The following is a 57,671-nucleotide window of genomic DNA, read 5'->3' on the forward strand; positions in this document are numbered from 1 at the left end:
GCGCCACGCTCCGGCGAAAGGCCGATCAGTTCCAACAGCGAGACAACGCCCGGCTCTGCAGCGTACATCTCCAGCGAATAAGGAACCGTCGTGATCTCTCCCAGGGCGGCGATCCCCTGCTCTTGCGACTCGCGAATTCCGGTCGAGATCGCCGCCACTTTTTGCGATTCCAGCAATTCGCCCGCCACGCGTCGCCGACCAACCACCTGCTGAATCCAGAGTGGAAACGCCATCCCCGCTTCCCCCAGCGGCTGCTCGACGTCGCTGAACTCCAAGTGCGTATGCGCATTGACCAGCCCTGGCGCAAGTGCGACTTCTCCAAGATCAATTGGCGCCACGCCTGCCAAGTTCTCCCCGACCGCAACGATCCGCCCGTCGGCGACCGTCAACAGGCCATTCTCGATCGGCGGTTGATCGACCGGGATCAGCCACTTCGCCTGGTAGCAAACTGCCGGCTGGCTCATGACGTCTGATCCTCCACGACGTGCTGCGTTTCCCATTCGGCTTGCCAGCCGGCGATTTCGCTCCAGGTCTCCGGCAGCGGCGCGGTGACCGCGACGATCTCATCGACCATCGGATGTTTCAGTCGCAGGTACCGGGCATGCAGCGCGATGTGGCGATCCCGATCGTCGACGCCTTGCGGGCCAAACGGGATCTCGCCGCCGTACAGCTCGTCTCCCAAAATCGGAAAGCCGTGGGCCGCACACTGCACGCGGATTTGGTGGTAGCGGCCGGTATCAAGCTCAATCTGTAGCCAGGCGCCCTGCTCGGTTCGCTGCAGCACATCGTAGGTAAGGCGAGCCCAACGTGCGTCGGGGTCGGATGCCGCCACGATCTCTCCCTGGGCGACGTCCGGCACCTTGCGGATTGGGTCTTCCCAGACGCCGTGGTCCGCGTCCGGCTGACCAGCCACGAAGGCCCAATAAACCTTCCGCACCAAGCGAGTCTCAAACTGCTGCGAAATCCGCCGAGCCGCTCGTACGTGTCGCGCGAAGGCCAGCACGCCGGAGACGGGCCGATCCAACCGATGAGGCACCCCCAGATAGACGTTGCCCGTCTTCTCTTCCTGGCGTTTGATAAACGCCTTGATCCGCGACTCGAGACTGTCGATATGCGGCGGCGCTTGCGTCAGCAGGCCAGCCGGTTTGAAGACGCAGAAGCAGGGCCCCTGCCGGTACAGGATGTCGATCGCAGGCGAGACAGATTCATTCATCCGGCCATTATAGCGAACCGGAATCAGAACGCGTCAGACGTCCGCCCTAGCACGAATGAGCGACTTCAATGTAATCCGACACCGAGCGAACCGACGACAGGCGCGAGACCATCCGCACCGCCGACAATTTCAGCGAGTCGTTGGGGACCGTGCCGCAGAGCATTACTTCGCCATCACAGGCGGCGCAGTAGAGACGCGATAGCTCGGTCCGGCCGCTGGCGTCCAGCATCTGGCGGACCGCCTTGGTCAGAATGGCGTCAAGAGAAGCGCGGCGATTTTCGCCGGCGGTGATTTCTATTTCCGTCAAAACAGCGTTCATTGGAAGACTTCCTGATCCAATTTGCATGAAGGGCTTTTCCCTTTCTCTTCAAAAGTACTTCCCGAATTGGAAACCGAGATGAATCGTGTGCGAACTTTTCGGGTATAGTCGCGCCAATCAGGGGAAAAAACAAAAACGCCGGCAAGCGAGTGCCGGCGTTTTCGGTTGTAGCGAATCTAAGCGATTTCGGTCTTAGACTTTGCCTTCGGCCGGAACTTCGTACGGCTTCCGATATTCGCGGGTCAACATCGCGTTGGCCGCGTCGTTGCCGATAAAAGTCTCGGCCTTGCCGTCCATCTTCAGGTTCGGACCGATCTGGATCTTGTCCTTCGCCAAGTCGACCTTGTTATCTTTCAGGTGCTCGGTGAAGCGGTCAAGCGTCGCTTTGACGTTTTCGGTCGTTTCGATCGCTTCCAGACGTTCCAGGCATTCGCCGGTCGAGACCGTTTCGCCCAGCTGGTACGAAATGTTGCCGGTGTGGCACAGGGCGCTCGACAGGTGGCCTTCTTCGATGTGGCCATTCAGGCTGTCTGCGTTACGCGAACGAACGGCGCTGATGAAGTTGTTGTAGTGGTTCTGATCGCCGCCACCCTTGAACTCCTTGATCTTCTTGCCATCTTTGTCGAAGGCGGTACCGCCGTTGTACGACGGAATGACGACGTAGCCGTCGGTTCCTTCAAAGATGACGCCGATCCGCGAGCCTTTGTAGTTCTTGCTGCTTTCCGGCAACGACTTGTCGTAGACCAGACCGCGAACTTCAAACACCAGCGAAGCGTCGCCGTAGTTGTGAATGATCACTTGAGTGTTCGGCGTCGTACCGGCGTCTTCGTAGTCGAATCGACCGCCGTAGCTGATCACTTGCGAGCTTAGTTCGTCCGCGCCCAGACCCCAGCGGGCCATGTCCATCTGGTGGATACCTTGGTTGCCCAAGTCGCCGTTACCGTACGGCCATTGCCAGTGCCAATCGTAATGGAAACGCTTCCGCGTCGGCGGGTCGAGCGACGCGGGGCCGGCCCACAGATCGTAGTCGACCGATTTCGGCACGTCGTAGGTACCGACCGGTCCGATCGAGGCCCGCGGCTTGTAGCACAAACCACGCGCGACTTTGACCTTGCCGATGCCGCCGCTCTTCACAAAATTGATCGTGTCGATCATGCCCGGGTTCGAGCGGCTTTGCGTACCAGCCTGACAGATCTTGTTGTACTTGGCGGCCGCTTCGACGATGCGGCGACCTTCGCTCACATTATGGCTGACCGGTTTCTCAACATAAACGTCTTTGCCCGCTTGCAGCGCCCAGATGGCGGCCAGAGCGTGCCAGTGATTCGGCGTGGCGATGGTGATGATGTCGACGCTGTCGTCTTCCAGCACCTTACGAATGTCGGTGACGACCTGCGGCTTTTTGCCTTGCTTGTCGGCGACCTGTTGAGCGCGGCGACCAGCGACGTCGGAGTCGCAATCGCAGATGTACGTGTATTCAATATCTTTGCGATTCAGCAAACCGCCGACGTGCGACATACCGCGCCCGTTGACGCCAACCGTGCAGACGCGCAGTTTCTCGTTCGGGCTGCTGCTTTGCTTTTCTTCTTCCGCCATCAGCGGAACGGCCGAGCTAGCGGCGACAGCCGCAGCCGATGCGAACATCGATTGTTCAAGGAACTGACGACGAGACTTCAAAGTCATGAGGCGCTCCATTCAGGCGGGTAAAAAGATTGCGCTTAAGGTAGGGAGTAAGTGCCAAAGCACCTCCCTAATCATAAACAATCTCGGCTCGATTGGAAATCATTACGCCGAGACTTTTTTTGCTGTTCGGCTCGCTAACGATCGAAACCAAACCGGGCGACTAGCCAGTCCGAAAGCGTCGGCGCCAAACGATCCAGCCACACCAAGCCCTTACCGCCCAGGCTGAGGATTACTTCGTGCTTGCCGGTTTGAACCGCCTTAATCGCAGCTCTGGCGACCGCAGCAGAGGTCATCGCCCCCTTCCCTTTCGCCGGCTGACGTCCTGACTTTTCGATCACCGCCGACGAGAACTCACTTTCGGTCGTGCTGGGGCTGACCAAAATGACGTCGATCCCGTCGCTGGTCAGCTCGGCCCGCAGCGCATCGCTAAAACCGTGAATGGCGAATTTGCTGGCACAATATTCACTTTTCGCCGGGACAGCTCGGTGCGCCAGAATCGAACTGACGTTGCAAATCGCCGGCTGATTCCCTTGCCGCAGCAGCGGCAGCGCCTCGCGCGTCAGCTCGACCGGGGCAAAGAAGTTGACCTCCATCACCTTCCGCAGCCGCTCGGGCGAACCATCCGCAAACGGGCCGAGCGCCCCAATGCCGGCGTTGTTGATCAATAGATCGAGCCCGCCAAACTTCTCGGCGGCCGTCTGCACCAGTTGGGTTCGCAGCTCGGCGTCACAGACATCGCCGGCGATCACGATCAAACGCTCGGGCGCCGCGGCCGCGCTGGCCAAATCTTGCAGTCGGTCTTCCCGTCGTGCGGTGGCGATTACCTTGGCGCCGGCGGCGATCAATTGCAGCGTCAACTCGCGGCCGATGCCGCTCGATGCGCCGGTGACGATCGCCCGCAAGTCGCGCAGTTGCCGACGCGCCATCGTCAGGCGACTTCTTCGATCGAGTCTTCATCGACCGACGTCTCGGTTGAGACGTAATCGCGAATCACCGTATTTGGGTCATCGATCCGGCCCAGGAAGTGCGCCGGCAGCCGGCAATGAATTCGTACCCGCGTTTCGCTGTACGTCTTCGAGATCACTTCGCCATGCGCCGCCAAGTAGGCCATCAACTTGCCGTTGTCGATGCCAGTCTCGACCTCGACATCGCGAAAGCTGCAGCTCAGCGCGTCGCTGACCGCCAAGGCGAACTTCTCGCGTCCTTCGCCCGTCTTCGCACTGATCAGCAGCGCGTCGGGATAACGCTCGACCAACCTTTCTAGCTGGTGCGGATCTTCGATCGCGTCGATCTTGTTCAGCACCAGTAGCATGTCCTTCTCTTCGATGCCGATTTCGGCCAGCACGTCATAGACGGCGCGAATCTGGTTATCGACGTCCGAACTGCTGGCGTCGGCGACATGCAACAGCGAGTCGGCCTGGCGAGCTTCTTCCAGCGTCGCCTTAAAACTGGCGATCAACCGGTGAGGCAAGTCGCGAATGAAGCCGACCGTGTCGCTCAGCAGCACCGGTCCCCAGTGCGGCAGATACCAGCGCCGCGTCCGCGTATCGAGCGTGGCGAACAGTTTGTCTTCGGCCAAGACTTGCGCCTCGGTCAAAAAATTCATCAGCGTGCTCTTGCCGGCGTTGGTGTAACCGACGATCGAAATCGTGATCACGTCGCGCCGCGAGGCGACTTCCCGTTCGCGGCGACTTTGGACTTTCGCCAGGTCGTCTTTCAGGTCGCGAATTCGCTTCTCGACCAGCCGGCGGTCGACTTCCAATTGCTTTTCGCCCGGACCACGCATACCGACGCCCATCTTGATGCGGTCCAAGTGGCTCCACATTCGTTTCAGGCGAGGGAGCGAATACTCGAGCTGCGCCAGTTCGACAGCCAGCCGCGATTCGTACGTCCGGGCATGCGTCGCAAAGATGTCGAGGATCAACTCGGTGCGGTCGATCACCTTCAGTCCGGTTCCCTGCTCTAGGTTACGAGTCTGAGCAGGCGACAGCTCGTTGTCGAAGATGATCACGTCGGCGCCCGAAGCTTCGGCGCACAACTTCAACTCTTCGACTTTGCCCGAGCCAAGATAGCTGGCCGTTTCCGGCTTGTCGCGACGTTGCGTCATTCGTCCGACCACTTCCGTGCCGGCGGTCGTCGCCAGCCCTTCCAGTTCGTCCAAAGGATCGTCACAGGCGATCGTCTCTGGCAGAATGACTTTGACCAGTACCGATTTTTCCTCGGCGACGCTTTGTTTCCGTTCTCGTTGAGTCACGCGGCCTCGTTATCTACCTAGTGATGAGTGAAAGAGTTACGCTCGGAGCTTGGCGAGGTTGAAAAATGCCAAAAGGGCATTCGCAACCCGCTAACACTTATTTTATCTTGACGCCGGAAACGTCCAAGAGTCATGCGTCAAGGAAGTGGATAGACGCGTGCCCCCCAGATTAGGTTCACCCCGAAGTTCACACTGCCGCCGGAAAGCGATATTCCCGCGTCACATCCTTAAATCGTTCTACGAGACGACTTTGGAAGCGATAGGGATTCCAGGCCATCGCGATCGTCCTAACCGGTTTCGGAGCGCTGAGCGAACTATAAGTTCTCCGCGGATCATGATCCAGACGGCGGGCCATCTCCGGCACCATCGAAACCCCATGCCCCAGCGCTACCAACTCTTGAACCGTCGCCAATTGGCTTGTTTTCTCGATCGAAACGGGGTGAAACGACTTCTGACGGCAGAACGAGACAATATTATCCGACAAGCAGTGCGCTTCGTCTAATAAGATGAATGGATAGGGCCGCACGTCGGCGACCGCGATTCGCTTCTTGCTCGTCAGCGGATGCCCGGCCGGCATCGCCAGCAGCAGTTCTTCGTCAAACAGGCTCTCGACCTCAATATGTTGCATCGAGACCGGCAGCGCCAGCAGCGCGACGTCGACCTCTCCCTGAGCCAATCTTTGCAATAATTTTTCGGTCACTTCTTCCTGGACGGTTAGGGTCGCCTCGGGCGACGACTCGGCGAACGCCTGCAATAGCCCCGGCAGAAAGTAAGGAGCAATCGTCGGAATCGCCCCAATCCGGATCCGCCCGGTCCGGCCGTCGTCGGTGATCTCCGACTTCGTATCTTCGATCAGCGATAAGATCTGCTCGGCCCGCGACTGCAACAGCCGCCCCGCTTCGGTCAGCACGACCGAACGCGTCTGCCGCTCAAACACCGGCTGGCCCAGCTCATCCTCCAGCTTCCCAATCGAGCGGCTCAGCGCCGGCTGCGAAACCAACAGATCCTCGGCCGCCCGAGTGAAGTTCTTCCACTCGGCCACCTTCAGAAAGTACCGCAACTGACTAATTTCCATCGCCGCCGCTCCCAGACCGTCAATTACCAAGAAGCATTGTACCCGGCTTGTTGATGCACTGGAAGCATCACGCCGAGTGGGGAGAATGACGAATGTCGAAGGAGCGAATGACGAATCAGAGCGGAAAGCGCAAGCCGTGGCCATGACGCTGGGCAACACCGCTGGCTTGTCTCTTGATGCAGAAAACACTGTCGCAGACGACAGTGCCACGCAAGATTAAGAACGTCAATCAGTGCCACCCGGCTGCCCAATCGGCGATCGCGACAAAATCATCCGCCCCGCCGAGCACCGCGCAGAGCGACATCGTGACGATGTTGACCAGCGGATAAGTCACCTTCCGCGTGCGCGGATCGGTCAGGTCGGCAAAGTGCTGTTGAATCGAAGCGGCCGAAGAAGAAGACATGCGGAAGACCTCCCTGCAAAGCGAACGCCTGGCGGCGAAACGGACGTCGCGAAAACGCCAAGACGTACTTGCCGGATTGTCGCAGATTGCCCATCATGGCGCAATCGCCATGCGTAATACAAGAATTGCACACTAGTTTTGAGAATGTAGATGCATCCAGTTGACTTTGTGACAGGCATGATAAAATGCGGTCGTACAGATGATGTCGTAGACATGCTGTCTCGATTTAGCGAGAAATTGCAGTGCCAGAGAACCCCTGAGCACCGGGAGTCCTATAAGTTTTGCTTTCTATTCTTGGTCGCTGTTCGAGCCCAATTGCAAAAATTAAAGCCTGGGCAGTCCTTAGACAGTGACCCAGTTCTTCGCGTCTGGAGCGAACTTGCGTACTTCGGGATTGATCGAATTGAGATAGACGATTACTTAAGGAGCAACCCGCTGTAAGCTCGCCTGGGTGCCATTGCCACGGCGCCCACCTTCCACTCTGATTCGTCGTTCGCTCCTTCGACATTCGCCATTGCCACCCCCCCTCTTTTTGCTTGCCTAATTGACTCGACTTTTGGTATAAACATGTCCAGGCATGTCGTAGGCTGACCCCTGCGCGTGAATTGCATGATTTTGCCTTTAACCGACCCCGTGGAGACGGGGAGTGATCGTGCCGCCGGGTGACTTTGCTTCTTGGGCTTTTCGGCCTGAGACCGGGAGAGGAGCAAACGTGAGCCCAGCAGCGGAACCAGTCACCCGCGATTTTGTCGGGCGTTACCTGACTGGGTCTTCGTTGCCTATCCGCTTGCGCGTCGTTTTTAGGGACGTTATTTGTTTAGGCGATGAAGAAAAGGTGTCAGGACTCTTTTTTCCTCCGCCAGCACATGATACCCTGCTGCCATGGGTAGACCAAAGCGAGCAGACGAAGCCGGCGGCATTTATCATGCCTTGAATCGAGGCAACTCTCGGGCGGCGATCTTCGATAAGCCGGACGATTTCGATGCGTTCGAGCGTATTTTGGCCGAGGGGCTGTCGCGGTACCCGTGTCAAATTTTAGCCTACCAACTGATGCCCAACCATTGGCATTTGGTTGTCCGCCCCACCGCTGACGGCGGCATGAGCGACTTGCTGCGGTGGGTCACCCTGACGCACACGATGCGCCGACACGCGCACCGCCACACTTCCGGCAAAGGGCACATCTATCAAGGGCGGTTCAAGAGTTTTCCGGTGCAAGACGACGAGCACTTTCTGGTCGTATGTCGTTATGTCGAACGCAATGCCCGGCAGGCTGGCCTGGTAACTTTGGCCGAAGACTGGAAATGGGGATCGCTCGCCCGTTGGTTGGCCAAGCCGCGGCGAAAGCCAGATCTCCTGACGCCGTGGCCGATCGCCCGACCTAGTCATTGGAAAGACCGAGTCAATCAGGCGATGTCCAAGAAAGAAGTCGACGCCGTCCGCCACGCGATCCGCCGAGGCTCCCCCTTCGGCGACCCCGATTGGACCCAGTCCATTGCCCGCCGCCTGAACCTAGATTCCACCCTCCGCCCCCGCGGCAGGCCGAAGAAGGTAGCGCCTGGTCGAAAAAAAGAGTCCTGACACCTTTTCTGTTCCCTGTTCACCAATTCCTTCAGGATGCTGGTAAACTACCGACTGTGGATCCGATCCCCTCCCGCTGGATTCTTGACGTCGAGGCCCCATGGTTAAATCGATAGTAACGCGGAGAATAAGTCGAATGGCTAAAGCCACACCAGAAGCCTATATCAATGCGGTTCGCCACCTGGGACAGGAGAAGCGAATTGAGCAGACCATGCTTGGGAAGATCCAAGTTCCAGATGGAGAAAGGTTGCTTCGATCCCCATTTCCTCCGGTGCTACTTCCGATGTGGGTTACGGGTGCCGGAACTATACAGGGCTTGTGGAGTCACTGGTTTTCCGAGCGTAGTCCGACGTTTGTCGAGTTTTACGGCATAACGACATACGGAAAGCGAAACATGGCTTTCGAGCGTGGACGCACATTCAAACAAGCAATCTACGAGCACCTGTTCAATAGCATCACGAACAGGGATGGTATTGATGACGAAATTCGGACATTCGCAGCTGCTTGCGGTATCGACGACTTAGATGAAGTTGATCAGATGTCACTCGATGGGGGCGATGTCACGATGCTTAAATCGCATCCAGAGTTTCTCGGCAAGGTCCCACTCTCCTTCTTTGATTACGACAATCAAGCTGGGTACACGGGGGATTTTCCCTCCATCGAAATTGTGAAGAGTAAAGGTGCATTAAAGCACTACTGCGTGCATGAAATCCACTCCGGCTTCAAGAGTTTGCAGCCGGACTTCACGTTGCGAGACGCAGTCGCACAGGACGCGCAGTCGCCGGAATGGTTCCGGACACCGTCGCAAAAAAAACTTTTCGGGAAATTGCTCGACGCCAACGACCTTGAGGGAGCGTGGATGTGCTTGAACTCGCCTCGATGGGCCCTGGGCGACGCTCGCCAAGCCATTACTGACTTGGCTGATAGAGCCAACGATATTGCATTTTCGGCTCTGGCAACTACTTGGGTGAATTTGCCCTTTTCTGATGACGAAGTGATTTGAACTTTTTCTGTACAGATTTGCTATCACAACCCTTGAATGGAGGAGCTCGCGTGAGAAATGGGAGAAGTGCGGCATCCATGAGGAGGCCGCCACCAAGTCGATAGCGGGATGTAAATTTCGCGATCTTCCAAGCATCCATTTGGCGAAATCCGCAGTCGGACCCCCATGCGATAGATTCGGCTGTTCCTAAACACGGAAGCGAACGTGGTTCGCCATGCCACCACGTTGGGATGCCGGGGGATTCCGCTACGTCTTGATTTTAATCCGCGACCGACTCTTGCCTCGGTCCACGTGTTTTCGATCTTGCATGATCACATGCTCCCCGTCGTGCATTGTCGCAGCAAACGCAACCTTCCCAAGCCTCTTAGAGCCTATCCGGAAACGCATCTACGCCGCAACTCGATATTTGAACGGGACTTGGCCAGGCGGAGGGGCGAGGCGACGGAGCATTCTGCCGATCGACGCAACCTGGACCATTGCTTCGCTTGAATCGGTTCGATGTTCGTAATCTCGACTCAGCCGACGCCAGCGGCCGAGCCAGCTTAGAGTGCGCTCGGCGACCCAGCGTTTCGGCAACAATACGAAGCCTTTGACGCCGACCGGACGGCGAACGATTTCCAGCTTCCAAGGAATGTTCTTTTGCTCGGCCAGCCACGCGTTTAGATCATGGTTATGATACTTCGAATCGGCCCATACCACTTCTAGCCGAGGCTGCTTCGCCTGCGTCAGTTGTTTCATTACCGGTCGAGCGGCGACCGCATCATCGACCGAGGCGATCGTGACGACCACCGCCAGCAGCAGGCCGAGCGCATCGACGGCGATGTTCCGCTTTCGCCCGGTGATTTTCTTGCCGCCGTCATAGCCGCGACTGGAAGAGCGTTCGCTGGTCTTCACGCTTTGACTGTCAATGCTGGCGGCGCTGGGATCGATCTGTTCGCTTGACGCTTCCAACTGGCGAATCGCTCCAACCAGCGTTTCGTTGATCCGCCGCAGCGTCCCGTCGTCTCGCCAACGAGCGAAGTAATCGTAGACGGTGCTCTTCGGCAGCAGGTCATGCGGAAGCATGTCCCACTGGCAACCGGAGCGGCATTGATAGAAAATCGTATTCACCACCTCCCGCATGTCGACCGAACGAGGCCGGCCTCCTTTTTTGCTTTGCCGATAACGGGGAATCAAGCCTTCAATCAGTTCCCACTGCTGGTCGGTCAAATCGCTCGGGTATCGTTTTCGGACTTCGTCGGACATCGCAGGCTCCAAGAGTTTGGGGAGCCGCAAAGTGTGACGAAAATCGGAGCTTCAAGAAATAGCAGTTTCCGGATAGGCTCTTAGAGAAAGGTCGCTCAATCAAGTACGCATTAATATATAAGCGGGACGGGTTTCAGGGGACAGTATATTATGTGCTTGACACATACACACATGGCAAGGATTTTAGCTCATGATCCATCGCGGTTGCTGTAAGTTCTTCAATGAGATGATTGGCGTTCCACTGGTGGCGTTTTGTTATTGCTATCTTGAGGACAATCGGGGCGGCAGGTTAGCCTTGGACTCGCTATTCCTTGATTCAGAGAAGCTTGAAGGCTCTTTGACGCTCAAAGAGAATGGGCGATTATTCTGCAGGCTGGAAGGAGTGGGTTGTGATGGCAGAGACGTGGCAAGTTGCTTGGGCGAGGAATTTCGGCTGGTGCTGGTAGTCTTTGATGACTTTGTGCATGTCAAAATTCCATTATTCAATGGGAGCATATGTGAGGACGTGAACAAGTGGGAGTATTCTGACGGAGCGTTAGTGGCACAAGTGTTACGGCAGTCTAGGCAAGGCTATGTGGTTCGCGTCGGCAATACAAAGGCAATCTTGCCTGGTCAATACTTGACCAAGGAGTTGCGCCAAGATCTAGGTGGGTTGATTCACAAAGTATTTGAATTTGAGCTGGTTGCCACTCACGAAAATGGGGATATCATCGTGAAGCCTATCGGTCCATTTTTAAGCTTTCAGGATTGGTGGGATCTTCCAGATAGCGCACGTCGGCGTGGCGTCCAGTAGAGTCAAAAAGACGGTGTCGGGGCACTTTGCTGTTGCATTTCCATATCATTCGGTGGGTGGCATCCATGAGGAAGCCACCGTCGAGTCGATAGCGGACTCTCGCGACAAGCTCGAAATTGCGTCGCGCCCGAAGTCATCCGTAGAATTCGGTGGCCGTCATTTCTGGATAGGGGACCAAACGTGTCCACCCCCTCTTCCATATCCCCAAAGTCACCCGCCCAAACCGGCCGCTCAAATGGCTGTTCGGCGTCCCCGCGATGGGATAAAATCGCGGCGTTTTCCCTTTTCTCCCATTGCATGACGCACCGGGCGCCTCCGACAAGAACGTCACCGGACCATGGCCAAAAAGAAAGCCGCGGCGAAGAAAGACTCTTCGGCCGCCAATATCGGGTTTGAAGCCAAGCTCTGGCTCGCCGCCGATAAGCTCCGCAACAACATGGACGCCGCAGAGTACAAGCATGTCGTGCTCGGGCTCATCTTTCTCAAATACATCTCCGACGCCTTCGCCGAGCTGCACGGCAAGCTGATCGCCGGCGATCCGGCCGAGAGCATCGCCTGGGCGCCGTCGCCACTTGTTCGTGGCAACGGTACCCGTAACCCTATCAAAACGCCAAATTGGCGTGGCGTGAATTTCGTGCCGAACATCCTTGGGCCGAGACTTGACCTACGGAGCAGCACCCTCCAACACCGTAACGATCGCGGCAATATCTCCAATTCTCTTAACCGTCCCATCTTCGCCAACGAAGCCATACTGATCGGCCTGAGGATCAAACGCGATTGGGGGAGTGACGTTGTAGACCAGCCACCAGCGGTCGTCGTGTTGCTTGGGTAACTCGAGCGCCGCCCCTCGCAGCGATCGTTTCGTTGCCGATTCGGGCAGCCTCCGCCGCTGCTTGTCAATCGTCGCCCGGACGTCCGGCGGCCAGACGTACGCTTCGTACGACTCTCGCGAGATCCCCAGGAAGTCAGCGATCGACTGCGACTCCGACCGATCCGCCAGCAGCGGCACGATCGTCTCGAGCGGAGCGTTTTCAAACTGTTTCGAGAATCCGCAGTCGCAGGAAAACGCGAACGTGACGCCGTCGGCCGACCGATACGTGGCGACATCTTTCAGCTCTACTTCTTGAATCGCCGAACAATTTGGACAACGAATGGGTGCGGTGTGCCCCATGGATGATGCTCTGACAGTATTGTGAGGAGACGTGGGCCTGGCGTCGGCCTGACGCGAAGCCCACCAATAACCCCCAAGCATTCTACCTATCGCAAAAACGCATTGGGAGCAGCAACAACACAGGCCATAATTAACGCAGAGGAGAACACCGCCCCGTTCGCCCCTCCACTCACATTCCCCGTTCCGCCGGAGCCACCCCGCATGGTCACCTTCGTTCGCTTCGCCGCCAAGTTTGCCGCTTCCGCTGCACTGCTGGCGCTCGTTGGTATGCTTGGCTTGTGGGCTATGACGCCGCCGGTGGAGTCTCCGCCGCTGATTGGCGCCGATGGCGTCGTGGTTAGTAAGGAAGCTTCGGCCGAATTGATTGACGAAGCCTTTGCGGCGGTACGGGCAGATGACGTGTCGCGGGTTCGGCAGTTTTTGGACAATGGCTATTCGGCCAATGTTCGTAGCCCGCGGGGTGATACGTTGTTGATCGTCGCCGCTTATCGCGGTAGTGACGCCGTGGTGGAGTTGCTGTTGGCTGCGGAAGGAACGGCACTCGATGCGCAGAATAGTGCGGGGCTGACGGCGGTTTCGGCGGCGGCGTTTAAGGGGCATGACGATTCGCTGCGGCAATTGATCGCCGCAGGGGCAAGCGTCAACTCGAACAGCCCGGCACAGCAATCGGCGATCATGTTCGCCAAGATGGCCGGTAAGGCGAGCACCGTCGAGATCTTGAAAGAGGCTGGCGCCAAGTAAGCGGCCGGGCTACTTCCTCGCTACAGGCAGTCCGATTGGAGGCGAAGGCGATTCTGGCCCCCCCTTCCAGACCGATCCGCCGCGGGTCGTGTCGATTATGTGGCTAAGAAATGCCCTGCCCTGGGGATGCGTTCGTTGTATGCCTTATTTCGGCGGTATATATTTGAGTTACGTCACGAAACGCGTGCAAACCCCCGTAAGTCACCCACTCCATCCGAGGACTCCTCAGGTATGACCCATTTTGATCGCCGCTCTTTCCTGAGTCTGTCGGCCGCCGCTGCCGGCGCTTTCGCTCTGCCGACCTCGTCGCTGCTGGCCGCTGACGCCAAGGCGCCCTTCAAGATCTCGCTCGCCCAATGGTCGCTGCACAAGGCGCTCAAAGGTGGCAAGCTCGACAATCTCGACTTCGCCAAGACCGCCAAAGAAGAATGCGGTATCGAAGCGATCGAATACGTCAACCAGTTCTTCAAAGACAAGGCCAAGGACGAGAAGTACCTGGCCGAAATGAACGCCCGCTGTGCCGATCTCGGCGTTTCGCAGCAGCTGATCATGATCGACGGCGAAGGGGACCTGGGCGCCAGCGACGACGCCAAGCGAACCGCGGCGATCGAAAAACACTACAAGTGGGTCGAAGCGGCCAAGACGCTCGGCTGCCACTCGATCCGGGTCAACGCCCGCACCGACGCCAAGTACGACGAAGGAATGAAGCTGGCCGCCGACGGTCTTCGCCGCCTGAGTGAGTTCGCCAAGCCGTACGAAATCAACGTCATCGTCGAAAACCATGGCGGCCTGTCGTCGAACGGCGAGTGGCTGGCCGGCGTGATGAAGACGGTCGACCTGCCGAACTGCGGCACCCTGCCCGACTTCGGCAACTTCCACAGCTACGACCGCTACAAAGGGGTCGACGAAACGATGCCGTTCGCCAAGGCGGTCAGCGCCAAGAGCCACGACTTTGACGCCGATGGCAACGAAACCCACACCGACTACTTCAAGATGATGGATATCGTCGTCAAGAAGCATGGCTATCACGGCTATGTCGGGGTCGAATACGAAGGTAGCAAGCTGCCCGAGATCGAAGGGATCGTCGCCACCCGCAAGTTGCTGGAACGTTGCGCCGAGAAGCTGAGCTAGGAACTGCTAGCACTCCAGCTGGATGAACACAGGCTCCTCTCGCGACTTCGCGAGAGGAGCTTTTTTTGTGCGCTACTGCTTGGTGGCATGCTCTTACGGCGTCTTCGACGGAAGAGCATGTCTTGGTCCCGCGAGAACGCATCAAAGACATGCTCATCCCGCAAAGACGCGGGAAGAGCATACCACCAAGTGCCTGGAACCTGGCCGATTACCATTACCCAAACGCATGACGCTGGCGACGGCGAAAATCGACCATGCTTCGAAAGCATGACAGCGGCCCGGCTGGGTTTGGACCTGACCAGGCTGATTGATGCGCGAAACCGGCATCCGGGAATCTTTTGGGACTATTTTCAACAAAATTGGCCGCTGAAACGGGGACACACCCCGCGATGAGAAAACTGGGCGTGCTTAAAAGTTGTGCAACTCGACCACTGCCCAAAAAAGTGGCGCGACTGCCGCCAAACTGTGCATGCATTGCCAGTAGCTGTAAGTGCTTGCAGTGCAATCATTTCGATGCTGCTCTTGACTCGATGGCAAGGATTCTGGGATACCCTTTACCGTCGCGTTCACGGTGAAGGACTGAACGCCAATTTCCAATCGAAAGGAAGGAGCCCGAAATGCCCGATTTCCACCAACACGGCAGCACGTTCGCCAACCCGAACCAGCCGCAACCCGGTTATGCCCCGAACAACCCGTACGCCGCCACGCCGCAGCGTCTGAACCAGCCGACCCCGACATCGACTCCGATGTCGACCTCGCCGCTGGCCCAGACCCCGAGCACGCCGACCACCACCGGTGCGAGCACCGCTGTCGGTACGATGGCGCCGCAAGCGTCGGTCGCCGAGAAGAAGCAGGAAGCCCTGCGGGTCGCTCGCGACCTGTTCCGCCAGTCGCCGGACTGGGTCACCTTCTTTCGCGAGATCCTCGGCGTCGAAGGTGTGGTCCGTCGTTTGTTCAACGTGCCGGAACAGCTGAACGACTTTGAGAAGTGCGAAGAGTACGGCGAGATCCAACTGATGATCGCCAAGCTGCGTGAACGGACCAGCGTCCAGGCCGAATCGAAAGAACCGACCCGCGTGATCACCGTTCGCCTGCCGAAGAGCCTGCACGAGTCGCTCCGGGTCGAAGCCCACACGCGTCGCACCAGCATGAACAAGCTCTGCATCTCCAAGTTGCTTCAGGTCGTCGACGACTCGATGATTCCGAACGACTAAACCTGTTCGTCGCTTCCGATCGATCGCTTGCGAACGCCACGGGCGGCGATTTATTGGCATGGACGCCAGCCGAGTTTTTGATCGGAAACCAAGACGAACGGGCTCTGCACCTTTCGGGAATAACTCGCGCCAGCGGCGGACAAGTCGGTCCGCTGCGGCGCGATTTCCTGTCGGCGGCGCCACCAATGGCGGAAAAAATTTGACAAACCGGTTTCCCCCGCGATAACCAAAGGGATCGATCTTTGTCCCCAGAGAGGGTGGGAGAAACAAACAGATGTCCAAACACGATGCGGCGGTCGTCGACGCGCCGACGACGCAATCCGATACCAAGACCGATACTCGCGACCAGACGAAGCGTCAGCCGCCGTACGCGGTGATCTTGCATAACGACGACATCAACACGTTCGACTTCGTGATTGAGACGCTCCGCAAGGTCTTCGGGTACGAGATCGAGAAGTGCATCCAACTGATGCTGAACGTTCATAACAACGGGCGCGGCCCCATTTGGAGCGGCGCCCTCGAGGTTGCCGAACTGAAGGCGGACCAGATTCGCTCGCGCGGCGCTGACCCGCAGATGAAGACCCGCGGCGCGTTGCCGCTGCGGGTGACGCTCGAACCGCTCCCTCAGTAGGGCGGCGATTGAAGAATCGCGCCGGCGCTATTGGAAGTTGACGCCGGCCAGCCGCGCAAGATCCGCGAAGTAGTGCGGGTAGGTCTTGTTGGTGCACGTGGGGTTCAAAATCACGACGCCCGGCTGACGCAATCCGACCAGGGCCAGGCTCATCGCCATCCGATGGTCGTTGTACGTTTCGATCTCGGCGCCTTGCAGCTTGCCGGGGATGATCGTCAGGCCGTCCTCCAGCTCTTCGACGATGGCGCCCAGCTTTCGTAGCTCTCGCGCCAAGTCGCCAATTCGGTCGGTCTCTTTGTGGCGATTGTGGGCGACGCCGGTCACAGTGGTCGGCCCATCGGCAAACAAGGCGACCGCGGCTAGCGTCTGGACGGTATCGCTGATGGCGTTCATGTCGATGCAGATGCCATGCACGCGACTGCCGATCACTTTAATCGAGTTCTCCCCGTATTCGACCTGGCAGCCCATCTGCTCAAGACACTCGCAGAACGCGACGTCTCCTTGCAGCGCTTCGCGCGAAAGCCCTTCGACCGTGACGCTGCCGCCGGTGATCGCCGCAGCGCCCCAAAAGTAACTGGCGGCCGACGCGTCAGGCTCAATCGCGTACTCGCGGCCTTGGTACTTGCCCGGGGGGATGACCAGCTTCGTCAAATCGCCGGCGTCGACCGTCACGCCAAAGTCGCTCATGATGGCGGCCGTCATCTGCACGTACGGCTTTGAGACCAACTCGCCCACCACTTCCAGCGTTACGCCGCTCGCCGCATAGGGCGCGGCCATCATCAGGCCGCTCAGGTACTGGCTGCTGATGTCGCCGGCGATCTTGGCGGCGCCGCCGACCAGACCGGTCGTTTCGACCACCACCGGCGGACAGCCGTTGCCGGTTTCGCTGCGGCAGGTCACTCCCAGCCGCGAAAGGGTATCGAGCAAGTCCTTGATCGGCCGCTCTCGCATCCGGGGAATGCCATCGAGCCGGTACTTCCCGTCGCCGGTGGCGACCATCGCGGTGAGAAAGCGAATCGTGGTGCCGCTGTTGGCGACAAACAGATCGGCTTCGCGGGCAGGAATCGCTCCCCCCGTACCGGCGACGCGAATTACCTTCGCATGCGAATCATGCTGCACTTCGATTCCCAACTGCCGGAGGCTGTCGATCATCACGTGCGTATCTTCGCTCTCTAGCGCGCCAGTCAGCACCGAATCCCCTTCGGCCAGGGCCGCGATGACCAGGGCCCGATTCGTCAGGCTCTTCGATCCGGGAGGCAGGATCGAACCGAGAATCGGCGGAGCGGGGGAAATTTCAATTCGGCTGGTCACTGGCACATCTCAATCAGGGCGAAATTAGGGGTCTCCTCTATCGTAGCTCAAAAGCGGCTCTTCGACTTGGGGGAGAGGCGACCAGATTTCGCCGGCAACGACTAGAAAATGATGGTCTCGGAGATCGAAATGCCGTCGCGGCGATAGATCTCGGTCTCGGAGAAGTTGATCACGCCCAGCGCCTCAAAAAAGCTCCGCTCGCTCGTCTTCCGCAAGTAGCGGAGCCCGAAACCCCAGACCGGATCGCCGGTCGGCGCCTCGAAGGCGATTTCGGGAATGATCGACTCATCCTCGTGATGGCGGAAATATTGCACGCCGAGCGCGACGCCGGCGTTCGGCCCGACTTGCCGTCCCGAGGCAATCTGCACCAGCGGGTCGACCTCAAACGCGGTGCGCAAACGGTTGTAGTTGCCGCCGCCGGCCGGGTTCCAACCGTCTCGGGCATAAAACGCGTTGCAGTAGTAAACGCAATGATCGATGCCGAGCACTTCGTGATCAAAGTAGCGGGTCAGGTTGCTTTCCAGCACGAACAGCTGTCCCTCGCCGATGCCTGCCTGGTCGCCGAACTTGAACATCGCCCGGCCGGTCAGCGTGACCGGTCCATAAAACTTGGTGCGGCTATAAGCGAGGAACTGTTGATTGCGGCCGGGGGCGTCGGGCGCGTTGAGCGACAAGGCGCTAAACTCGTGGAATACCCGGTTGTAGTCGGCCGAGACATTGACGCCGAACAAACCGGAGTCGGGATCGGCCGTGTTGTTGACGTCGGTCGCCGCGTAAATTCCTTGGACGTTGATGTTGCTGATGTTGCCAAGCAAGGTCGTGTTCTTGTTGACGACGACTCCCAGCATCTCGTCATTCATCAACAGCCCATTGTGCAGCGCGAACGGAAACCGCCCGGCGGTGACAAAGATGTCGCGGACGGCGAACGGACTGAAGTACCCGCCAAACATGCTGGCGAGTTCTCCTTCAAACCAATACCGCGTCGGTTCGCCGGTCGAGTTGTCGATATAGCCGGCCGGATCATTGAAGCGATAGTACGAACCGCCGGTGTTCCCTTTACCGATCGGACGAAACTGCAGGTGAAAGCGCTCGGTCCCGGTCAGTTGCAAATCGAAGTCGGCGATCAACTGATGACCGATCCCGTCTTGTCGGTTGGTTCCTTGGCGATACGCCAGGGCGACAACCTCGTAGCTGCCGTAACCGACGAACCGCGGCTCCCAGTTGTTGTAGCCGCGGAACCAGGTCAGATCCCACACCTTGATCGGATCATTGCCGAGGAACTGCGCGAAGTAAGTCAGCGGCAGCGGCGCAACAAAGTTCTCCGGCAACCGCAGGTACTCGTAGTGATCGTCGTCCGCTTCGGTCGGCCAGCCGAGATGATCCCCTTCCGGACAGTAGAGATACGAACCGCCATGGTTCCACAGCTCTTCTTCTAGCGGCGGCAGTTCGATATCGTCAGTCGGGTCAGGCGTATCGATCGACTCCGGCAGCGGCGGAATCGACGTGTGGAAAAACTCATCGGCCGGCGGCAACAGCGCTTCGGTCGGCTTCTTGGGATTGGGCGCAAACATCGCCACGTCGGTCCGAGCTCGATAGTTGCTGGGCGCATCGAGATGAACCGGAGGCAGCAAACGAACCGGGGCGCTGTTCGCGAAGTCGTTTGCCGGCTGCTCCACTTCCCAGTGCCGCGTCTGCTGGGAACGGCTCAGCGATTCGCTCTGGCGACCACGCACCGGATTGATCGGGTTCGCCTTTTCGACCGCCCAACCAGGCAGCGGCGCCGGAACTTGCGCAAACGCATCGCTCGCTAGCGGCGACATGCCAGCTGCGGCCAATAGCGCGGCAATCCACTTTCGACTCCAACCAGTGCTCACGGAGTCACCTCGATCACGCCATTCCACGAATCGATGACGACAATCTCCAGCAGATGCTTTAGATGCGGCGTACCGATGTGATCCAGCAGCGTGGGAGGAAGGTGGCGGAAGTTCAAACGGACGTCGACCGTGTAGACGCCGGGGCATGGCGGCACAAACTTGTAGGTCTGACCCCGGGTCGCCAGCGGCGGCAAGCTTCCCTTGGCGATCCGGAACGTGCCGGGACGACCAAACGACGCCGACAAACCGTTGTTCGGACGCAGCACGTTCAGCGGCAGGATGTTGCGATTGACCGATAACACGACCGTCCGATCGGTCCCCTTGTTCGACAGGGCGACAAACTTGTTCTGGAAGTTGAGCAAGTCGCGGTCGTAAGGAATCTCGCCGGTCAGCACCTGGTGGCTATGGTCATCACGCAGGTCGGCGTTCTTGTCCAAGTCGCCGGAAGCGAAGACGACGCGTCCTTGTTGATCATGGACCGTGATCGCGACCCAGACCTGACGCTCGGCGGTGAAGCCGGTCGGCAGACTGTGCCCCGCCATGATGCTTTCGACATCAACGCGCACCGCCGTCTTCTTGCCAACTTCGGCACACTGCGGCGAATCGACATGGATCACCGCGGCGTTCTTCAGCACTTCGTACCGCTTGGCGTCGGCGATCTCCAGCGAGCGACGATTCTTCTTTCGCAGCGCCGTCAACGATTCTTTCTGGTACGGCGTCAGGTTGTTCCAGTCGCGGTAGTCGGTTTCGTACATCCAGTCGAGCTTCTCCGGAAACTCCGTATCCGGCAGCAGCGAATAGTCAGGCCCCGCGAACGTATGATCGGTCAGGTGACGCAGCGGCAGGTGCGGGTCTTTGACCCCGGGCAAGATCGCCGCAAAGCCGAGCGGACGATCGCAGTCAGCGATCGGCTTGCCTTGGACCGGCCCCATGTGACACGACTGGCAGGTCTGTCCCATCTTGGCGGCCGGGCTGTTTTGCCATTCGCTGAACGCCTCTTCCAGGCGAACGCCGTCGGCGCTGGTCACGTCATGGCACTCGCCGCAGAACTGCGACGACTTCATGTAAGGGAAATCGCCCGAGGGATGCGTCCCGGTCGTCGGTCCGGTCGGCGAATCGTCAAACGGACCAAACATGCAGGTATCGAGCAGACCGCCCGGCTGTACCGGCACGCGGCCCGACGCTTTGTAATGCACGGTGCTGCGGCGATGGCAGGTGATACAGGTCACCCCTTCCAGCGAAACCCGCGAGCGATGGACGTTGCGGGTGCTGCCGGTTTCGCCCAGGGCAATACCGATCGGCGTATGGCAACGGGTGCAGAAGGTGCCGATGGTGCCGCCGGTCCGTTCGATCAGCGTCAGCGTAAACGCTTCAAAGATCGGGCTCTGCTGCCCGTAGGCGTGCATCGACCGCGACCATTCGTCGTACTGCTTGGGATGGCATTCTTTGCACTGCTGAGCGCTGGGGAAATCCATCTCGGTGATCGGCGGCTTGCAGTGCACCGGCAGCGTGAACTCAAGGGCGCCATTGGTGATCCAGCGATTGATGATTTCCAACTGCCCGGCGGCGAGCCATTCGAGCTTCTCCGGCGGCATCTCCGGAGTGCGGGGAGCGAGCGCTTTGGGATTCTGGTGCACGTTCCAGTTGACGTACTCCCACAGCATCGAATCTTTCGGCTTGCCGGGCACAATCAGCTTCTGCCCGTACATCTCGGCGTCGATCATCGCCTGGTAGCTGGAGAGGTCAATCCGTTCCGTATTGGGACGATGACAGGCGGCGCATTTGTTCTGCAGAATCAGATAGACGTCAGGCCAATCCGGATCATACGGATAGTTTCCTGGCGTTACCAAATGAGGCACCGCGACCGCTTCCGGCTGTCCGGGAACGATGAGTGAAAGTACGGCGATCGTACCAACTAGCGCCGTCACCAGCGCAAACGCGCGGCGGCTTTGTGCAACCCGTTGCAACATCTCGAGAATCCGTCCCTTGAAGTTCCATCCGTGAAGGGGCGTCCGGTGGATAGGACACACGCAATCACTAGGAATTTTCGGCGGATTTCCGCTGCGAATTCTCCCAAAGCGAGGGGAGTGTTGCGACGCTTGCAGTAGGTTCGACTCGTCTAATCGGACCAAGCCGTTAAAGCTGCACAGCCGCGCTTCAAGTCAATCGTTATAAAGAATTTTGCAGTTCGGCGATCTGATCGCTCAGTTGCTTGTTGCGGGCCTTTTTCGCCGCAGTTTCCGCCACCTTGGCGACGGCCAGCGCGTCATCACGACGTCCCGCCTTCGCTAATTCGGGGGCCAGCGTCAACGCATATTGAGCGACGCTCTCTTGCTGCTTCGAGCTCTCGCTAGCAGACGCTAGCTGAAACGACTTCAGATTCCATTCTAGCGGGTCGATCTCGAATCGCTTGGCCCAGGCGTCGACAATCTCATCACACAGCGACAGTTGATCTCCCTTGGCCGCTTCGGCCAGGGCGTAGCGGAACGTGACGAACTGCAGTTCGGTCTCACCGTCGAGCGATTTGCCGGCGCTGAGCAGCTTCTTCGCCAGTTCGGTATGATCGCTAGAACGCTTGGCGCTGGCGAACTGCGCCGCCCACTTGCCTTGGAACTCGGCGGTCGCCTCCATCAGGGAGTCGTCGGCCGGAACGGGGACTTGCACCAGCAGATCGTCCGCCAGGTTGTAGTTGTCGTCGACGATTTTCGGCAGATCGCCCAGATCGGCGCCGGCCAACTTCGCCTCGCTCCACATCGCGACGGCCCGCTCCGTCCCTCCGTCCGGAGCGACAAACAGGAACGAACCGCAAACCACCTTCGCGTTACCCTCGTCGCCAGACAGGTTCTCTTTGGCGAAGTGCATCGCCAACCCGGCTGGCATATCGCTCAAGGTGTAGCGTTTGTTCTCGCCATTGACCCGCAGCACCAGGTAGTCGGCCCGGTTCTCGACGATTCGCGCCACCGTCGAACCGACCGTCAGATCGGTGTCGGCCGTCAGACCGGCGATCTCATCGCTGACCGCTTGCCAGAACCGCTGGATGTTGTCGGTCAACTCTTGCAGTCGGGCTAACTTTTCCTGATGTTCCGGCAATGTCGCCAACAGACTGGCGTTGTTCAACATCCGCTGAGCATCTTTCGGTCGACGCTCGGAGAGCGCTTGCTTGGCGGCGGTCAGCGTCTGTCCCAACTCAACGGCGATCGACTTATCATCGACGGCCAGCGAATCGACCGATGGGAGGGCCATCCCCGGAGGCGTCATCCCTGGAGGCGTCGTCATCATCGGCTCCGGCGTCATGCCGGTCGGAGGAGTCGTCGAGGTCATCTCCGGCTCGTCGGTCATCGCGACGGTCGTTGACGCCGGTCGCTGCGTGGGGGCGTACCGCTTCTTTTCATCCGCCAGGGCGACGTAGCTCGAAATGTCGGCGCCTTGCGCGGCCGCTTCTTTCCAGACGTTCATCGCGTGGTCGGGATCGGCGATCTCGGAGAAGAGCAGGAACGAGCCCTCAACCAGCTTCTTTTTCGCGTCGTCGCCTGGCAGCCCATACAGCGCCAGTGCGCGGCGAAGACCTTCCGGCAGGTTCTCCAGTTCGTAAGATTTCGACTGCCCGGCGACTCGCAGAACCAAGTGAGTATCAGTCTTCGAGGCGACCGAGAACTCGGTCGTGCCGACCTGCAGTTGCTCGCCACCTTGCAGTTTGGCCAGCGACAAATCGACCGCCCTGTGGAAGGCGACCAGATCCTTCGCCAGTTGATCGACGCGTTTGAATTCGGCTTCGCCCTCCTCGGTCTTGGTCAACTTGGCGACGCCGGCCATGGTCGTTTGGGCGGCATGATAGTCGCCGGCGTCCAACTGTCCCCAGGCGGTTTTGATCGCGGATCGCAGCTGCGATTCTTCGGCGGGGGTCGCTTTCGGCTTGGCGGGCGGTTTCGGCTTCGGCATTTCTCCCATCTGGTCCATCCGCTCTTTCGGATCGCCCAGACCGGGAATTGAGCCTGCCAGTTCGTCCGCGGTGGGGCGTTTATCCGACAGGAACTTCCGCTCTTTCTTCTTCTTTTCGGTCGGCTTCTGGTCAACTTCCGGCTCGTCGATCGTCGGCGCCGGCTCGACCGGATCATCCTGGGCCACCTTTTCCGGCGTTTGCGTCGATTGCCAGTAGATGTAGCCGCCGCCGGCGGCCGCTGCGAGGGCCAAGACGGTCAGCGCTGAGGCCCAGAAGGCGCCCGAGCCACGCTTGGCCCGCGATTTAGCTCGTTTGGCGCTCGAAGCGCCGCTATTTCCAACCGCGACTGCCGGTTCGGCGGCGCCAGAAGCTGCGGCCGGCGGAGTCGGCATCGCCGGACCTGCCGGCTGCCCTCCCCCCTGTGGAGCCAGGTAGGCTGGATTGGCGCCATATTGGGGCGCGGCGTAGGGAGCGCCCCCTTGCTGGGCTCCACCATATTGGGCCCCGCCGTATTGGGCGTAGAATTGTTGTAGCTGCTGGTCGTAGATCGCCTTTTGCCCCGGGTCTTGCAGACAGGCGCGAGCGGCGGTGATTTCTTGCAGAATCTGCTGCCGAGACGCTTCTTCGGCGCCCCCATGCTGCGTCTGGACCCGCAAGAACGCCTGTTCGCCCCCGGCGGCGATCGCTTGTGGATCGGTCTCGTAGGTCCGTAAACCGAGCAGCGCGTAGTAGTCAGGACGTCCGTAAACGGAGAGCCCGAGCCAGCGATAGTACGGATTGTTCGGATCGGTCATGACGGCAAATCATCTATTGGGTAGGCGGGAATCGGGGAGCGAGTCGGCGTCACGACGGGGAGTGCCTCTTCTCCGTTAGACGACGCTGGTCAGCATTTCGTTTTCTGCCGACCTCCCCCCTGTCCTCCGGGGTGGTCGGATTTATCCAACTTTATCATATTCGGCGGCGCCATTTCCTCGCAAAAGCATACGGCGAGGACAAGACGACTATTTCTTTTTTGCCAAAGTATCTTCGTTGGTTTCGCACAAACTTTTCTATAAAACTGCCATAATCCACTTTACCGCCTTTCCCCGGGCTGACGAGGCCGCCAGTTCGCAATCAAAGTTTTCAGAAAACTATCCGGCCAGCTAAGTCGTCATGGTTGTTGATTGGCAGAATGCGGAGCAATCGGGCGCCATCCGCAAGTGACTAAGCATCAGGTTAGGAATATGAACAAGAGATTCGCCGTAAGGTTTCGCTTTGTCGAGTTTGCACTGGTACTGGCTGTCGTCGGCGTCATCGGCGCCATGCTGGCCGGACAATTAGGAACGCTCGCCGTGCAGAACCAACCAACCGACTTTGCGCAGCTCGACAAACTCTATCGGCAAGGCAACTACAAAGAAGCCTACGAGCAAGGTCGCCCGCTGTTTCTAAACGCGGATAGTAGTCCTGACGAGATTCGCACGCATCTCTACCAGATGACCAGCGCCCTGCAGCAACTGGCCCGCGTCGAAGAGCAAGCTGACTTTCTCGAAGAAGTGGTCGCCGCTCATCCCGAAAAGTGGCAGGTGCTGGCTGGCGTCGCCGCGCAATATCAAAACATTCAACACTACGGCCAGATGATCGACAACAAGTTTGTCCGCGGCGCCCGTCGCAATCGCGGCCAATGGACCAACAGCATCGAGCGAGATCGCGTCCGTGCGTTGCAGTTGTACGAACAAGCGCTGCCGCTGGTCGCCAAAGAAAACAAAAAGGGACAAGTCGCCAACTTCTATAACGAACTTGCCCAGTTTGTGATGAATGGTCGCGGCGGCGGCCAGGCCTGGCGTTTGCAATACCTGACGGCGACCAACGAGCTGCCCGACTACGAAGAAGGCTATGGTCGCGGCGCCCCGACGCAGGGCGCGCCGGTCGACGCCGACGGCAAGCCAATCTACTACAGCGAACCGAAGTCATGGCAAGAGGCGACCAACGACGGCGAGCGTTGGCGGTGGGCCCTGGCGATGATGGTCGAAAATCAACCGAACATGAAGGGGAACGCGCTGCATCAACGGGCCAGCTTCGCCTCTTCGCAATTTGGCGTGCAAACGCTACAGCAGTTCGGCTTTTTCCCCCGCGGCGGTCAACAGCAAGACGACGACGCCGATACCGGCACGTTCGCCCTGCACACGCTGAAAGAAAATGAAACGATCGCTCGCCTGGCCAATGGGATCCAACGTTTCGAGATCCCCGACGAATTCAATCACATCGCGCTGTTCAAGGAAATCTTGAGCGCCAAAGACGACGGCTATGTCGAAGCGAGCTACAGCCATCTCGCGAACAACTTTGAGAACCGTCGCCAATATCCCCGCGCTGCGCAGCTCTGGCGCGATGCGATCGAAAAATTTGGTCCCGGCAACAACAGCTATCGCCAGCGGCAGCTCGATCAAATCATCGGCAACTGGGGACAGTTCCAAGGGGGCGAAGTCGCCGCCGCCGGACAAGGCGCCCAGCTGCAGTACCTCTTCCGCAACGGCAAGAAGGTCAGCCTGACCGCGTCGCCGATCGACGTCAACAAATTGCTGGCCGACGTGAAGAGCTATCTGAAGTCAGGCCCCAACCGGGTCGAATACCAACGGATGAACATCCAGGACCTTGGTTCGCGGATCATTCATCAAGATGGGGGCAAGTACGTCGGCAAACCGATCGCCGAGTGGAGCGTCGACCTGGCCCCGCGTGAGAATCATTTCGACAAGCGAGTGACGATCGCCGCCCCGCTGCAAAACGCCGGCGCCTACCTAGTCAAGGCGCAGATGGAAGATGGCAACCAGGTCAGCATCGTCGTCTGGATCGCCGACTCGGTCATCCTCGCCAAGCAATTGGATCAGGCGAAGCTCTACTACGTCGCCGATGCGGTGACCGGCAAAGCGCTGCCCGGCGTCAACGTCGAGTTCTTCGGCTATCGCCAAGACAACATTCGCGGCACGAACCGCTTTAACGTCACCACCAAAAACTTCGCCGCCAACACCGACGCCAACGGTCAGATCACGATCGACAAGTCGAAGGTCGACGACCGGATGCAGTGGATCGTCATGGCCCGGCCAGAAGGGCACGGTCTGGCCTACATGGGCTTTGACGGCATCTGGTTCGGCCAGCGTCACGATGCCGAGTACAACGCCACCAAAGCGTTTCTGATCACCGATCGCCCCGTCTATCGTCCCGACCAGACCGCCAACTTCAAGTTCTGGCTCGGCCACGCTCAGTACGACAAAGAAGGCCCGAGTCCGTTCGCCAATCGCCAGTTCCGCGTGCAGATCAACGATCCGCAAGGGGAAAAGGTGTATGAGAAGCACCTGACCACCGACGAGTTCGGCGGCATGGTCGGCGAGTTCCCGATTCCGGCCGACGCCAAGCTCGGCTCGTATCAGATTTACACCGATCATGGCGGCGGCTCGTTCCGCGTCGAGGAGTACAAGAAGCCGGAATACGAAGTCAAAGTCGACGCCCCGACCGAACCGGTCATGCTGGGCGAGAAGATCGAAGCGACCATTACCGCCAAGTACTTCTTCGGCGCCCCGGTCACCAACGCGACCGTGAAGTACAAGATCACCCGTTCCGACTATCGCCAAGATTGGTATCCAATCGCCCCGTGGGACTGGTTCTACGGCAAGGGCTATTGGTGGTTCGCGTATGACTACGACTGGTATCCTGGCTACCGCAACTGGGTCGGTTGCACGCGGCCCTATCCGTTCTGGTTCCCCTTCCCGCGAAATCCACCAGAGCTGGTCGCCGAACAGGAAGTCGAAATCGGCGCTGACGGAACCGTCAAGGTCGAGATCGATACCGAATTGGCCAAAGCGATTCACGCCGACAAGGATCACAAGTACTCGATCACCGCCGAAGTGCGTGACGAGTCGCGCCGCACCATCGTCGGCAGCGGCGATGTGCTGGTCGCCCGCGAGCCGTTCAAGGTCTTTACCTGGCTCGATCGCGGTTACTACCAAGTCGGCGATACGATCCAGGCCAACATCAAAGCCCAAACGCTCGACGGCAAACCGGTCTCTGGCCCGGCCGAGCTAGTCCTTTACAAGATCACCTACGACGAAAATCGGAAGCCGATCGAAACCAAGGTGCAAACCTGGAATCAAGAGGTCGGCCCCGAAGGTTTGAGCAGCCTGCAGATCGAAGCCTCGGCTGCCGGACAATATCGTTTGTCGGCCAAGGTGACCGATTCTAAAGAACATGAGATCGAAGGCGCCTTCATCTTCACCGTGATCGGCGCCGGCTTCACCGGCAGCGACTACCGCTTCAACCACTTGGAGTTGATTCCGGACAAGAAGGACTATCAGCCGGGCGACACCGTCAAGCTGCAGGTCAACACCGATCGTCCCGGCGCCACCGTGCTGCTCTTCGTTCGCCCGACCAACGGCGTCTATCTGCCGCCGCAGCGTTTGCAATTGGCCGGCAAGAGCCAGGTGGTCGATATCGCCGTCGTCAAGAAAGACATGCCGAACTTCTTTGTCGAAGCGGTTACCGTCTATGACGGCGCCGTCTACCAAGAGACGAAGGAGATTGTCGTGCCGCCCGAAAAGAGGATCATCAACGTCGCGGTCGATCCTTCCTCAAAGGAGTACAAGCCCGGCGAAGAGGCGACCGTCAAGATCAAGCTGACTGACGATACCGGCGAACCGTTCATCGGTTCGACCGTGATCTCGATCTACGACAAGGCGGTCGAGTACATCTCCGGCGGCTCGAACGTCGGCGACATTCGCGAGTTCTTCTGGAAATGGCGCCGCCATCACCACCCGTCGACCAGCGACAGCCTTTCCAAAGCGTCCTACAACCTCAATCCGCCTGACAAACCAGGCATGGGCTTCCTTGGGGTCTTTGGCCATAGCGTCGCCGACGAACTCTCAGACGACTCCGGCATGGATAAGCAGATGATAGCCGAAGGGATGGCCATGGGGGGTGGACGTGCCATGCCGATGGCGGCCGGCGCTCCCGGCATGATGATGGCCCGCGGCGCGATGGCGAAGTCATCGAACCTGTTCGCCGCGGACGCCGTCGCCGAACTGGAAGCGGCGCCGGCCGGCGGAGAAGCGCAGCAACAAGCCGCGCCCAACGTCGAGCCGTCGGTCCGCACTAACTTTGCCGACACCGCCCTGTGGGTTGGCGCCCTGACGACCAACAAACAAGGGGAAGCCGAAGTCTCCTTGAAAATGCCCGAAAACCTGACCACCTGGAAGGTCAAGTCGTGGGCGATGGGAGACGGTACCCGCGTCGGATCGGGTGAGGCCGAGGTGGTTACCACCAAAAACCTGCTGATCCGTCTTCAGGCGCCGCGTTTCTTCGTCCAGACCGACGAAGTGGTCCTGTCGGCCAATGTTCACAACTACCTGAAAAACGCCAAGGCGGTGCAAGTTTCGCTCGAAACGCCCGGCGGCTTGCTCGACCATCTTGATCCGTCCGAGCAGACGATCAAGATCGAAGCCGGCGGCGAACAGCGCGTCGATTGGCGGGTAAAGGTTCTCTCGGAAGGAACCGCCGTCATTCGCATGAAAGCGCTGACCGACGAAGAGTCGGACGCCATGGAGATGAGCTTCCCGGTCAAGGTCCATGGCCTGCTGAAGACCGAATCGTGGGCCGGCACGGTTCAGCCGGAAGTCGACAACGCCTCGCTCACGGTCACCGTGCCGCAGCAACGTCGCGTCGACGACAGCCGCCTGGTGGTTCGCTACACGCCGACTTTGGCCGGCGCCATGGTCGACGCGTTGCCCTATATGGTCGACTACCCGTACGGCTGTACTGAGCAAACGCTCAACCGCTTCCTGCCGACGGTGATCACGCAGAAAGTGCTGCTCGATATGCAGCTTGATCTGAAGTCGATTCAGGAGAAACGCAACAACCTGAACGCCCAAGAGCTGGGCGATCCGGCCGAGCGTGCCGCCCAGTGGAAACGTTTCGAGCGGAACCCGGTCTTCGAGATGGAGACCGTTCGCAAGATGGTGACCGACGGGGTGCAGCGTCTGACCGACATGCAAAACTCCGATGGCGGCTGGGGCTGGTTCTCCGGCTACAACGAACGGAGCTACCCGCACACCACCGGCGTGGTCGTGCATGGTTTGCAAGTCGCCCAGGCCAACGATGTGGCGATTGTGCCCAACGTGCTAAACAGCGGTTTGGATTGGCTCACCAGCTACCAGGCGGCCGAAGTCACGAAGCTGCAAAACGCCGACGGCGACAAGAAACCGCGTAAGCAGAAGGCCGACAACACCGACGCCTTCGTCTACATGATCCTGGTCGACGCCGGTCGAGAAAACCGCGCCATGCGTGATTTCCTCTATCGCGATCGAACCAGCCTGTCGGTCTACGCCAAGGCGATGTACGCCCTCGGTCTGCACAAGATGCAGGACGCCGACAAGCTGGCGATGCTCGAGCGGAACCTCCAGCAGTACCTGGTGACCGATCTCGAAAACGAAACTGCCTACCTGAAGATGCCGGAAGACAACTACTGGTGGAACTGGTACGGCGATCCGATCGAGGCCAACGCCTACTACCTGAAGCTGCTGACCAAGACCGATCCCAACGGCAAGACCGCTCCCCGAATGGTCAAGTACTTGCTCAACAACCGCAAGCACGCGACCTACTGGAAGTCGACCCGCGACACTTCGCTCTGCATCGAAGTGATGGCCGACTACCTCCGGGCGACCGGCGAACTGAAGCCGGAGATGACGGTCGAAATTTGGGTCGACGGCCAGAAGAAGGAAACGACCGAGTTCACCAAAGAGAACCTGTTCACGGTCGACAACACCTTTGAACTCGTCGGCAAGAACGTCACCGGCGGCGATCACAAGATCGAGATCCGCCGCCAAGGGGAAGGCGCCGTCTACTTCAACGCCTACCTGACCAACTTCACGCTGGAAGACTTCATCACCAAGGCCGGGCTCGAAGTCAAAGTCCAGCGACGCTTCTACAAGCTCGTGCCGGAAGAAAAAGAAGTCAAAGTCGCCGGCGACCGTGGTCAGGCGATCGACCAAAAGGTCGAGAAGTACCGCCGCGAACCGCTCGAAACGGGCGCCCAGCTCGTCAGCGGCGACCTGGTCGAAATCGAACTCGTGCTGGAGTCGAAAAACGACTACGAGTACGTCATGTTCGAGGACCAAAAAGCGGCCGGCTTCGAAGCGGTCGACCTCCGCAGCGGCTACGACGGCAACAGCCTCGGCGCCTACAAAGAACTCCGCGACGACCGCGTCACGTTCTTCGTCCGCCAACTACCCCGCGGCCGCCACAGTTTGACCTACAAACTACGAGCCGAAATCCCCGGCAAGTTCAGCGCCCTCCCGGCAATCGCCGAAGCGATGTACGCACCGGAACTGGTCGGGAACTCGGATGAGATGAAGATCTCGATTGTGGATCAAGAGTAGATCGAGATCAGCGTGAGCTTCACGCAATTAGATAAACCTAGGTCGCGGCGGAGGGCTTTGCTCTCCGCCGCGTTTTTTTGTAGGGCGGAAAGGGGTGGCACTGTCGTCCGCGACAGTGCTCTTCTTTGAATCAAGTTAGTGGACCAACCCTTCGGGAGATCGGGAACGAAAATTCTCTTTGACTTCCAAACAATCCTCCAATAGCTTGTCAAACATGAACCAAGTAGTTGTAGGTCAGGCCTCGGCCTGACGAACCTGCGAACCAACAATCGCCCCACCATTCGCACGGCCTTGCAAAGCATAGCGTTTCACCATTGGACAACCGGCGCATGCGCATCGTCAGGCCAAGGCCTGACCTGCCAGGCTGTCGCAGACGACAGTGGCACCCGAAAAGCGAAGCCGAAAACAGTGCCACCCGGCCGACAACGGCGATACGTGGCAGTTGGAGGAATGTCATGTTACTGATCGCGTGCTGATTGCTGTTGAGGTTTGATTGGCTACTCGCTATCGACGGTAAATCGTCTGACTTCAGGCGTAGCCCGCCGGTCGGCATGCCTAATGCCGTCAACTCTCCTTGGCGTCGACATTCGCAATAAACTGCTCCATCGCCTCGGACCATTTGTCGACTGGTGTGGGCTCGTCAATAAATGCCAGCAGTTCATCAAGGTATCGGTAATCGCAAAACTCGGCCGCCTGCCGTAGATCCGCATCCGGCACATCCGATTCGGCGATTTGACGCATCAAGTCGGTGAGCAATCCCTGCGCCGTTTTGGAGACGATTTCTATGTCGGGTTCATCATGCCAACCATACCCAAAAACCAACGTCGAATCACGCACCAAAACCAAGGTTTGATCGGCATTGGAAGACCACAAAGGGTAGGCCACATCGAATTCGTCAGACACATAGCACGTCCAACTTCCCTGCACCTCTTCAACCCAATACCGAAAGCAATCTGGCCGCTCTCTGGCAAACACGAATTCCGTAAACCGCGGCTCCAGCGACAATTCGGCAGCAATCTCACGGGTGAACGGCTTTACTTTGGGATGATTGAGATCTTGCAATTGACGTACTCAGACGATTGGAGGACCGGAGACTTCTTGCCAGGCGGCAGAGCTACAAGACAGCACAGTATTGCATCGCTCGTGGGAAGTCAAAAGAATAGCACGAAGGCAATTGCCGGAACGCGCTTCGATGCCGACCGCGTCAATCTAGCTGGGAAAGCGCACTGTCGCAGATAACCGTGCCGCCCGGCGATCTCAAAAGCGACTAGATTCTAAGCCTGCAATTCTCGCAACTCCACATAGCTCCTCGAAAACCGGTTCCCAATGCCTGCAGCGACGATCTTGCGTGAACGCCCGACCGCTAGCGTTCGTGAAATCCAGTTCCATGCGACCGAAAATTGTCTCTGGGTCATGTTTGAGGACGAAGAATACACGCAGTGGTGCGGTATTTTCGGCGCAGGCACACAGCGTTACGAGGGGAAGATCATTGAATTGTCGGAGGGTGAATTTCACGGCGATCGCACCATAAATCACGTCGCCAGCAACACTTCCAGCAGATAGGCGTCGTTCCGCCCCGCTTTTAGCCGCTTGTTCTTCACGCCCACCTTGGCCGTTTTGTTGTTCTTCAAGAGGCTCAAACTCGTTCTTCGCAGCAGGCTGAAGTTGATGTCGGCGTTTCCTTTTCGGATGCGGCTTTGGTCCTCGCCGAACGTTACGTCGAGTTGCCAATGCAAACTGTTCTCGATGCTCCAGTGACCGCGGACCGCTTCGGCGAAGCGTTTGCCCGTGAGGTATTTGCTAACGATATAGTAGCGGACGTCGCTTGTCTCTTTGCCGTTTTGCTTGACGATGTTGATCGTCATGCCGATCGCTTTCAACTTCTTCCACTTGCTCGCGTACGGAAAATCATCTGCGTCGATCGGGCAGAGATAATAGTAGCGCGACTCTTCGCGGCCATGCCCTTTCTCGTGCGTTTCGTGACGATGGACTTTCAGCTTCTTGAAGTCGACTTCCATCGCGGCGACGAAGTGATCGCGAATTGCCTGATGCAAGTAACGCTGATTTCCTTTGATCGCCAGGCAATAATCGCCGCCTGCGTCGACGATCTTTGCAGCGATCTCCTTTTGACAGCCCATCGCGTCGATCGTCACCAAACAGCCGGAAACCTCGATGATTTCGAGCAATTTCGGAATCGCCGTGATCTCATTACTCTTCGCGTCGGTCGCTACCTGACCCAGGCTCACATGATTAGCGGTCGCCCAGGCGCTGACCATGTGAATCGCCGCCTTGCTGCTGGCGGCGTCGAAACTGCGCCGCAACGTCTTGCCGTCGATCGCGATGATTTGTCCGTCGGTAATGTCCTGCAGCGCCGTGATCCAACTCAGCAAACACTTCTCCAACTCGGCCGGCTTGAGCGCGCCCAGAATCGCGTTGAATCGATCGTGCGAAGGGACGCCGCTGCTCATGTCGAGAAACTTCGAAAGCCACTCCTTCTTATCCTCCGCCCAATCGGCGATGGCGACAAAATCGTCCGCCCCGCCGAGCACCGCGCAGAGCGACATCGTGACGATGTTGACCAGCGGATAAGTCACCTTCCGCGTGCGCGGATCGGTCAGGTCGGCAAAGTGCTGTTGAATCGAAGCGGCCGAAGAAGACATGCGGAAGACCTCCCTGCAAAGCGAACGCCTGGCGGCGAAACGGACGTCGCGAAATCGCCAAGACGTATTTGCCGGATTATCGCAGATTGCCCATCATGGCGCAATCGCCGTGGGGTGAATTTGCGATTCTAGTCGCAGGCAAGCTTTACCGCGTCAACGCAAATAGCAAACAACTCGCTTTCGCTTCCGAACAAGACGACTTAACGGACGTCATCTATGCGCCCGATAGCGATCTTCTAATCGGGTGCGACTACACCACGCTCTATGTATTTGCCCCTCAAGGACTCAAGTGGAAATCAGAACGCGTCTCGTGGGATGGGATCGAGTTGGTCGATGTCAAGGAAAGTACGGTCAGCGGTTTTGTTCTCGATTTGTTCAACGATGTTGAAGGAGAAATAATGGCCCCAGCACAAAAAGTTCCCTTTCTGCTCTTCCTGGACGAATTGCACTTTGAATCGGAGATCGACGGGAGTTGGTTTAACGCCGATTAAGATTCAGGCGTTCTATCAGCATAACCTCGGTCGAGCCCCAGCTCTTGAATTTGGCGATGTCGAAAGTTCTGGGGCATGACCCATCGAATGCAACTAAGTTAAGCAAACCAGAAATGTCGTTTTCCGAATCGATGCGACTTGCGCTTGAGCAAGAGTTCGGCAAGGGCCAAGTCGTTGTAAACGAGCTTCGTGATGATTCAGGCGTTGTCGTCGTGCTGCCCATGCGCGATGATGGAAAGTCGAACGCTCAAATTCGCAATGCATCCGGAGAAGTTCGCTGCGAAATTGAAATCCCTGCAAGCTTCCGTGGCGGCAACGGGTTTGCGGACGCCTATTATGTGAACGGAGAGCTCACGGCAATATTCGTTCGCCCGGGGCGCGACTTCGCCTTCATCGTGGATGAGCAAACGGGGCGAATTCTTAAGTGTTACGAAACCAGGTAGCAACCGCTTGGCGCCACTGCCCAGAGACAGTGCTCTTCCGGCACTCGTTTATAGGTTGTCCAGGCTTTAATGGGTAGAAACGGCCGTTAGTGATAACAACGAAGACACTGGCTAAGGCCAGTGGCGCCCGTCCGCCCGGCCAATACCCGCACTCATCCCAGCAAAACCAACACAGCGCAGAGAGATCCTGATGGAACCTTCCTTTCGCCAATGGCTGATTGACCGCGATGAACCTGCTATCGACGACGCCTTCTTTGACGACGAGTGTCCTCATTTCTTTGCCGTGGACTGGCGTGAAGACCCTGCAGATTTCGTGCAGGCCTGTGGCGACTGCCTAGATGGCGCCGACGTCCGCGCCGATTGGCAAGGAGATCTGCTGTTGATAATTCGCGATGGTAACGAGACGACTGTCTCACTGATGGACGACGACGGCGATCAAGACCTCGCCATTCGCACCTTAAATGAGGCGCTTCAGCCCGACTACGAAATCCGGCTGCTGGCTTGCTCTCACGGAAGCGATACGGCAGGCTTCGCCGTGCTGCCGACTGCCGATTGGGAATCGCTGGACTCCGAACTATCGCAAGCGGTCAACGAGAACTTCGTCGCACTGGCGGCACTCCCCAACCTATTCACCGAAATGACGGAAGAGCACCTCCCGGAAGCGGCCCGCCTACGTTTTGAACGGATGATGGAACGCAATCGGCAACGGTAACTGCCTTGCGTTCGCCGATGTGAGGGAGTCCTAGCATCACGGTTGTCCTAGCTTATTTGCGATAAGTTCCGAGAACGAGTCGGCCAGCTTTACCGCTTCGTCATACCCAAGGTTGCAAGCATTGGCGAACAGCACGGGATAGTCTCCATCAATCGGATCGTCTCGCATGTCAAGCAAATAGAACGTTCCCCCGCCATCAAAACCGATGGGAGCGGATAAAGGCATCCAATGAGGAATGCTGTAGAAGAGCATGTACTGGCGAACTTGATTCGTAGTGAACAATGGATCGAAATCTCGATTGTCGCCTGAGAATGATCCACCGTTGGAATATTGCAAAAACGCTAGGTACGACTCGGGCAAGCGTCGATTAGGAAGCGGCCAGATTGCTGGGTTGAACGGAGGATCGAAGCTGCCTTCGCCCACGATGGCCCGATGTTCCGCATGCAACTCTTCGAGCTCTTGTGCGGTGAGTGGTGCGAATACGCTTTCGACGAACGCCGCTATCTCCGCATCGGTGGCGGGCGATTCTGGTTTGGCATTTAATCCTGGCGGCCACTGCATCGTGAGTCTCTGCGGTAAGAAGACTTAGAAAAGACGCCCAGGCCCCGTGACCACCACTTTGCGTGGCCATGCTTGTGTCGTCAAGTCAGGCAAGTTCTTTTTCCTATGGAATCGGTTGGCAACGTCTGGTTGGCATACCGATGGCAAGCCGCATTCATGGCTATGCAAGGCCGTGACCACGGTCCCCGCTTTACGCTTTCCGCTTTCCGCTGTAAGTCGTCCTCGACATTCGTCATTCCCACCATCCCCTCTTTTTGCTTGCCTGATTGCCTCGAATCCTGGTATAAATATGTCCAGGCATGCCGTGGGTTAACGCCTGCGCGTGAAATGCATGAATTTGCCTTTCACCGACCCCGTGGAGACGGGGAGTGATCTTGCCGCCGGGTGACTTTGCTCCTGGGCTGTTACGCCTGAGATCGTGGAGAGGAGCAAACGTAAGCCTGACGAAGGGACCAGTCGCCTGCGATTTTCGCGGGCAGTTACTGGCTGGGTCTTCGTTGACGGATACTTGCGCGTCGTTTTTGAGGACGTTGTTTGTTTCGGCGTACGCGCGGTGCGAGCGGGACGCGTTTGGCAGGCGTTTCTCTTGGAAAACGCCGGGCGAAACGAAAGGTCTGTGTTAGGAAGAGGTTGCGACGATTTCCGCCGGACGGCGAACCAGGGAGCAGAAAAAAAAGTGTGCGATCCAGTCCACTACGATTTAAAAAAGCGAAACGGTCCGGTCCAGTCGAAAACGATCGTAGCCCGAGTGCGCTAGGCCCCAGGAATGCGGCCGTTATGCTCCCGTGGTGCGAAGAAAAAACGAAATCGTCCAGTCCAGTCCGCAGCCCCAAGGGGGCAATCCAAAGTAGCCCGGGGTGGAGTCGTGGAAAGCGACGCAGCCCCGGGTCAGGAATCCGATTGAAAACGAAAGCCCTGAAGGGGGGCGCTAACGAGCGATGTACATGGTTTAAAAAAAACGGAATGGTCCGGTCCAGTTGGTCCGGAGTTCCGCAAAGCATGATCGAGGGGCCGTTTAGATCGCCCCCGTGGGGCTCACGCTTTGGTCGATGGACAAAACCCAGCGCTACGTCGCCTGCCGGCGACTTCGCACTGGGCTGCTTTAGCGGCGCCCCTTTGGGGCAGAGGAAAAAAAGAAACGGTCCGGTCCGGTCCCACACAGTTCAGCCCTGGAGGGGCGCCCTAACCTAGCCTGGGGCGAAGTTGCCCATCGGGCGACGTAGCCCCAGGAGTGTGCGCCTCGATGGTCGAAAGCCCCGGAGGGGCGATCCAAGAAAGAAGAACGGTCCAGTCCAGCGTCAACGATTGATTTTGCGAATCGGTCCTGGGGCTACGTCGCGTGGCGCGACTTCGCCCCAGGCTAGGTTGCGACGGCCCTCCGGGCCTGGGAGATTGGCGGCGATTGGGATTGGCGACGTTTGATGAGGCGCCAACCGAATGGTAAGGCATTTTATCGCTGCGCGACCCGCACGGGGATGCCGGACGAGCCGCTCTGGGTTTGAAAAAACGAAACAGTCCGGTCCAGTGTTGGCGGTTCGCGCGAACAGGGGTCAGGTCGCGTTTTCGCAGGCGTGGTTTTTCGTGGTGGAGCGGTTGGCGGCGAAAACGAGACCAGGCCCCGTTTCGCGAGTCACGTCTGGTTTGCTCATTCGGCCAGCGCCACCGTTTCCTCCAATTCGATGCCGTTCCCGATCGCTCGCTCAATAATATCGGCCGCCATTTGCGGACCGTTTAGGCAACTCATTTCGTCTCGCAGCTCGCCGGCTCGATGGCGAAACTTGGGATCCTTGAGAATCGTCATCAGGCCTTGGCGAATTCGCTTGGCCGAGGCCTTTCCCAGTCCCAACACGAGCCCGGCGCCGAGATGTTCGACGCGTCTGGCGACGCCGGGTTGGTCGTTGGTGATCGGCAGGCAGAGCATCGGCAAGCCGCGGGCGAGCGTCTCGAGCGTGGTGTTAAGGCCGGCGTGCGTGATGACGGCCAACGCCTTGTCGAGCAGTTGTAGTTGCGGCGCGTAGGGGACGACGATGACGTTATCGGGAATCGGAACATCCAACTTCGCGTTGGCGCTGCCGAGGGCAAGCACCATTTGTACATCCATACCGCGGGCCGACTCGGCGATCGCGGCGTAGACATGGCGGAGTTTGTTTTGCAGCGTCCCCAGCGAAGCGTAGACCAGCGGCCGGTCGTCGAGTCGATCCCACGGGAAGTCGACCTGGCTGTCTCGGCCTGTCGTGTGCCAAGGAGCGGTGTAGTGGAAGTGAGCAGGCCGCGGATGGTTGGGAAAATCGAAGCAGGCTGGCTGCTGCGCGATCATCGCCCTGCCCCACTGCTGATCGAGCTCGGTCAGCATCAGCGGACGAATAGCGCCGGGGCCGCTGGCCCCGGCCAGGCGATCGAACAGCGTACAGACCAGCCGATTGGCCAAGCCGTTTTTGAGTCGAGCGAGCAGCCCGGTTCGATAAGGCCAGTTCATCGGCGGCGGCGGAACCGAGCCGTGGAAGTGCCCCGCCAGGGCGTTGCAGACGACGACGTAGGGAATCTGTTGTTCTTCCGCGACCACGGCGCCGGCCGGGGCGACCTGGTCGACGACAAGCGCCTCGATCTGGCGCTGCTCGATGATTTCAGGCAGCTCGTCGCGAGTCGCCATCGAACTCCATTGAACCATTTTGCCGGTGTGCTTCATCGCGGCCAGGCCCGACAGCTCGCCCAGCTTGTCCCACCCGGCGTTGATCTGGGCCAAGTCGGCCAGCGGCGCCCAGGCCAAACCGGCTCGCGCGGCAAAAGGCTGGACTCGCGACGAACCAAGCAAGGTCACCCGATGACCTCGCCGAAGAAGCTCAGCCCCCAGGGTGGTCATGGGATTGAGATGACCATGCAGTTCCAGCGTCAACATTCCGTAATGCATACCGGCAAACGCTCCGTTCCGAGAGACTTGGACGATCGCCGACAGAGCCAATTCAGGGTTTGCCCTGCCGCCAATCTCTGCGAAGCGGGAAAGATTGCCGGATGCTACATGGAATTTATCAAGGACGCGAGAAATAGAGTGATATTCATGAAGGGGTTCCATCGCGAGGTTGCTCTGCGAATAATTCGATCGACCGAACAATCTTTCGATCAAATCACGCCGCAGATCGCTGGCGTCGGCGCTACCTTCGCGCGAACCCCACCGCCCCAGGCGCCCTCCGAATAGCAGGCACGCAGTTTCGCCGTCCCGTGATTGGGATTCACCAAAACTTCAAGCCGGCTTCGCTGGGAGTGGTGGGTGGTTACGGTTGAATGCGGCTGCTGGATAAGGGTGTTGAAATCGGGCGAAAAGGGGCGAATTGGCCGCTTTGAGCTGGTTCGCCTCGCAGACTCTTCACAAAATGCCTGCCATCCGGTGGCGAACGAGCTTGGTTGGAGCCTAACGGTTCGGCCAAGAAACGTTGCTGTAGAAATCGGGGATGTGGTATGCTGAGGGCCTGACTACGCTCCCCTCCTCACCCCAACGGGGTCGGAATCCAGGCCTACACAAGTCCTTTGATCGAGCCTAAGCGACTGTAGCTCAAATTAGGCAGAGCGTCCGTTTGACGGTTAGAGAGCGCCCCTGAAGGCAGCGTCCTTTGTGGGCCACGTCCGTTTTGACGGCCAGACATCGGTTCGAAACCGATCAGTCGTTATCGACAATAACCTCAGGGAGAGATGGATGTCGGCAATCCTCGAGCGCCCAACGCTCGTACTAAATCGAAACTGGCAGCCGGTTGGCGTCGCTTCGGTGGCCCGCTCGTTGACCAAGGTGTTTAGCGGTACGGCGCGGATCGTCGACCCGCTGAGCTATCAATTGTACGACTGGGAAGATTGGTCGCAGCTGGTCCCGAACAAGGACGAGCCGTTCATCTCGTCGCAGCGGTTGCGGATTCGCGTTCCGGAAGTGGTCACGCTGGTCAACTATGACCGCGTCCCGCGGAACACGGTCACGTTCAGCCGTCGTAACGTGTTCAAGCGCGACAACTACACGTGCCAATATTGTGGCGCGCGGCCCGGTAGCGAAAGCCTGACGATTGACCACGTGTTGCCTCGCGCCCAAGGGGGCGAGTCGAGCTGGGAGAACTGCGTGTTGGCTTGCGTCGAGTGCAACCATTCGAAGGCGAACCGCACGCCCGATCAGGCGAAGATGCCGCTCCACGCGATTCCGGTTCGTCCCCGCTGGTCGCCGGTTTACGCGGCCCGCCGCGTGCGGATCGAATCGTGGGCCAAGTTCATCAGCGAAGCGTACTGGGATACCGAACTGGGCGCCTAGACGCTTGGCTGAACTTACCGAAACGCAAACAGCCGTCCGAGCTTAGCTCGGACGGCTGTTGTTTTCTATTCTGGGTGGCGTTGCCACGTCTTCGTGGCAATGATGGTGCGCGGAAAAGTCGCTTGACCGTCCGCTACTCAACGCCCCACAAAATGGACGAAGCCAGACCGGAACTTGCTAACGCATTCATTGCCACGCGGACGTGGCAACGGCGCCCCGGCCAACAGCGTCGCCCGCTGCTACGTGTTATCCCGCCACGACCGGCGGCGTGGTGACCAGCTGTTGCGATTCCAGCTCGATCAGTTCGGCGTAGGCTTTCTGCACCTTTTCGTCGGCCATGATCGGCAGGTTGATCGCCAGGGCGCGGGTTTCGAGCCAGTACTTCAGACGCTCGAGTTTGACGATGTCGAGGTTCAGCTTTTCGCCCTTCTCTTTCAGCTCTTCCATCTCGGCGTCGAGCTCTTTGAACTTGACATAGTCGTCGTTTTCCAAGATCGCCTGTTTGACGACATCCCCTTCTTCCGCGATCAGGCGAGCCGCTTCCGGATGCCAGGCGCTGCCCAGGGACGGCCAGCGAACTTGCAGCATCTTGGCGACTTCGACCTTCGACTTCCTTTGCTCGGATCGTTTCCCGCGGATATCGTCGTCGATCTTCTTCTTTTCGTCTCGCAGACGCTTGATCGCTTCGTCGACCTGTTTGCCGCGATCGGCGCCGGTCAGCTCAAAGCGAGCGCTCAGCCCTTCGATCACTTCCCGCTCACAAGGCGAAGCGGTCGCCAGCAGCGCCGCGATCGGCGAATGGGTGCTCAGCAAACCATCCTTACCTTCGGTCGCCGAGTAGTAACGCAGCAGCGCGTCGGACGTACGGGTCGGAATATCGATCGTGTCGGCGGTTAGCACCGTGTAAGCGTGCGCTTCGAGCAGCGAGCATTGACCGTCGGCGTCGTAGTCGGGCTTGTCGACCGAATTGCCAGTGCGGGTCTCGCCGGTCAGCGCTTCATAGAAGTAGGAAGAGTATTCGCGGTACTCGGCTTCTTCGATGTTTGGCGTACAGCCGGCGGCGACGCGATCCGGCACCGTCGAAAAGAAACCGCAGCGAGCATGCTCGGCCAGACCATTCTCGGGATCACCCCCTTTAAAGATCATGTTGCCGAAGCCGCCGCTGAAGCACTGCACCATGACGGCGATGACCGGCATGTCGGCCGGCAACTCGTCCAGCTTCTCGGTCCAATCGGTCACCTGCATCTTGTTCGAGTTCCACAAGTGCGTGATGTTATCGACGAGCGGCTTTTCGCGTTTCTTCGGCTTCTCGTCTTTCTTCTCGTCTTTCTTCTCGTCTTTCTTCTCGTCCTTCTTCTCGTCCCCTTCCTCTTTGGCGTCCTCTTGCTTGCCGTCGTCCGTCTTCTCTTCGTCCTTGTTCTCGGCGTCGTCTTCCTTCTCCTCCTTCTTGACGCGGACTTCGGTCTCGGGCTTCCCTTTGCCGCCGTGTCCGGTGAAGTAGAAAATCAAACGATCGTCCTTGTTCAGCCGTTGCGCCAGGTCCTCCAAAGTCTTCTCAATCACTTCCGGTTCGGCCGCGCCGCCGACGCCGTCGATCTCGAAGTTGCGATAGTTGAACCGAATGCCGTTGCTGGGACCAATCATCTCGGCCAGCAGGGTCCGCACGTCTTCCGCGTCGCGATCAACGTCTTCGTACTGCAAGTCGGGCTGCGGATTGTCGCCGTCACCAAATAGAATCAGGTGCTCGTGCTTATCGAGCCCCAAGCGAGCGAGCGTCCGCTGAAAATACTGCACGTTCTTTTCGAGCGAGATCTGACTGCTCTTGGCGATCGGGCCACCGCCGACGGTCAGAAAGTGATCGGCCGCCTCGGTCGTCGAGGCGAACAGCGCGACGGTAGCGCAAACGGAGAAAATTGATGACAATCGAACCATAACTCTTCTGTCCTCGTGAAAGTCAAAATTTTTGACGTTTAATTCGTGCGCCATGTTGGCGCGCCACGAAGGGCGGCGACGATCCCAAACGGACGCCATCGCAATTCCACAACGAGACAGCTTCGATAGCGTCATCACTCAGAGAACTAACCAAGTTGGCCGCGAATAGTTTCGCTGAATCGAAGCCTCAACGAGCGATTCGCAGCCATGCCGTGCAACCGAAAAACGTCGCAAGGCAATCGGCAATTGTACTTGCCATTCGCGAGAAAGCGCGGACAGATCACCACAAAATGCAAAAAAGGTTAAGAGACGTTCGCGACGTCACCAACGGCGACCCTCGCCGCTCGGGTGACCATCGCAAACCAGCCCGATAGCTTTTCGTCGTTCGGCTGCGTCTTTCCCGACTCTGGATGCTGGGCGTAACAGGGCGCCCACGGCCGCGTCAGGCGAACGACGGCGTCCCCCAAGGCGATCTCGGTTCCCTCCGGCAAGTTGGCTAGGCCGAGCCCGCACACCGTGACGTTTTCTCCCACGCTCCCCGGTGGCGGCGATTGCCCGTCGATCAGAAGCCGCTCGTACATCTCGGCGTCAAACAGGCTAACCGCCCGCTCGTTCGTCTCATGTTCGATATAGCGATGCTTGTCGCCAACCACGCCCTGCGGCGTCAGTTCGACCACGCTAGTCGCATAGCGCGGGATTCCACCAGAGGCGGAGACGCAGACCGCAACGACTTTGCCTTGCTCGTTCATCCGCTGGCCACTTCCAAAAGACTCAAATACTGCGGCGGAACCTCGTCGGTCAGCCACACCTCGTTCGGCGTCACATAAAACAGATAGCCGTCGGCGTGCATCCGTCCCGCCGCGATCTGCAACAAGATAGGCTTGCCGCGGCGCTGACCGACGGCGCTGGCGGTCGCTTGATCGTGATGCAAGTGAACATGATGGCGGGCCATCTTCTTGAGCCCGGTCTCCAGGATGATCGCGACCGAACGTTCCGGCGTTCCGTGCAACAGGAACTCCGGCGGCGTCGCCGGTTGATAGCCGAGATCGACTTCGACGGAGTGTCCCTGGGTGGCTCGAATTTGGGCGCCATCTCCGGAGAATTGAAAACGCCGTTTGTCGTTCGTCTCCACGACTTCATTTAATTGCTCGCGCGTTACACGCTTCCCGCTGCGATTGATCGCCGCCAGTAACGTCTCGACGTCGATCCAACCTTGCTCGTCGAGTTCAACTCCGATCTTATCGGGCTGATGCCGCAGCACCAGACTTAAGAATTTGCTCGTTGACTTGAGCTGTTTCGCATCCATGTTTCTTTCCATTTCCAACTTATATGTCTGTACTGTTAACCAGCACGACGCCGCTCGCTTCCATCTGCTTCAGGGCGGCGGTCACATCGCCTGGTTGTAAATTGACGCCGCGACACGCGTCGGTGATCAGATAGACCTGATAGCCGAGATCAATCGCGTCGAGCGCCGTAAATTTGACGCAGTAGTCGGTCGCCAGACCGGCGACGTAGACTGCCGTTACCCCTTTCGCCAGCAGCCACGCATGCAATCCGGTGGCGTGCCGGCGATCGTTATCAAAAAAACCGCTATAGCTGTCGACCTGCGGGTCATCCCCTTTGTAGATGACATGATCAATCGCGGCGGCGTCCAGATTTTCGGCAAACTCACTTCCCGCCGAGTGCTGCACGCAGTGGTCGGGCCACAAGATCTGCGGCAGCCCATGCAGGTCAATCTGATCGCCAATCGCCTGGCCAAAATGCTGACTGGCGAAACTCTCATGCTCGGCCGGGTGCCAATCTTTGGTGGCGACCACCACATCAAAGCGATCGATGCAGTCGCTGATCACCGGAATGATCTGGTCTCCCTCGGGAACCGCTAGACTACCGCCGGGGAGAAAATCGTTTTGCACGTCGACCAATAGTAATGCCCGCATGGTTACTGCCCCTTACAACTCAAAGTGAAATCCGTTCTTGACCAACTGCTGGTACTTCTCGCGATCAAAGCGATAGAGCCGCGCCGCTCGATGCGAAACGTCTCGCTCCACTTCGTTCAAGTCTTCCAGCACCCCCAGACTCAGCGCCTTCTTGCGGAAGTTGCGTTTGTCGAGCGGCCGCCCTAACACGATTTCGTACATCCGCTGCAACTGCCGCAGCGAGAACTTCTCCGGCAATAGCTCGAACCCAATCGGTTGATAGCGAACCTTGCCCTGCAGTCGCTCTTGCGCCATCTGCAGAATGTCGGCATGGTCAAACGCCAGGGTCGGCAGATCGTCCAGCTCGAACCAGGCCGCCGCTCGGGCGTCGGTCGCCGCTTCCAGCTTGTGATCTTTCAGATTGACGAGCGCGTAGTAGGCGACCGTGATCACCCGCGTCCGCGGATCGCGATCGACGGCGCCAAACGTATAAAGCTGTTCCAGGAACAGCTCGTGGACGCCGGTCTCTTCCTGCAGTTCGCGAAGGGCCGCCTGATCAAGCGATTCCTCCATTTCGACGAAACCGCCCGGCAGCGCCCAGCCTCCTTCAAACGGCGGCGCGTCGCGCTGAATCAACAAGATCTTCAGCCCGTCGTCATCCAGGCCGAAAACGACGCAGTCGACCGTCACCGACGGGCGGGCATATTCGTAGACAAACGACATGACTTAATCCTCCTGTTCCAAGCCGCGTGCCGCCTGGATCATCCGTTCTCGCTCGCGGTACAGTTTCCGATCGAGTCCCACCGGATAACCGTGCGGATTGAGTAGCCGGCGGACGCTCGGGTGAAAGCGCGCCAGTTCGGTTTGCGTGCGGGCCTGCATCTCGGCCAGCGTCGGCGATTGGTAAACGATCTCGCCCTGCCGCACGATTGGTTGCAGTAACGTTTCGCACTCCATCGCCGCCGAGAGCTTTTTGCGGCGAGCCGGATCGGCCGGGTCGATGATTACCTTCTCGTTGGGCTCGCCCAGAAGTTCGTCATACATCAAGTCGCCGACGACGCGGCCATCACGCGAGTAACGTTTGACTTGCAGCCGCCCCGGAATGGTCGTCTTGATCCGTTGCTCCGAGAGCTTGATCCGTCGCTCCCATTCTCCTTGCTCGTTTTGGATCGCCGCCAGTTTGTAAACGCCGCCGAGCGCCGGCTGGTCGTAGGCGGTCGCCAGTCGTGTGCCAACGCCCCAGACCGAAATCTTGGCGCCTTGCTGTTTCAAACTTTGGATCACATATTCGTCCAGATCGCTGCTGCCGACGATCGCCGCCTCGGGGAAGCCTGCCTCGTCGAGCATCCGCCGAGCCTCGCTGCTCAAGTAGGCCAAGTCGCCCGAGTCGAGTCGAATGCCAACCATCTTGTGGCCGCGTTGTCGCAGTTCCTTTCCCGCTTCGATCGCATGACGCACCCCTTCGAGCGTGTCATAGGTGTCGACCAGGAAGACGCAGTTGTTGGGCATCGCCTCGGCATATTCGGCGAATGCTTGCGGCTCGTCTCCATACGCCATCACCCAGCTATGGGCATGCGTGCCGCGAACCGGAATCCCCAAAATCTTGCCGGCCAGCACATTCGACGTCGCTCCGGCCCCGCCGATGAACGCCGCCCTGGCGCCCGTCAAACCGCCATCGATCCCTTGGGCTCTTCTCAGACCAAACTCCAGGACCGATTCCCCTTGGGCGGCCTGGCAAATGCGGGCCGACTTGGTGGCGATCAAGGTCGAGAAGTTGATCAGGTTCAGTAGTGGGGTTTCGAGCAATTGAGCCACCAAGAGCGGCGCGGTGACCCGCACGAGCGGCTGGTTCGGAAATACAACAGTTCCTTCGGCGACCGCTTCCAGATCGCCGTTAAAGCGAAGCTGGGCGAGATAATCGAAGAACCCTTCCTCAAACAGCGGGCGATCGTCATTGCCCCGCAGCGTCGCCAGGTAGCTCAGATCTTCGTCATCAAAGCGAAATTGACGCAGGTAGTCGATCGCCAGCCCCAGTCCAGCCGCGACGGCATATCCCCCCTCAAACGGCAACTTCCGGAAAAAGAGATGGAATGTCGCCAAGCGATCGGCACGCCGGCGTTTCCAATAGCCATAGGCCATCGTCAATTGATAAAGGTCGGTCAGAAGGGCTAGCGACCCGCGATATACGGTGGGCAACATCAGTTTCGCCTCCAGCGTTTTGTTAGTGTATTCTATACACTATAGATACCGCGCAGAAGGCGAAAGGTTCATGGCGGATCGAAATATCGTGAAAAAAATGCGGCCTTCCTGGGCGTCACTCCTGTTGACGGTTTGGCGTAAGTCCGTGCAAAATCGTCCCTTTGAGTCGCGTAGGCAGTTTTTATCCTCTGCGAAATCCTGGTAGGTTTTCTCCATGTCGCTCGTTTTCCCCGTCGCTTCCCCCTTGGAAGCCGATCCCATGCACGAAGCGCCCCCCGAAATCACCGCCGACCTGTCGGACGACGGCGACGTGGATGACTACGATTCGTTTGACGACGACGACTTCGATGACGATTTCGACGAAGACTTTGAGGATTTCGAAGACCAGGAAGAACTGGGCGACGGCTTCGACGACAACCTCTTGGGCGACGACAACGATAGCGATGACGACGACGCCGACTTCTTCGAAGAGGACGAACAAGAGAAGGAGGATGAAGAGAAGGAGGAGGAGGATGACGACGACAAAGAAGGTGACGACAAGGACTAGTCGACTGCACTCCTTCGCCAAAGGCGACCATCATGGCGATCTATTCGACTTACTTTCTCTGCAAGCCGAATGAATTGCCCGCCGCGTTCCCCGGCTGGAAGCCGCCGCTTCCGGACCCGGTCGTTCGCACGCAGATCAATCCCTATACCCGCGAAGCGCACACCGTCACTTCGCAAGAGCCCGACTGGGACGACTTCGATCCCGATCTGGTCGACCAGCAGTCGCCCCAGGTCGTGGCGATCGAAGGGGATTTTCAAAGCTATCTAGAAAGCCGCCTTCCGTCGGTGGTCCGAGCGCTGCCGCACCGCTGCAGCAAAGGGCTGACCAATTGCGAGCTGGAGCCGCTGGTCGCCGCCGACTTGGGTGAATTGGAAGTCGAGCTGGAAATTCCGCTTTACGCCCATCCCCTCTTCTCCGCTTGTTTGAATCAATTCCCCGCTCGTTTTGTCGATCATCTGCGGACCGCCGATGAGCCGGAACTCGGGGATCTTGCGCAAGCTTGGGCCGCGCGGATGTCGACGCCCGACTACACGCACAATGTTGACGGCGAGCGGCTTTATGACGACTGGGACCCGGCCGATGCCCGCCGATTGATGACGCCCATCGTCGAGTTGGCCGTAGAATGTGCCGCCGGGCAGTCGCTGTATCTCATGAACGAGTGGTAGGGTTCGAACGAAAAAAGCCTCGCACGCAGGCGAGGCTAGTCTCGTATTTGGGTTGCCCTGCATTCGGCAGCGTCTAGTCGCCGCCAAAGCGGCGATTGCTGCTATTGATGCCGGCTCGTTCCAGCAGCGACTTGCTGAGAATGTCTTCCATTACATTTTCATCTGCTGGCGGCGGCCCGACGGCGCCCAACTCGGCAGGATCGTATTTCAGTTCGTAAACATGCTTGGCGATCGCGATCTTGTCGCTTGGATCGATCCGCTTCTCGCCGGTCTGGACCCGTTCTTTGTTGACCTTGGTGCCGTTGCGGCTGTTTTGGTCGAGAACGTACCAATAACCCTTGCTTACGTACAATTGGCAGTGGTTCGAAGAAACGTTGGCGAATCGGAGCACGATGTCGCAGGTCTCTCGTCGTCCTACCAACAAGCTTTTCTTCAGCAGGGGAATCGGATCCCCCCCGCCCACAGGAATGAGCTCTCCAAACATAGATGTTTGCCTCTGTTCTCTTTCGTCCCTTGGCCCACGACGAAAATGATTTAAGATAAGATGATTATTGGCCTTACGGATCACTCTAACAACTAAACAATTGCAGTCAACAATCCGTTGGTCGTAACTCCCCCCCTAAAAACACCAGACTGGCGACTCGCAGGGCATCGCTACTATTCGTATAACTTCTTTCTCCGCAAGAAGTTTGGCCAACGAATTCAAAAAGTTAGCGTTGACGCGAAATTTACTTGCCCCAATGTGGATGGTACCGTCGCCAAGGGTGGTTGTACGTTCTGTGACAATCGTAGCTTTAGCCCCAGCCGCCGCGTCCCGATCCGCAAGATCACCGATCAAATCGACGACGGCATTCGCCGCCTGAAGATGCGGTACAAAGTGGAGCGATTCATCGCCTATTTCCAGCCGGCGACCAACACCTACGCTCCGGTCGAACGACTCCGTCCGCTCTACGAACAGGCGGTCTCGCATGAAAAAGTGGTCGGTATGGCGATCGGTACCCGTCCCGACTGCGTCCCGCCGCCGGTGATGGACCTGCTGGCCGAAATGGCCGAGCGAACCTACCTGACGGTCGAGTATGGCCTGCAGACAATCCACAATCGCTCGCTCGACTGGATGAACCGCGGGCACCATGTCGACGCCTACTACGACGCGATCGAGCGCAGCCAGGGGCTCGGCTTCGAGATCTGCGCTCACGTGATGCTGGGCCTCCCCGGCGAAACGCACGAAGACATGATGGCGACCGCTAAGGCGATCGCCGACTCGCCGATCCAATCGGTCAAAATCCACAATCTCTACTGCGTGAAGAAGACGCCGCTGGCCGATCAGGTCGCCGCCGGCGAAGTTCGTCTGATGGAGTTGGACGAGTACGCGTCGACGTTGGTCGACTTTCTCGAACTGCTTCCGCCCGACATGCTGGTCGAACGGACCATCGGCGACGCCCCGCCTGATTATTTCGTCGGTCCGTCGTGGTGCCTGGACAAGCCGACCGCGCTGAAGACGATCGCCGATCGTCTCGAGGGTCGCGACACTTGGCAAGGGAAACGCTACGCCGGCAATCGAGGCGTTTGCGAGGCTCCCAGCGAGCAATTAGCCTGATACAGGTTCTTCGACTCCTCCTTCCCCCCTCCGTAGCGCATCGCCAGCCCGCCTGATGCGGCCCCATCATGAACATGGCGACTCCTGCAGAAACTTCTCCCGCCCCGGTTCAGCCGGGCGACTGGCGCTCGTTTCTGCTCGAAACGGCGGCGATCACGCTGATCTTCGCCCTCTATGTGGCGACGCTGGGGCCCGAGGTCAATGAGCCGCACTATCTGTGCAAGGCGAAGCACTACTGGAACCCAGACTGGCTGAAAAACGATTTTTTCTTGTCCGCGCCTGGCGCTCATTACACCTTCTACTGGACGCTTGGTTCGTTGACGCTGCTGTTTCCGCTGCCGGTCGTGGCCTGGATCGGCCGGTTGATCTCATGGCTGGCGCTGGCCGCCGCGTGGCGATATCTCAGCTTCACGCTCATTCCTCGCCGCTTGTGCAGCATCGCTACCGCCGCGATCTGGCTGGCGACCATGCACTATGGCCATCTCGCCGGCGAATGGTTGGTCGGCGGGGTCGAAGGAAAAACGTTCGCCTATCCGTTTGTGTTGCTGGCTCTAGCGCTAGCCCTACGAAATCGTTGGAATCCGGCCTGGGTATCGCTGGGAGGCGCTAGTGCGTTTCATATTTTGGTCGGCGGCTGGTCGGTAGTGGCGTTGTTTGTCGCCTGGGTTTTGATCGGGCGAAAGTCGACGCCCCTCTACCCGATGCTGACCGGATTGATGGGAGGCGGACTTATCTCGCTGCTGGGGCTGGTCCCGGCGCTGCTGTTGACCGCCGGTCTGCCCGACGAAATGCAGACGGAAGCCCACCAGCTGTACGTTTTTTACCGCTTGCCGCATCACCTAGTCGTCCACCGTATGGATTCGCTGCGGCAGCTTTGCTTTGCGACCGTAACCGCCGGTTGGGCGATCTTCGCCTGGTCGACGCGGCGGCAGCGCCCCTTGCAGTTGATCAACGCGTTTGTGATTGGCAGTCTGCTGATCGCCGTCTGCGGCGTCGTGATTGACCAGGTCTTCTGCTACTGGCTGGGGAATTTTGGTCTCGCAGCGAAACTGCTCCGCTTCTATTGGTTCCGGCTGAGCGACGTCGCTGTTCCGCTTGGGCTCGCCTTCAGCGTCGGCTGGCGGCTGTTTGTCGTCACCGAAGAGGATCGTCGCACGCTCGTTCGCCGGGCGTCGCTGGCGATCGTGTTGGCGGCGACAACAATCGCTTTGGGGATCCGCATCCAATCGCGGCTCGCTTCGCCGATGCCGCCCGCCGACGATATGGCGTCGGTTTCCGACTACAACCAGTGGCTGGCGATGTGTCGCTGGATTCGCACGAACACGCCGGCAAACGCCGCCTTTCTGACGCCGCTCAATCAAGGCACGTTCAAATGGAACGCCCAGCGCAGCGAGGTCGTCACCCACAAAGATGTGCCGCAGGAAGCGTCTAGCTTGCTGGGCTGGAAAGAACGTCGCTGGCGGACGATGCGGTACGAACGGCTCTCGAGCGAGCAAGTTCGGCTGTTGAGCCGCGACTACGGTTTCGGCTACGTTGTAGTCGACACCCATTCGCGCCCCGACTTCGCAGGCTGGGATTTTCCCCGCGTCTATCCGCTCGACGAGAACTCCGACTCGCCCTATGAAATCTTTCGCGTCCAATAACGCCGCCAGCGCCACATGGACGCGATCGCTCTGCGCCCAGCTTGGCCCTACCCTTCCCCAACAGCCGATCCCTGGTCCCTATGGCCCGCAGTTGGTTTACGCCCGGCATCATGGCCCGCCGCGGCATGACGCTCGTCTGGCTTCTGTGCTGATCCATCTGTTTCCGCACGATGGCGTCTGGTCGTTTCCGCTGGTGCGCCGGGCGGACGTCGGCGACGTCCACTCGGGGCAGATCGGGCTTCCCGGCGGAATGATCGAGCCGCAAGAGACCGCCCTGGACGCCGCACGCCGCGAGTTTGAAGAAGAGACCGGCGTGGCGATCGCCGCGGATCAGGTCCAAGGAGAGCTTTCGCCCGTCTTTATCTACGTCAGCAACTTCTGGGTGCGGTGCTTCGTCTCGTTCGGCCCCGAAATCACCCAGTGGTCTCCCTGCGATCGCGAAGTGGCCGAACTCCTGTTTCTGCCGCTAGGAGAACTCTGGAACGAGCAGATTCGCTCCACGATCGACGTCAACCGCCGCGGCCTGCAACTGGCCGGCCCCGCCCTGGAGATCGGCGATCGCCTCTTGTGGGGTGCGACCTACCACATCCTGATGAACTTCGTCCAGACGCTACGGGCAGGCCAAAGCGGCCAGGAAAACGCCGCCTGAACCTTGGGGGACTCCCCGTGTCTGAATTGCCGCAAAGTTTTATACTGAAACGAACTTGGGAGTAATCGCCACCCCCAGCGGCGACTTTGACGATTTGGAGAAAGCTCGAAACATGACCATTCGCGTTGGCATTCTTGGCGCCACAGGATACACGGCATTCGAACTAGCGAAGATTTTGCTGCGCCATCGCGGCGCCAAGATCACGGCGCTGACTACCCGCCAAGACGATCGCCCGCATGTTTCGTCGGTTCATTCGTCCCTGACCGGGCGGCTCGATCTCCATCTCGAAAATCTGTCGCTCGACGAACTGGCCGAGCGGTGCGATTGCATCTTTGGCTGCTTGCCGCACGCCGCGTCGGCCGCCGTTGTCCCCAGTTTGCTCGAGCGCGGCCTGAAGGTGGTCGACCTCAGCGCTGACTATCGTCTGCGCGACGTCGCCGTCTACGAAAAATGGTATGGCGAAAAGCATCCCGATCCGGCTCGTTTGCCCAACTCGGCCTATGGTCTGCCGGAACTGTTCCGCGACCCGATCCGCGGCGCCGAGCTGATCGCCAACCCTGGCTGCTATCCGACGGCTGCGACGCTGGCCCTGGCGCCGCTGCTGAAGAACGGCATGATCCAGCCGACCGATATTTTGGTCGACGCCAAAAGCGGCGTCAGCGGCGCTGGGCGAACGCCCAAGCTGGGGACCCTCTACTGCGAGGCGAATGAGAGTTTCTCGGCCTATGGCGTCGGCACGCATCGCCACATGCCGGAGATCGAGCAGAACCTGGAACAGGCCTCGGGGCAGAAGTGCAGCGCGATCTTTACGCCGCACCTGGTTCCGATGGACCGCGGTATTCTCAGCACTTGCTACGCCAAGCCGACGGCTCCGGTAACGACCGCTGAGGCGATCGCCGCGCTTCGCGAGTTTTACGCCGACGAACCGTTCGTCCAGGTCATTGACGGACTGCCGACCACCAAGAGCGTCAGCGGCACGAACTACTGCCATTTGACGGCCCGCGTCGTAAACGATCGAATCATTGTGATCTCGGTGATCGACAACTTGATCAAAGGCGCCTCAGGCGCCGCGGTGCAGAACTTCAACATCATGTATGATCTGGCGGAAACGACCGCTCTGGTCGACTAACTGCCTGTTGAAAAATGCCATCGCGGCATTTTTCAACCTCGCCGGGCTCAGAGCGTAGCTCTTCGCGGCTCGCAAAATAACGACTTACGTCGCTATTTTGGGATCGCATCCATGCGATCACGCAGTCCGTCGAGAAAATCAACGGACTGCTAACCGCCGGCGTCGGCGTTTCCTTGGCTCACCACTGCAATTCAGATAAGCGACGGCGATATGGACGAACCCACACAACAGATCAAGATTCCCGCTGGATTTCGCTTCGCTGGGGTCCACTGTGGCCTGAAACGCAATCCGAACAAGGAAGACATCTCCTTGATCGTCTGCGACAACCCGGCGACAGCCGCCGGCGTTTACACCACCAACAAGGTGTTCGCCGCCCCGGTCCGCAGGGATCGCAGCCGCACGCCGTCGGACAAGATCCGCGCCGTCATCACCAACTCGGGCAACGCCAACGCCTGCACTGGTGAGCAAGGTGAGAAAGACTGCGCCGAGATGGCCAATATCGTCGCCGAGCAGATCGGCGCCTCGGCCGACGACGTATTGGTAATGTCGACCGGCATTATCGGCGTGCATCTGCCGATGGAGAAGATTCGCAGCGGCATCGCCGCCGCCACGGGTCAAACCGGCGCCGAGGCGTCCGACTTTATCGCCGCCGCCCGCGGTATTCTGACGACCGACAACGGCAAGAAGATCGCGTCGCGTTCGGTGACCATCGATGGCCGCACCTTCCAGATCGCCGGCATGTGCAAAGGCGCCGGCATGATCGCCCCTAACATGGCGACGATGCTCGGCATCGTGCTGACCGACGCACCGCTGAGCGTCGACCAGGCCCAGTCGGTGCTCAGCCAGGTCGCCGACGAAACCTTCAACTGCATCCGGGTCGATGGCCACATGAGCACCAACGACTCGCTGCTGCTATTGGCCAGCGGCGCCGAAGGGGGCGAAACGCTTACCGACGCCCAGCTCGATCAGCTTCAGGTCGCCATGAAAGAAGCCTGCGAAGAGATGGCTAGGCTGATTCCGGCTGACGGCGAAGGCGCTACGCACCTGATCAAGATCGACGTCGAGGGATGCGCCAGCGTCGATGACGCCAAGAAGATCGCGATCGAAGTGGCCGACAGCCCGCTGGTGAAGACCGCGATCACCGGCGGCGACCCCAACTGGGGACGGATTGTCTCGGCCGTCGGCTATGCCGGCGTTACGTTCGACCCGCTGAAGCTGGAGCTTCGCCTGAACGACATCCTGCTCTACCAGGAAGGGACGCCGGTCCAATTCGACGCCAAGAACGTCTCGCAATCGATCAAGGGCTCCTTTGAAACGCACGTCCAGCTGACGCTGTTCGAAGGAGACGCCAAGGCCCGCGTCTGGGCCAGCGACCTGACGGTCGAGTACGTGAAGTTCAACGCCGACTATTCAACGTAGAATCGGGCGAAAAACCCAACACTAGCCCGCCAGCGCCAGGGCCTGTTGATTTAATCCAATTTTCCGAAATAGCAGCAGCCTTAGCGCCGCTCGACAAGTCGTAACGGCGCTTAATTGGTTGCAATTTTTGGGTTTGCGATTAAATCGACAAGCCCTGGCGCTGCGGGCTAGTATTTTCTCTGCTAGCACTGCTGTGCCCGCGGCGAAATCGCCCTGTCGCCATTCGGGCTATGGCGTTACACTTCTCCCTCAGCCGCCCGTTTTCTTCTTTACCGGCGGTGCCCGCTACGCTTGTTCCGCTTCGAGAAGGATGGATCGCACGATGAGTATGGAAGCCAATCCGCGCAAACTTTCGGTCGCCATGATTGTGCGTGATGCGGCCGACGCGCTTTCCACGACGCTCGACTCGATTCAGTCGATCGCCGACGAGATTGTCGTGGTTAATACCGGCTCACAAGACAATACGCTGGCGCTCGCCCAAACTCGCGGCGCCAAGGCGATTTCCCACCCCTGGGAAGATAGCTTCAGCGCGGCTCGCAATTTCGCCCTCAGCCACGTCACCGGCGATTGGGTGCTGTGGCTCGATGCCGGCGAAACGCTCGACGCCGACGATCTGCCGAAGCTACGAGCCTTTGTCGATCAGGAAGCCGAAACCGACCTGGCTTACGTGATGATCGTCAAAGTTCCGCAAACCGCCGGCGGGATTGGGTCGGAACAGATCGGCAAGATCCGCCTGCTGCCGAACAACGGCAAGATTCGGTTTGAAGGTCGCGTACGGGAGACGCCGCTCGTTTCGCTCGCCGAGTGCGAAATGCAACTGGCCGCCCTTCCCTTTCCGATTCGCCGTAGCAGCCACGAACATGACCCGCAGCGCAAGACCCGCAAGGCGGTTCGCGACGTCCAGCTGGTCAATCTTGAGATCCACGAAGTCGGTCCGAGCGCTCGCCTGTTGATCTGCATGGCCGAAGCGATGCAAGCCTTGGGCGATCACCAAAACGCGCTCACCTTCTATCAACAAGCGGGACAACTGGCCGAAGAGAACTCGACCGAATCGCTCGAAGCCTACTACGGGGTGCTGACTGCGCTGGACGAACAAGAGGACGGGCTCGAAAAGCAAATTCAAACCTGCCTGGCGGCGCTGGAATACTATCCGCTCGACGCGCAGTTGTTGTGCGCGATGGGAGGTTACCTGCAATCGCAAGGTCAGCTGGAACTGGCGACTCGCTCGTTTGAAACCGCCTACAAATATGGCCAGATCAATCCCGAAACCTGGCACATCGAAGACATCGACCAGATCGCCGTCTCTTGCTTCGCGCTGGCGAAGCAGCTGTCGGGCGAACCGGAGCGGGCCGAAGAGATCTTGAACGAAGCGTTGGCGGAACATCCGACGTCGATTCGGTTGCGGCGTCAGATCATCGACATGCACGTCAAATATGCCCGCCGTCCCGAGGCGATGGAGCACGTGCAGCAGTTGCCGGTCAATTTCCCGAATCGCGAAGCGTATCGCAGCGCTGTTCGCGGCGCGACAGCCGCCGCGCAAAAGAACTGGGTGGCGGCTCGCCCTTACCTGGAAACCGCCTACCGCAACGGCTGCCGCGAATCGCTTTGCCTGCGCTGGCTAAGCGTAACGCAGTTGGCCCTGGGACTGCAGGACGAAGCGATCGAGACCTTGAACGAGTGGCGTTCGATCGACGCGACTTCGCTAGAACCGCAACAGTTGCTCGCTTCGATCGAACAGGCGAATGCGACGGTCAGCATCCCTGGCGAGTCTCGCACCATCCGTATCGATACCAGTCCCGAAGCGGCCCGCGGCGCCCGCACCGGCGACTTGCCGGTCAGCAAACAACGGAATACGCCGCAGATCTGAGCTAAGGGTTGGCCGCGATAGCTATCGGGGCCGACGAAGTCGGTTGGAAGCGTCATTCCGCGGCCGATCATGGATCAGTCGCCGCCAATTCAAACGGAGTTGCAAACCGCTGATTTTCTTTGGCCGCAGGCTGATGCTTCCTGCGGCTGCGCCGCCCCGATAGCGAGAGCTATCGCGGCTATCCAGTCGGACGTCGTTAGTTACCGCCGACGCGCTTCAGCACCGTTTCCAGCGTTTGACGCAGCACCGTGCCGCTGTGACGCAGTTGCTGCACTTCTTTCGGCCAGAGGTCGATCTCGTAAGTGCCGACGACACCTTCGCGGCCCACCAAGGTCGGCACGCTGAGGGCGACATTGCGGATGCCGTAGCAGCCATTCTGGACGCTGGAGACCGGCAAGACCTGGTTCTTGTCGAGCGCGATCGCTTCGATCACGTCGCGGATGGCGATACCGACGGCGAACCCGGCGCCACCTTTCTTCTTGATCACCTCGGCGCCGCTGCCGCGAGTTCGGGTGAACAATTCGGTCGCTTTGTTGGGGTTCCAGCCCGGGAACTTGTCGAGCGGCAACCCGTTCACCGAGGCGTACGACCAGACTGGCAACATGCTGTCGCCATGCTCGCCCAAAATCAAGGCTTTGACCTGCGTCGGGGGCAGTTTCATCTCTTGGGCGATCAGGCTGCGGAAGCGGATCGTGTCGAGTTGCGTGCCAAGACCAATCACGCGGCTGGTCGGGAGATCGAGACGTTGTGCGGCCAGGTAGGTCAGAATGTCGACCGGGTTCGAGACGACGAAGCAAATCGCGTCCTTCTTCACGCCGGCGCCTTTGACGCTATCCAGAATCGACAGGAAGAGATCGACGTTGCGGTTGATCAGGTCCAAGCGGCTTTCATCCGGCTTGCGGCGCAAACCCGCGGTAATGCAGATCACGTCGCTGTCGGGGATATGCTCGTATCCGCCGGAGGTGATGATCTGATCGGCGACGCTGGGCGTGCCGTGCAACAGGTCGAGGGCGTGACCGCCGGCCAGGTCGGCGTTCAGATCGAGCAGCGCGATCTCGCGAGCGATGCCGCCGCACTGCAGCGCGAACGCCGCACACGAGCCAACCAAACCGCCGCCGCCGATGATGCTAACTTTCATGTCTCTTCCAACGTGTCAGGTGGGTGTTTTTGCGGGTGTATGATCGTGGCGATATTAGACATTCGTCATTTCCGAAACAGCCCGCATTCCCTTGCTTGCGCTGCGGGCTAGTGTGGAACCCTCGATTGCCTACGAGCGTTTCGCCAGTTCGGCCATCACGCGGGTGGTGATCGCTTGGATCAGGGCTTCCTGGTCGTTGCCGCCCAGGACCGGCGGAGCGGCTTGCGCCTTCGGGCCCATCGCCGGCGGAGCGGGGAACGCCTTCCGTTCGACCAGCGAATCTTTCCAGCTGTCGCGGAAGATGTCGTTGGCGCAGATGTCGCAGTCTTTGTACTCTTCGGTGTTCCGCGGATCGCTCCAACCCCAACGCTGCTTCAGGTCGAGCAGTTCGCGTTCTTTTTCTTCGGTGAAGTATTCGATCCGGCCCAACTGCTTCGCCAAGATCAGCATGCGGCAGTAGGCGTCCAAAATTTCGGTCCACCAGTAAGCCCGCTCGACCGTTTCGCCGTAGCTGACGGTACCGTGGTTGGCCAGCAACATGATGTTGGTCTTATCGACGAACGGCAGAATCGTTTCGGCGAACGCCTTGCCGCCGGGGGTTTCGTACTTGGTGATCGGCACGTCGCCCAAGAAGACTTCGACTTCCGGCAGTACGCATTGCGGAATCGGTTCGCGAGCCATCGCGAAGGCGGTCGCGTGCGGCGGATGGCAGTGGACGACGCTCTTCACGTCGGCGCGACGCTGGTAGATTTCCAGGTGCAGCAGCGCTTCGCTGGAGCGCGGCTTGCGGCCGGCGATCTGCTTGCCGGTCATGTCGATCGTGGCGATGTCTTCCGGCTTCAAGAAGC

Annotated in this window: 46 protein-coding genes, 1 tRNA gene and 1 pseudogene (2 of these 48 running past the window's edge); 22 read left to right on the plus strand and 26 right to left on the minus strand. The window is 58.9% G+C overall.

The features are described from left to right. The 8 genes and pseudogenes from Enr8_RS22615 to Enr8_RS22650 all read right to left on the minus strand — a co-directional run. Positions 1-464, minus strand: partial view of an amidohydrolase family protein gene (locus tag Enr8_RS22615; protein WP_186767813.1) — the beginning only. Its footprint begins 730 nt before the window's first position; only the first 464 of its 1,194 coding nucleotides appear in the window; it begins with the start codon at positions 462-464; its stop codon lies off the left edge, out of view. Then, the gene (locus tag Enr8_RS22620) at positions 461-1,213 is read right to left on the minus strand and encodes an RluA family pseudouridine synthase (RefSeq protein WP_146436110.1); all 753 of its coding nucleotides are present in this window, start codon (positions 1,211-1,213) and stop codon (positions 461-463) included. The genes Enr8_RS22615 and Enr8_RS22620 overlap by 4 nt, the downstream gene beginning before the upstream one ends. 46 nt (positions 1,214-1,259) lie before the next feature. After that, positions 1,260-1,532 (minus strand): BON domain-containing protein, encoded by a 273-nt coding sequence (locus Enr8_RS22625; protein ID WP_186767814.1) that lies wholly within the window; start codon positions 1,530-1,532, stop codon positions 1,260-1,262. A gap of 192 nt (positions 1,533-1,724) precedes the next feature. Beyond that, the gene (locus Enr8_RS22630; protein WP_146436114.1) at positions 1,725-3,212 is read right to left on the minus strand and encodes a Gfo/Idh/MocA family protein; all 1,488 of its coding nucleotides are present in this window, start codon (positions 3,210-3,212) and stop codon (positions 1,725-1,727) included. Positions 3,213-3,346: 134 nt separating this feature from the next. Continuing rightward, positions 3,347-4,138: an SDR family NAD(P)-dependent oxidoreductase gene (locus Enr8_RS22635; RefSeq protein ID WP_146436116.1), complete on the minus strand. Its 792-nt coding sequence runs from the start codon at positions 4,136-4,138 to the stop codon at positions 3,347-3,349. A 2-nt stretch (positions 4,139-4,140) separates the two neighbouring features. Then, positions 4,141-5,466, minus strand: a complete 1,326-nt coding sequence (gene hflX, locus Enr8_RS22640; RefSeq protein WP_146436118.1) for a GTPase HflX — start codon at positions 5,464-5,466, stop codon at positions 4,141-4,143. 187 nt (positions 5,467-5,653) lie between these two features. Further along, a complete protein-coding gene (locus tag Enr8_RS22645) occupies positions 5,654-6,541 on the minus strand; it encodes a LysR family transcriptional regulator (RefSeq protein WP_146436120.1) in 888 nt (295 codons plus the stop codon). 244 nt (positions 6,542-6,785) lie between these two features. Then, positions 6,786-6,944, minus strand: a pseudogene (locus Enr8_RS22650) (transposase family protein); the annotation flags it as partial. Between the two features lie 882 nt (positions 6,945-7,826). On the opposite strand from Enr8_RS22650, the gene Enr8_RS22655 reads away from it, so the two are divergent. Both Enr8_RS22655 and Enr8_RS22660 read left to right on the plus strand, forming a co-directional pair. Beyond that, complete coding sequence (locus Enr8_RS22655) at positions 7,827-8,522, plus strand: transposase (protein ID WP_146436122.1); 696 nt, start codon at positions 7,827-7,829, stop codon at positions 8,520-8,522. A gap of 136 nt (positions 8,523-8,658) precedes the next feature. Continuing rightward, on the plus strand, positions 8,659-9,525 hold the full coding sequence (locus Enr8_RS22660) for a hypothetical protein (RefSeq protein WP_146436124.1): 867 nt from the start codon (positions 8,659-8,661) through the stop codon (positions 9,523-9,525). Between the two features lie 387 nt (positions 9,526-9,912). Here the strand turns inward: Enr8_RS22660 and Enr8_RS22665 are convergent, their stop codons facing one another. Continuing rightward, a complete protein-coding gene (locus tag Enr8_RS22665; RefSeq protein WP_146436126.1) occupies positions 9,913-10,770 on the minus strand; it encodes an IS5 family transposase in 858 nt (285 codons plus the stop codon). Between the two features lie 190 nt (positions 10,771-10,960). On the opposite strand from Enr8_RS22665, the gene Enr8_RS22670 reads away from it, so the two are divergent. From Enr8_RS22670 to Enr8_RS22695, 6 genes are all read left to right on the plus strand, one after another. Beyond that, the gene (locus Enr8_RS22670) at positions 10,961-11,563 is read left to right on the plus strand and encodes a hypothetical protein (RefSeq protein WP_146436129.1); all 603 of its coding nucleotides are present in this window, start codon (positions 10,961-10,963) and stop codon (positions 11,561-11,563) included. Between the two features lie 337 nt (positions 11,564-11,900). Further along, positions 11,901-12,395: a type I restriction-modification system subunit M N-terminal domain-containing protein gene (locus Enr8_RS26325; protein ID WP_246120215.1), complete on the plus strand. Its 495-nt coding sequence runs from the start codon at positions 11,901-11,903 to the stop codon at positions 12,393-12,395. Between the two features lie 540 nt (positions 12,396-12,935). Beyond that, complete coding sequence (locus Enr8_RS22680; protein WP_146436131.1) at positions 12,936-13,475, plus strand: ankyrin repeat domain-containing protein; 540 nt, start codon at positions 12,936-12,938, stop codon at positions 13,473-13,475. A gap of 231 nt (positions 13,476-13,706) precedes the next feature. Continuing rightward, positions 13,707-14,606, plus strand: coding sequence for a sugar phosphate isomerase/epimerase family protein (locus tag Enr8_RS22685; protein WP_146436133.1), 900 nt, complete (start codon positions 13,707-13,709; stop codon positions 14,604-14,606). A gap of 617 nt (positions 14,607-15,223) precedes the next feature. Next, positions 15,224-15,820 carry a hypothetical protein gene (locus Enr8_RS22690; RefSeq protein WP_146436136.1) on the plus strand — a complete coding sequence of 199 codons (597 nt, stop codon included), beginning with the start codon at positions 15,224-15,226 and terminating at the stop codon, positions 15,818-15,820. A gap of 274 nt (positions 15,821-16,094) precedes the next feature. Continuing rightward, positions 16,095-16,451: an ATP-dependent Clp protease adaptor ClpS gene (locus tag Enr8_RS22695; RefSeq protein WP_146436138.1), complete on the plus strand. Its 357-nt coding sequence runs from the start codon at positions 16,095-16,097 to the stop codon at positions 16,449-16,451. 27 nt (positions 16,452-16,478) lie between these two features. On the opposite strand, the gene aroA is transcribed toward Enr8_RS22695, so the two are convergent. The 4 genes from aroA to Enr8_RS22715 form a co-directional block, all read right to left on the minus strand. Then, positions 16,479-17,762 (minus strand): 3-phosphoshikimate 1-carboxyvinyltransferase, encoded by a 1,284-nt coding sequence (gene aroA / locus Enr8_RS22700; protein ID WP_146436140.1) that lies wholly within the window; start codon positions 17,760-17,762, stop codon positions 16,479-16,481. A gap of 101 nt (positions 17,763-17,863) precedes the next feature. Further along, entirely contained in the window at positions 17,864-19,636 is a 1,773-nt protein-coding gene (locus Enr8_RS22705; protein ID WP_146436142.1) for a hypothetical protein, read from the minus strand. Further along, entirely contained in the window at positions 19,633-21,606 is a 1,974-nt protein-coding gene (locus Enr8_RS22710) for a multiheme c-type cytochrome (RefSeq protein WP_146436144.1), read from the minus strand. Before Enr8_RS22710 ends, Enr8_RS22705 begins: the two co-directional genes overlap by 4 nt. 199 nt (positions 21,607-21,805) lie before the next feature. Next, positions 21,806-24,370, minus strand: a complete 2,565-nt coding sequence (locus Enr8_RS22715) for a hypothetical protein (protein WP_146436146.1) — start codon at positions 24,368-24,370, stop codon at positions 21,806-21,808. A gap of 429 nt (positions 24,371-24,799) precedes the next feature. Here Enr8_RS22715 and Enr8_RS22720 point away from each other — a divergent pair, with 429 nt between their 5' ends. Beyond that, positions 24,800-30,973: an alpha-2-macroglobulin family protein gene (locus Enr8_RS22720; protein ID WP_246120216.1), complete on the plus strand. Its 6,174-nt coding sequence runs from the start codon at positions 24,800-24,802 to the stop codon at positions 30,971-30,973. Positions 30,974-31,537: 564 nt separating this feature from the next. Here the strand turns inward: Enr8_RS22720 and Enr8_RS22725 are convergent. After that, complete coding sequence (locus Enr8_RS22725; RefSeq protein WP_146436148.1) at positions 31,538-32,035, minus strand: hypothetical protein; 498 nt, start codon at positions 32,033-32,035, stop codon at positions 31,538-31,540. 470 nt (positions 32,036-32,505) lie between these two features. Continuing rightward, positions 32,506-33,633, minus strand: coding sequence for an ISAs1 family transposase (locus tag Enr8_RS22730; RefSeq protein WP_146435957.1), 1,128 nt, complete (start codon positions 33,631-33,633; stop codon positions 32,506-32,508). Positions 33,634-33,728: 95 nt separating this feature from the next. Between Enr8_RS22730 and Enr8_RS22735 the strand changes: the two genes are divergently transcribed. The 3 genes from Enr8_RS22735 (at position 33,729) to Enr8_RS22745 (ending at position 35,279) form a co-directional block, all read left to right on the plus strand. Then, complete coding sequence (locus Enr8_RS22735; protein ID WP_146436150.1) at positions 33,729-34,124, plus strand: hypothetical protein; 396 nt, start codon at positions 33,729-33,731, stop codon at positions 34,122-34,124. Between the two features lie 56 nt (positions 34,125-34,180). Then, positions 34,181-34,567: a hypothetical protein gene (locus Enr8_RS22740; protein ID WP_146436152.1), complete on the plus strand. Its 387-nt coding sequence runs from the start codon at positions 34,181-34,183 to the stop codon at positions 34,565-34,567. A 190-nt stretch (positions 34,568-34,757) separates the two neighbouring features. Then, positions 34,758-35,279, plus strand: coding sequence for a hypothetical protein (locus Enr8_RS22745; RefSeq protein WP_146436155.1), 522 nt, complete (start codon positions 34,758-34,760; stop codon positions 35,277-35,279). Between the two features lie 36 nt (positions 35,280-35,315). Here Enr8_RS22745 and Enr8_RS22750 read toward each other — a convergent pair whose 3' ends face one another. Together Enr8_RS22750 and Enr8_RS22755 are read right to left on the minus strand one after the other, a co-directional pair. Then, complete coding sequence (locus Enr8_RS22750) at positions 35,316-35,840, minus strand: SMI1/KNR4 family protein (protein ID WP_146436157.1); 525 nt, start codon at positions 35,838-35,840, stop codon at positions 35,316-35,318. A gap of 1,645 nt (positions 35,841-37,485) precedes the next feature. Further along, complete coding sequence (locus Enr8_RS22755; RefSeq protein ID WP_186767815.1) at positions 37,486-38,748, minus strand: glycosyltransferase; 1,263 nt, start codon at positions 38,746-38,748, stop codon at positions 37,486-37,488. Positions 38,749-39,376: 628 nt separating this feature from the next. On the opposite strand from Enr8_RS22755, the gene Enr8_RS25605 reads away from it, so the two are divergent. Beyond that, positions 39,377-39,501, plus strand: a tRNA-OTHER gene (locus tag Enr8_RS25605). A gap of 27 nt (positions 39,502-39,528) precedes the next feature. Beyond that, on the plus strand, positions 39,529-40,122 hold the full coding sequence (locus Enr8_RS22760; RefSeq protein ID WP_146436162.1) for an HNH endonuclease: 594 nt from the start codon (positions 39,529-39,531) through the stop codon (positions 40,120-40,122). Between the two features lie 246 nt (positions 40,123-40,368). On the opposite strand, the gene Enr8_RS22765 is transcribed toward Enr8_RS22760, so the two are convergent. From Enr8_RS22765 to Enr8_RS22790, 6 genes are all read right to left on the minus strand, one after another. Further along, positions 40,369-42,054 carry a hypothetical protein gene (locus tag Enr8_RS22765; RefSeq protein WP_146436165.1) on the minus strand — a complete coding sequence of 562 codons (1,686 nt, stop codon included), beginning with the start codon at positions 42,052-42,054 and terminating at the stop codon, positions 40,369-40,371. Between the two features lie 302 nt (positions 42,055-42,356). After that, positions 42,357-42,803, minus strand: a complete 447-nt coding sequence (locus tag Enr8_RS22770; protein WP_146436167.1) for an MOSC domain-containing protein — start codon at positions 42,801-42,803, stop codon at positions 42,357-42,359. Next, complete coding sequence (locus Enr8_RS22775) at positions 42,800-43,360, minus strand: RNA 2'-phosphotransferase (RefSeq protein WP_146436169.1); 561 nt, start codon at positions 43,358-43,360, stop codon at positions 42,800-42,802. Before Enr8_RS22775 ends, Enr8_RS22770 begins: the two co-directional genes overlap by 4 nt. A 19-nt stretch (positions 43,361-43,379) precedes the next feature. Beyond that, on the minus strand, positions 43,380-43,991 hold the full coding sequence (gene pncA, locus Enr8_RS22780) for a bifunctional nicotinamidase/pyrazinamidase (protein WP_146436171.1): 612 nt from the start codon (positions 43,989-43,991) through the stop codon (positions 43,380-43,382). Positions 43,992-44,003: 12 nt separating this feature from the next. Next, positions 44,004-44,693, minus strand: a complete 690-nt coding sequence (locus Enr8_RS22785) for an NUDIX hydrolase (RefSeq protein WP_146436173.1) — start codon at positions 44,691-44,693, stop codon at positions 44,004-44,006. A 3-nt stretch (positions 44,694-44,696) separates the two neighbouring features. Next, complete coding sequence (locus tag Enr8_RS22790; protein ID WP_146436175.1) at positions 44,697-46,169, minus strand: nicotinate phosphoribosyltransferase; 1,473 nt, start codon at positions 46,167-46,169, stop codon at positions 44,697-44,699. Between the two features lie 214 nt (positions 46,170-46,383). Between Enr8_RS22790 and Enr8_RS25610 the strand changes: the two genes are divergently transcribed. Both Enr8_RS25610 and Enr8_RS22800 read left to right on the plus strand, forming a co-directional pair. Beyond that, entirely contained in the window at positions 46,384-46,716 is a 333-nt protein-coding gene (locus tag Enr8_RS25610; protein WP_222434927.1) for a hypothetical protein, read from the plus strand. A gap of 32 nt (positions 46,717-46,748) precedes the next feature. Beyond that, a complete protein-coding gene (locus Enr8_RS22800; RefSeq protein ID WP_146436177.1) occupies positions 46,749-47,381 on the plus strand; it encodes a hypothetical protein in 633 nt (210 codons plus the stop codon). A 73-nt stretch (positions 47,382-47,454) separates the two neighbouring features. Here the strand turns inward: Enr8_RS22800 and Enr8_RS22805 are convergent, their stop codons facing one another. Beyond that, positions 47,455-47,865, minus strand: coding sequence for an FHA domain-containing protein (locus Enr8_RS22805; protein WP_146436179.1), 411 nt, complete (start codon positions 47,863-47,865; stop codon positions 47,455-47,457). A 117-nt stretch (positions 47,866-47,982) separates the two neighbouring features. On the opposite strand from Enr8_RS22805, the gene Enr8_RS22810 reads away from it, so the two are divergent. The 6 genes from Enr8_RS22810 to Enr8_RS22835 all read left to right on the plus strand — a co-directional run bounded on the left by Enr8_RS22810 (position 47,983) and on the right by Enr8_RS22835 (position 55,685). Then, positions 47,983-48,978: a TIGR01212 family radical SAM protein gene (locus tag Enr8_RS22810; RefSeq protein ID WP_146436181.1), complete on the plus strand. Its 996-nt coding sequence runs from the start codon at positions 47,983-47,985 to the stop codon at positions 48,976-48,978. 74 nt (positions 48,979-49,052) lie between these two features. Next, on the plus strand, positions 49,053-50,621 hold the full coding sequence (locus tag Enr8_RS22815) for a DUF6798 domain-containing protein (protein ID WP_146436183.1): 1,569 nt from the start codon (positions 49,053-49,055) through the stop codon (positions 50,619-50,621). Next, on the plus strand, positions 50,599-51,270 hold the full coding sequence (locus Enr8_RS22820; protein WP_146436185.1) for an NUDIX hydrolase: 672 nt from the start codon (positions 50,599-50,601) through the stop codon (positions 51,268-51,270). Before Enr8_RS22815 ends, Enr8_RS22820 begins: the two co-directional genes overlap by 23 nt. A gap of 112 nt (positions 51,271-51,382) precedes the next feature. After that, the gene (gene argC / locus Enr8_RS22825; protein WP_146436187.1) at positions 51,383-52,399 is read left to right on the plus strand and encodes an N-acetyl-gamma-glutamyl-phosphate reductase; all 1,017 of its coding nucleotides are present in this window, start codon (positions 51,383-51,385) and stop codon (positions 52,397-52,399) included. 210 nt (positions 52,400-52,609) lie between these two features. Next, entirely contained in the window at positions 52,610-53,818 is a 1,209-nt protein-coding gene (gene argJ, locus Enr8_RS22830) for a bifunctional glutamate N-acetyltransferase/amino-acid acetyltransferase ArgJ (RefSeq protein ID WP_146436189.1), read from the plus strand. Positions 53,819-54,140: 322 nt separating this feature from the next. Continuing rightward, positions 54,141-55,685, plus strand: a complete 1,545-nt coding sequence (locus Enr8_RS22835; RefSeq protein ID WP_186767818.1) for a tetratricopeptide repeat-containing glycosyltransferase family 2 protein — start codon at positions 54,141-54,143, stop codon at positions 55,683-55,685. 196 nt (positions 55,686-55,881) lie between these two features. On the opposite strand, the gene Enr8_RS22840 is transcribed toward Enr8_RS22835, so the two are convergent. Both Enr8_RS22840 and Enr8_RS22845 read right to left on the minus strand, forming a co-directional pair. Further along, a complete protein-coding gene (locus Enr8_RS22840; RefSeq protein ID WP_146436194.1) occupies positions 55,882-56,823 on the minus strand; it encodes a lactate/malate dehydrogenase family protein in 942 nt (313 codons plus the stop codon). A gap of 129 nt (positions 56,824-56,952) precedes the next feature. Next, a protein-coding gene (locus Enr8_RS22845; RefSeq protein WP_146436196.1) for a class II aldolase/adducin family protein crosses the window boundary here: on the minus strand, positions 56,953-57,671 show its 3' portion. 148 nt of this gene lie beyond the right edge of the window; only the last 719 of its 867 coding nucleotides appear in the window; its start codon lies beyond the right edge, outside the window; it ends in the stop codon at positions 56,953-56,955.

The sequence above is a fragment of the Blastopirellula retiformator genome, assembly GCF_007859755.1.
GTDB lineage: Bacteria > Planctomycetota > Planctomycetia > Pirellulales > Pirellulaceae > Blastopirellula > Blastopirellula retiformator.

Bases quoted from the DNA above. Each gene is read 5' to 3' on its own strand.
- Enr8_RS22840 (WP_146436194.1), bottom strand. From the start codon at position 56,823: ATGAAAGTTAGCATCATCGGCGGCGGCGGTTTGGTTGGCTCGTGTGCG.
- Enr8_RS22745 (WP_146436155.1), top strand. From the start codon at position 34,758: ATGGAACCTTCCTTTCGCCAATGGCTGATTGACCGCGATGAACCTGCT.
- Enr8_RS22755 (WP_186767815.1), bottom strand. From the start codon at position 38,748: ATGCATTACGGAATGTTGACGCTGGAACTGCATGGTCATCTCAATCCC.
- Enr8_RS22750 (WP_146436157.1), bottom strand. From the start codon at position 35,840: ATGCAGTGGCCGCCAGGATTAAATGCCAAACCAGAATCGCCCGCCACC.
- argJ (WP_146436189.1), top strand. From the start codon at position 52,610: ATGGACGAACCCACACAACAGATCAAGATTCCCGCTGGATTTCGCTTC.
- Enr8_RS22720 (WP_246120216.1), top strand. From the start codon at position 24,800: ATGAACAAGAGATTCGCCGTAAGGTTTCGCTTTGTCGAGTTTGCACTG.
- pncA (WP_146436171.1), bottom strand. From the start codon at position 43,991: ATGCGGGCATTACTATTGGTCGACGTGCAAAACGATTTTCTCCCCGGC.
- Enr8_RS22645 (WP_146436120.1), bottom strand. From the start codon at position 6,541: ATGGAAATTAGTCAGTTGCGGTACTTTCTGAAGGTGGCCGAGTGGAAG.
- Enr8_RS22735 (WP_146436150.1), top strand. From the start codon at position 33,729: ATGGCGCAATCGCCGTGGGGTGAATTTGCGATTCTAGTCGCAGGCAAG.
- Enr8_RS22710 (WP_146436144.1), bottom strand. From the start codon at position 21,606: ATGTTGCAACGGGTTGCACAAAGCCGCCGCGCGTTTGCGCTGGTGACG.
- Enr8_RS22680 (WP_146436131.1), top strand. From the start codon at position 12,936: ATGGTCACCTTCGTTCGCTTCGCCGCCAAGTTTGCCGCTTCCGCTGCA.
- Enr8_RS22730 (WP_146435957.1), bottom strand. From the start codon at position 33,633: ATGTCTTCTTCGGCCGCTTCGATTCAACAGCACTTTGCCGACCTGACC.
- Enr8_RS22820 (WP_146436185.1), top strand. From the start codon at position 50,599: ATGAAATCTTTCGCGTCCAATAACGCCGCCAGCGCCACATGGACGCGA.
- Enr8_RS22785 (WP_146436173.1), bottom strand. From the start codon at position 44,693: ATGTCGTTTGTCTACGAATATGCCCGCCCGTCGGTGACGGTCGACTGC.
- Enr8_RS22625 (WP_186767814.1), bottom strand. From the start codon at position 1,532: ATGAACGCTGTTTTGACGGAAATAGAAATCACCGCCGGCGAAAATCGC.
- Enr8_RS22630 (WP_146436114.1), bottom strand. From the start codon at position 3,212: ATGACTTTGAAGTCTCGTCGTCAGTTCCTTGAACAATCGATGTTCGCA.
- argC (WP_146436187.1), top strand. From the start codon at position 51,383: ATGACCATTCGCGTTGGCATTCTTGGCGCCACAGGATACACGGCATTC.
- Enr8_RS22695 (WP_146436138.1), top strand. From the start codon at position 16,095: ATGTCCAAACACGATGCGGCGGTCGTCGACGCGCCGACGACGCAATCC.
- Enr8_RS22765 (WP_146436165.1), bottom strand. From the start codon at position 42,054: ATGGTTCGATTGTCATCAATTTTCTCCGTTTGCGCTACCGTCGCGCTG.
- Enr8_RS22655 (WP_146436122.1), top strand. From the start codon at position 7,827: ATGGGTAGACCAAAGCGAGCAGACGAAGCCGGCGGCATTTATCATGCC.
- Enr8_RS22665 (WP_146436126.1), bottom strand. From the start codon at position 10,770: ATGTCCGACGAAGTCCGAAAACGATACCCGAGCGATTTGACCGACCAG.
- Enr8_RS22685 (WP_146436133.1), top strand. From the start codon at position 13,707: ATGACCCATTTTGATCGCCGCTCTTTCCTGAGTCTGTCGGCCGCCGCT.
- Enr8_RS22760 (WP_146436162.1), top strand. From the start codon at position 39,529: ATGTCGGCAATCCTCGAGCGCCCAACGCTCGTACTAAATCGAAACTGG.
- Enr8_RS22790 (WP_146436175.1), bottom strand. From the start codon at position 46,169: ATGTTGCCCACCGTATATCGCGGGTCGCTAGCCCTTCTGACCGACCTT.
- Enr8_RS22670 (WP_146436129.1), top strand. From the start codon at position 10,961: ATGATCCATCGCGGTTGCTGTAAGTTCTTCAATGAGATGATTGGCGTT.
- Enr8_RS22690 (WP_146436136.1), top strand. From the start codon at position 15,224: ATGCCCGATTTCCACCAACACGGCAGCACGTTCGCCAACCCGAACCAG.
- Enr8_RS22805 (WP_146436179.1), bottom strand. From the start codon at position 47,865: ATGTTTGGAGAGCTCATTCCTGTGGGCGGGGGGGATCCGATTCCCCTG.
- Enr8_RS25610 (WP_222434927.1), top strand. From the start codon at position 46,384: ATGTCGCTCGTTTTCCCCGTCGCTTCCCCCTTGGAAGCCGATCCCATG.
- Enr8_RS22770 (WP_146436167.1), bottom strand. From the start codon at position 42,803: ATGAACGAGCAAGGCAAAGTCGTTGCGGTCTGCGTCTCCGCCTCTGGT.
- Enr8_RS22660 (WP_146436124.1), top strand. From the start codon at position 8,659: ATGGCTAAAGCCACACCAGAAGCCTATATCAATGCGGTTCGCCACCTG.
- Enr8_RS26325 (WP_246120215.1), top strand. From the start codon at position 11,901: ATGGCCAAAAAGAAAGCCGCGGCGAAGAAAGACTCTTCGGCCGCCAAT.
- Enr8_RS22800 (WP_146436177.1), top strand. From the start codon at position 46,749: ATGGCGATCTATTCGACTTACTTTCTCTGCAAGCCGAATGAATTGCCC.
- Enr8_RS22635 (WP_146436116.1), bottom strand. From the start codon at position 4,138: ATGGCGCGTCGGCAACTGCGCGACTTGCGGGCGATCGTCACCGGCGCA.
- Enr8_RS22775 (WP_146436169.1), bottom strand. From the start codon at position 43,360: ATGGATGCGAAACAGCTCAAGTCAACGAGCAAATTCTTAAGTCTGGTG.
- Enr8_RS22715 (WP_146436146.1), bottom strand. From the start codon at position 24,370: ATGACCGATCCGAACAATCCGTACTATCGCTGGCTCGGGCTCTCCGTT.
- Enr8_RS22815 (WP_146436183.1), top strand. From the start codon at position 49,053: ATGGCGACTCCTGCAGAAACTTCTCCCGCCCCGGTTCAGCCGGGCGAC.
- Enr8_RS22740 (WP_146436152.1), top strand. From the start codon at position 34,181: ATGTCGAAAGTTCTGGGGCATGACCCATCGAATGCAACTAAGTTAAGC.
- Enr8_RS22835 (WP_186767818.1), top strand. From the start codon at position 54,141: ATGAGTATGGAAGCCAATCCGCGCAAACTTTCGGTCGCCATGATTGTG.
- Enr8_RS22620 (WP_146436110.1), bottom strand. From the start codon at position 1,213: ATGAATGAATCTGTCTCGCCTGCGATCGACATCCTGTACCGGCAGGGG.